Consider the following 50,705-nt stretch of genomic DNA (forward strand, 5'->3'; position numbering starts at 1 on the left):
ACCAGCTGGAGACGCTCATGATCAGCAGCATGATCAGAACGGTCTTGGCCACGACGTCGGAGGTCTTCCACAGGGCTTCAATGCCGTAGGGGTTTTCTGCAGCTTCTTTAGCAGCAGGTGCGGCTACCGCAGCGGTCGCAGGTGCAGCGGTTTGCGCTTGGGCCACTGGAGCCATACCAGGCACTACGGGCAGCAGGGCTCCCAGCGCCAGTGCGCAGGAGGCGATGAAACGGGCAAATTTGACTTGCACTATGTATCCTTTCGATGCAATTTCTACGGTGGTTAGCGGTGATTGGATCGGCACATCACCGCCCAATTGAAGCAACCGCGGATTCTAATGGTGAATTAGCGAAAACTAAGTGCGACAACGCCCAGAACTGACAAAAGTTGAAGGCTGCCCTGTGAAATTTACAGGTAATTTCGAGTTACAAAGCGATAACTAAGTGATTACCCTTAACCCCAGGCCACCAGCACCGGAGCAAAAGGTCAGCCTTTTTGAAAGTGAAACTGGCCAGGCGCCAAAATCGGGTCCACACCCACCTGAATTGTCTCCTTGGGCGCGAACTTTCCCTCCAAGAGAAGCTTGGACAGCGGGTTCTCGATGCGCTGCTGGATAGCGCGCTTCAGCGGTCGCGCACCGAAAACGGGATCGAAGCCCACTTTGGCCAGTTCCGCCACGGCGGCATCGCTCACCACCAATGCCAGATCCATCTTGGCCAAGCGGGCCATCAGGATTTGCAGCTGGATCTTGGCAATAGCTGCGATGTTGGCCGCGTCCAGCGCGTGGAACACTACCGTCTCATCGATACGGTTCAGGAATTCAGGGCGGAGGTGGTTCTTCAGCTCGCCGGTCACGGCGTCCTTGATGTCCTCACTGTCCTGGCCGACCATGCTCTGGATCAGATGGCTGCCGATATTGCTGGTCATCACGATCACGGTGTTCTTGAAGTCCACGGTGCGACCCTGGCCATCGGTCAGGCGGCCATCGTCCAGCACCTGCAACAGCACGTTGAACACATCGGGGTGTGCCTTCTCGACTTCGTCTAACAGCAACACCGCATAGGGCTTGCGCCGCACAGCCTCTGTTAAATAGCCGCCCTCCTCGTACCCTACATAGCCCGGAGGCGCGCCGATCAGGCGGGCCACAGAGTGCTTCTCCATGAACTCGCTCATGTCGATGCGGATCAGGTGATCCTCGCTATCAAACAGGAAGCCCGCCAGTGCCTTGCACAGCTCGGTCTTGCCTACGCCCGTGGGGCCAAGGAACAGGAAGGAGCCGGTCGGGCGATTCGGATCACTCAAACCCGAACGTGAACGGCGGATGGCGTTGGCCACGGCTGCAATGGCTTCGTCCTGCCCGACCACGCGGTCGTGCAGCTTGGTTTCCATTTGCAGCAGTTTGTCTTTTTCGCCCTGCATCATCTTGGACACAGGGATGCCGGTGGCGCGGCTCACCACCTCGGCGATCTCTTCGGCGCCCACTTGCGTGCGCAGCAGCTGGCGCGCTGCGCCCTGCCCGCCCTTGGCCTTGCCCGCTTCCTTGTCCTGTGCCTCTTTCAGGCTCTTTTCCAGCTCGGGCAGCTTGCCGTATTGCAGCTCGGCCACCTTGGCCAAATCGCCCTTGCGCGTCAGTGCATCAATCTGCTGACGCAGCTTGTCGATTTCTTCACGTACTTGGGCGCTGCCCTGCGCTGTGGCCTTCTCGGCTTTCCAGATTTCGTCCAGATCGGCGATTTCCTTTTGCAGACTCTTGATCTCGTCGTTGATCAACTCCAGACGCTTGCGGGATGCATCGTCTTTCTCGCGCTTCACGGCTTCGCGCTCGATCTGCAACTGGATCAAACGGCGATCCAGCTTGTCCATGACTTCGGGCTTGGAGTCCAGTTCGATCTTGATCTTGCTGGCCGCTTCGTCGATCAAATCGATGGCCTTGTCGGGAAGGAAACGGTCAGTGATGTAGCGGTGGCTCAACTCGGCCGCGGCCACGATGGCGGGGTCGGTGATATCCACGCCGTGGTGCACTTCGTAGCGCTCTTTCAGGCCACGCAAGATGGCGATGGTAGCTTCCACCGTGGGCTCACCCACCAGAATCTTCTGGAAGCGACGCTCCAGCGCAGCGTCTTTTTCGATGTACTTGCGGTATTCATCCAGTGTGGTCGCGCCCACGCAGTGCAACTCGCCACGCGCCAGTGCCGGCTTGAGCATATTGCCCGCATCCATCGCGCCCTCCGCCTTGCCCGCGCCCACCATGGTGTGCAGCTCGTCAATAAACACGATGGTCTGACCTTCGTCCTTGGCCAGATCCTTCAACACATTTTTCAGGCGCTCTTCAAACTCACCACGGAACTTGGCACCAGCCAGCAGCGAGGCCATATCGAGCGACAACACGCGTTTGCCCTTCAGCGAATCGGGCACTTCGCCAGCCACGATGCGCTGTGCTAAACCCTCAACGATGGCGGTCTTGCCGACACCGGGCTCGCCGATTAGTACGGGGTTGTTCTTGGTACGGCGTTGCAGCACCTGAATCGCGCGGCGGATCTCATCATCGCGGCCGATCACCGGGTCTAGCTTGCCCATGCGGGCACGTTCGGTCAGATCAATGCAGTATTTCTTCAGCGACTCGCGCTGGTCTTCGGCATCAGCGCTGTCCACGTTTTGGCCGCCACGCACTGCTTGAATAGCCGCTTCCAGGCTCTTGCGCGTCAGGCCATTGGCCCGAACGAGGTTGCCAATATCCAACTTGCTGTCCGTCAATGCCAACAGAAACAACTCGCCAGCGACAAACTGGTCGTTGCGCTTGATCGCCTCTTTCTCCGCAGCCTGCAACAGCGTGACCATGTCACGCCCGACTGTCACCTGCTCATGGCCTTGAACTTGGGGGAGGCGTTTGACAGCAGCCTCAGCGGCGGCGAGCAAACCCGCCACATTGACGCCCGCGCGGTTCATCAGCGCTTTGGGGCCATCGTCCACCCGGATCATCGCGGCCAATACGTGGACTGGCTCGATGTACTGGTTGTCATTGCTCAGCGCCAGTGTCTGGGCTTCGCCCAGAGCTTCCTGAAATTTGGTGGTGAGTTTTTCGATTCGCATGGCTATTTCCTTGATTGCTACCAAGCTTGGGGGCAACAGCCGCAAATTTCAAGTGCGACACCGCACGCAAAGGTAGTTTCAAGTGACAGGTTGACACACATCAAGTAAGCAGGAGAAGGGAATGCCGGGGGCCGATTTGTGCGCGTTTGGCACCATGAGGCACCCGGCATTCCCTTCTCTGGCCGACGCCACAACAGAAGTTCAACCGAAGTTGGATACCGTAATGCCCCACTTGGCCAAAGCAGCATCATCGCTAACCCGCGCATCCACCCACTGCGCACCTTGCGGCGTGGTTTCCTTCTTCCAGAATGGTGCCTGCGTCTTCAAATAGTCCATCAAAAACTCGCATGCCTGAAAGCTCTCGCCGCGATGCGCCGATGTCACAGCCACCAGCACGATCTGGTCCAGTGGCTGCAACAGGCCCACGCGGTGGATCACTCGTGCACCCAAAATATCAAAGCGTTCGAACGCCTCGTCAATCATGGCATCGATGGCCTTCTCGGTCATGCCAGGGTAATGCTCCAGCTCCATTGCGCTGATGTCGCATGGACCACCCGCGGTTCGGTCACGCACGGTGCCGATGAAGCTGCACACCGCACCTACGCGCGGGTCACCCGCACGCAGTGCCGCCAACTCGGCGCTAAGGTCAAAGTCTGCGGTCTGGATGGTCACTCGATGTGTAGCAAATGCGGAACGGTCCATGCCGGAATTGTGGCACCGTCTGCCGCGCCCCGTTAAGATGAGTGCATGTTTGCTGCCATGTCCATCGCCCTCGCCTTCGCCCTCTCCGGTGCGTTGGCGTCTGCTATGAACGCCAGCAAATCCAAAAAGCCAAAGCTCATCTGACCGGAGCTGCGGTTCCGTCCTCGGATGAGCGATGGAACTGCCAGACCCCACCCCCGTTTTGCTGTCCCGCGCGCCTCTGACGATGGTTCATTCATCGGTCATGCTTTCTAAAGGACAAACGCGTGCCAACTTTCAGCAACTTCTCGGGGCTGTGGATTCCCCTGATCACCCCTTTTTCTAACGGAGCGGTAGACCACCCTGCCCTCGCCCGTCTTGTGCGGCACTTGCGCGCCACCGGCATTGCCGGCTTCGTCGTGTGTGGTTCCACCGGCGAGGCCGCAGCTCTAAATAAACCTGAACAGTTGGCCGTGCTGGATACGGTGCTACATGCGGCCGGTGGGTTACCCGTGGTCATGGGGCTGTCGGGCTACCACCTGCCCGATACCGTGGCTTGGGTTCAAGCACTGGCAGGTCGGCCGTTGGCCGGAATACTGGTGCCACCGCCGCACTACATCCGCCCGTCACAGGACGGCGTACTGCAATGGTTCACGGCCATCGCCGACGCCAGCACGGTACCGCTGATCGTGTACGACATTCCATACCGCACCGGCGTCACGATGACGCTGGAAACGATGCAGGCACTGGCACGCCATCCCCGGATACGGGCCATTAAGGACTGCGGCGGAGATGCAGCCAAGACGCAGGCGTTGATAGCCGACGGGCAGTTGCAGGTGCTGGCCGGAGAAGATGCACAGCTCTTCAACACTTTCGCACTGGGCGGTGCGGGTGCCATTGCGGCCTGCGCGCATTTGCATACTGGGCAGTTCGTGCGTGTGATGGAACGGATCACGTCCGGCAACTTGCAGCAGGCCCGCGCGTTGTGGCGCCCGCTACAGCCACTGATCAGCGCACTGTTTGCAGAGCCCAACCCGGGCCCATTGAAGGCAGTGTTGGCGGATCTCGGGTTGGTTCACAACGAACTGCGCTCGCCAATGACAACCGCGACGGCCGCAGGTATCAAAAAGCTGCTCGCGCTTTACCTGGACGCCGAGCGCAACTAACGAAGGCGAATCAGCCGCCAGTGACTGGGGGAAAGAAGGCGATTTCAGCGCCGTGTACCAAGGCGGCAGATTCTTCGCTCATCACTTGGTTAAGCGCCATGCGCACCGCCTTGCCACGTGCCAGGGCGGTGGCATACGCGCCACCACGCGCCAGCAACTCGTCGCGCAAGGCTTGCAAGGTGCCAGCTTGCGTATCTACTGACTCACTGCCCTGCCCCAGCGCTTCGCGGATCGATGCGAAGTATTTGACGGTGACTCTTTTCATTGCTGGGCCGCCCCAAGATGAAAAGCGGCCCCCTCGGGGGGCAGCAACCACACGAAGTGGGGAGCGTGGGGGCAAATGTTCATGCCAGCAATTCCGCAAAGGAGACAAACTGCACGCTGTCGCCAGGAGCAATCGTGCAGCCGCTGGGGTTGTCGACCAGGCCATCGCCCCAGACGGTAGATGTCAACACTCCCGAGCTTTGGTTGGGAAACAGATCCAATCCGCCGTCGCCGTTGCGGCGTACCCGCAGGAATTCACGGCGTTTATCGGCCCGGGGCCACGAGAAGTCGGCGCGAGAAGCTACTGTTTTCATAGCAATCTGCTCAACGCCTTGCAGTTTCAGCAGGAAAGGCCGCACCAGCAACAGGAAAGTCACGAAGCTGGAGACCGGGTTGCCGGGCAGACCGATAAAGTGCGCCGCGCCGATGCGGCCATGCGCAAACGGTTTGCCCGGTTTGATCGCGATCTGCCACAGGTCCAGCGTACCAAGTGCCTGCACCGCAGGCTTGATATGGTCTTCCTCGCCCACCGATACACCGCCGCTGGTGAGGATCAGATCGTGGCCGGCTGCTGCCTTTTGCAACGCAGTTTCCGTCGCAGCGCGCTGATCGGGCACGATGCCGAAGTCGGTCACGTCGCAGCCCATGCGGCGCAACAGACTGCTCAGGAAAAAACGGTTGGAGTTGTAGATGGCGCCGGGCGGCATATCCTGCGGCGCTTTCTCGCCGGGCATTACCAGTTCGTCGCCAGTAGAAAATAGCGCCACGCGCGGACGCTGTGCCACGCTCAGTGCGTCCAAACCAATGCTGGCAGCCAGCCCCAATTCAGCAGGCCCAAGACGCTGACCCGCGCGCAGGATCACCGCGCCCTGTGCGATGTCTTCGCCCGCACGGCGAATCCACTGCCCCATTGTCGGCACCGCGTTCACGCGCACACCACCTGCATTAACGACCTCGCAGTCCTCCTGCATCACCACCGCGTCAGCGCCAGGCGGGATCGGTGCTCCGGTGAAGATGCGCGCTGCGCTCAAAGGCTGAAGCGGCTGGCCACTGGTGCCTGCCGCAATGCGCTGGGTCACTTGCAAAACGACGCCAGGCTCGGTCACGTCAGCACTACGAACCGCGTAGCCGTCCATGGAACTGTTGTCCTGCGGCGGCACATGCAAAGCCGACACAACATCCACAGCCAGCACGCGTCCGTCAGCATTCATCGTTTGAACGGATTCGCTGGCGCCCAGCGGTTGAACACTCGCCAGCAATTGGGCCAGCGCATCATCCAGAGGCATCAGGGGTGGCCGGGTGCTTGCGTTCATGGATTTCCAGTTGCTACTGTTTGTATAGCTGCTTACGCACGTTCCATGCGCGCGAGCGGCCTATTTGGCACTCAATATCCGCATTCCTTGGCGATCAAGGCTTTGACGGCCGCCACGTCTGCATCCATCACCTGCACGCGCTTGGGGAGAGCTTCAATGCCTTCAAACTTGGCCGGACGATCCGGCGCACGGCCCAGCGCCTCTTGCACCGTCTCTGCAAACTTGATCGGCAATGCAGTTTCCAAAACCACCATAGGCACGTCAGCGCGGCGCAACTCCAAAGCCACTTTCAAGCCGTCGGCAGTGTGCGTGTCGATCATCATGCCGTGGCGCTCCCATGTCTCGCGAATGGTCGCAAGGCGGTCGGCGTGCGTGCTCTTGCCGCTGACAAAACCGTAGCGGATGGCGGCCTGCGCAAACGCTGCGTCTTTGCTGAGATCGAATCGGCCATCCTTGCTGATGGCATCGGAAAACAAAGCTTTCGTGCGCGCACCATCACGGCCCAGCAAATCAAACACAAAGCGCTCGAAGTTGCTTGCCTTGGAAATGTCCATCGACGGGCTAGAAGTCTCGTGTGTATCGGCACTGCCGCGCACGCGGTAGACGCCGGTGCGGAAGAACTCGTCGAGCACGTCGTTCTCGTTGGTGGCGACTACCAGCTTGTCAATCGGCAGGCCCATCATGCGCGCCACATGTCCTGCGCAGACGTTACCGAAATTGCCCGATGGCACTGTGAAGCTGACCTTCTGCGTGTTGCTCTCGGTCGCCTGAATGTAGCCCGCAAAGTAATAGACCACCTGTGCCAGCAAACGCGCCCAGTTGATGGAGTTGACCGTGCCGATCTTGTATTTGCGCTTGAAGTCCAGATCATTGGACACGGCCTTAACCATGTCCTGGCAATCGTCGAACACGCCCTTGACTGCGATGTTGTAGATGTTGGCGTCCATCAGGCTGAACATTTGCGCCTGCTGGAACGGGCTCATGCGGCCGTGCGGACTAGTCATGAAAACGCGCACTCCCTTCTTGCCGCGCATCGCGTATTCCGCAGCGCTGCCGGTGTCGCCGGAGGTGGCTCCCAGGATGTTCAGCTCTTCGCCACGGCGGCCTAATTCGTACTCGAACAGGTTGCCCAGCAACTGCATCGCCATGTCCTTGAACGCCAGCGTCGGACCGTTGGACAAGGCTTCAATCCAGACACCATCTTCCAGGTGACGCAGCGGCACGATCTCACCGGTGCCAAACACTTCGGCGGTATAGGTCTTGGCGCACAGCGCGCGCAGGTCGGAAGCGGGGATGTCGTCGATGTACAGCGACAGCACTTCAAACGCCAGCTCGGCGTAACCCTGCTCGTGGTAGACCTTGCGCAGCTTGGTCAGCGTCGCATCGTCAATCTGCGGGTAGCTCTCGGGCAAATACAAACCGCCATCAGGCGCCAGGCCTTCGAGCAGGATTTCGCAGAAGCGTTTGCGGTCGGCGTGGCCACGGGTAGAGAGGTACTTCATGCCAGCTCTTCCTTGCGGATACGCACAATCGGAGCCAGCACCGTCGGTAGCGACTGCATCAGCGCCAGCGCCTTGTCCATGCGGGCTTCCTGGCAGTCATGCGTCAGGATAATGAGGTCGGTCTGTGGGACGCCACGTGTCCCGTTCGGTCCTGTGCCCTCACCGCTGACCTCATCGGCTTCGCGCTGCAGCATCGCATCGATGCTGATGTCGGCAGACGCCAAGAGGCCGGTCACCATCGCCAACACGCCAGTCTGGTCTGCCACGCGCAAACGCAGGTAGTAGCTCGTCACCACCTCGCCCATGGGCAGCACCGGCGTATCGCGCATGCTGTTGGGCTGGAAAGCCAGATGCGGCACGCGCTGTGCTGCGTTGGCGGTGTGCAGGCGGGTGATGTCAACCAGATCCGCAATTACCGCACTGCCGGTCGGCTCGGAGCCCGCGCCCTTGCCGTAGTACAGCGTGGTGCCCACGGCGTCGCCGTTGACAACCACAGCATTCATCGCGCCTTCGACATTGGCGATCAATCGCTTGGCAGGAATCAGCGTGGGGTGCACACGCAATTCCACGCCTGCTGCGGTGCGCTTGGTGATGCCCAAAAGCTTGATGCGATAGCCCAGCTGTTCGGCGTACTTGATGTCGGCCGCGCCCAGTTTGGTGATGCCTTCGATATAAGCTTTGTCGAACTGCACCGGAATGCCAAACGCAATCGCCGACATGAGCGTCAGCTTGTGCGCGGCGTCCACGCCTTCAATGTCAAACGTCGGGTCCGCCTCGGCGTAGCCCAGGCGCTGCGCCTCTTTCAGCACCACATCAAAGTCCAGCCCCTTGTCGCGCATCTCGGACAGGATGAAGTTGGTCGTGCCGTTGATGATGCCCGCAATCCATTGGATGCGGTTGGCGGTGAGGCCTTCGCGCAGGGCCTTGATGATGGGAATGCCACCGGCCACCGCAGCCTCAAAAGCCACCATCACACCCTTCGCCGACGCCGCCGCAAAAATTTCGGTACCGTGCACGGCCAGCAGCGCCTTGTTGGCGGTGACCACATGCTTGCCCGCAGCGATGGCTTCGAGCACCAGCTCTTTGGCCAGCGTGTAGCCGCCGATCAGCTCGACGACGATGTCGATGTCAGGGTTGCGAATAATCTCGCGTGCGTCAGCTACTACTTTCGCTTTGTCACCCACCACAGCCTGTGCCAGCGCGGTGTTGCGGCGCGACACCATGGTCACTTCAATGCCACGGCCCGCGCGGCGCTTGATTTCTTCCTGGTTGCGTTGCAGAACGTCGAACACACCGCTGCCCACGGTGCCAAGACCCATCACGCCCACTTGAATCGGTTTCATACAGTTTTCAGATCAAAAAGGCCTGCAGCCTGCGCAAAACGTGTGCAAGCAGCTATCAATTAAAGAGCAGTCACTTTGCATGCCGCTTGCGGTAACTCTCCAGGAAGCGTGCGATACGGCCGATGGCCTCGCGCAAATCATCTTCGTGGGGCAGGAACACAATGCGGAAATGGTCTGGTGCGCGCCAGTTGAAGCCGGTGCCCTGCACCAGCATCACGCGGGTTTCGCGCAGCAGCTCCAGAAAGAACTGACGGTCGTCTTCGATCGGATAGATCGTGGGGTCCAGACGCGGGAACATATACAGCGCAGCTTGTGGCTTCACGCAGGTCACACCGGGAATTGCGGTAATCAACTCATAGGCCAGGTCGCGCTGGCGGCGCAGACGGCCGCCCTCTTTGACCAAGTCCTGGATACTTTGGTAGCCGCCCAAGGCGGTCTGGATGGCGTACTGGCCGGGCACATTGGAGCCCAGCTTCAGATTGGCCAGCATGTTCAGGCCTTCAATGAAATCGCGCGCGTGGTCCTTGGGGCCGGACAGAATCATCCAGCCAGCGCGATAACCGCAGGAGCGGTAGGCCTTGGACAGCGAGTTAAAGGTCAACGTCAATACGTCGGTGGACAGGCTGGCAATCGCGGTGTGGCGCACGCCTTCGTACAACACCTTGTCATACACCTCATCAGCGAGGATCACCAGCTCAAACTCGCGCGCAATCGCTACGATGCCACGCAGCAAATCGTCGCTGTACAGCGCGCCGGTGGGGTTGTTGGGGTTGATGACCACAATGCCGCGGGTCTTGGGCGTGATCTTGGCGCGGATATCCGAGAGGCTGGGCATCCAGCCGTTTTCTTCATCGCACTGGTAGTGCACGGGCTTGCCGCCCGACAGGCTGGTTGCCGCAGTCCACAGCGGGTAGTCGGGAGACGGTACCAGCAGTTCATCGCCATCGTCTAAAAGCGCGTTCGACGCCATCACGATCAGCTCGCTCGCGCCATTGCCGAGATAAATGTCGTCCAGGGTGACACCTGCAATGCCCTGCTGTTGGCTGTAATGCATCACCGCCTTGCGCGCTGCAAAGATGCCCTTGCTGTCCGAATAACCTGCCGAATTGGGCAGGTTGCGGATCATGTCTTGCTGGATTTCTTCAGGGGCATCAAAACCAAACGGCGCCAGATTGCCGATGTTGAGCTTGATAATCTTTTGGCCCTCATCTTCCATCTTCTTCGCCGCGTCCACAATCGGACCCCGCACGTCATAGAGCACATTGGCGAGCTTGGCAGATTTCTGAATGGTTTTCAAAGTCCCTCCGGGAGCGTTCAGTACAGGGCGAAACCTATAATTTGACCACAGTTCCGCACAGACTTAGTGCACTGCAACATTCAATTCAGCCCTCTTTTCGCTCGTACCACGCATGAAACTCCAACCGGATGCCACCAATGGCCCCTCGATCACGGGTTATGGACCAGGCTGGGTCGCCGTCAATGGCGAGCAGGTGACTTCCAGCATCGTCCTGCCCCCTAACGGACAGCGCTTTGCCTGGAACTGCGCCAGCTTCGAGGAACTGACCCAGCAGCATTTCGACCAACTGGCCGAACTGGACTGCGAGCTGGTCGTGTTTGGCAGCGGCGAACGCATCCGCTTCCCCAACCCGGCCTGGCTACAGGCTTTGTATGCCAAGCGTATTGGCGTGGAAACCATGGATACGCAGGCTGCCTGCCGTACTTACAACTTTCTGGCCGCCGAAGGGCGCAAGGTCGTCGCAGCACTTCTGTTGTAACCCGGAGTAACCCGAACTCGGTTTACGCCGCTTTTCAGAGTAAAATCACGGGTTGCGGTCGACGGCACAAAGCCCTGTCACGCTGACAGCTTTCACCATGACCGAGACACCCAGCACGCGAGACTCACAAAACATATGGCGATAGTTGTCAACAAACCCCTCCCCGAATTTGAAGCCAACGCCACCGGCGGCATCAAAGTCTCCAACACCAGCCACGTTGGCAAAACCATGGTTTTGTACTTCTACCCCAAGGACAACACCCCTGGCTGCACCACGGAAGCCATGCAGTTCCGTGACAAATACAAGGATTTCGCCAAAGCCGGCGCCGCCGTTTTTGGCGTGTCCCGCGACAACATGAAGTCCCACGATGAGTTCAAAGCCAAGCTGGAACTGCCGTTCGAACTGATTGCCGACACCGAAGAAAAAATGTGCCACATGTTCGGCGTGGTCAAGAACAAGATCATGTACGGCAAGAAGGTCAAGGGCATTGAGCGCAGCACCTTCCTGGTAGGCGCCGATGGCCTGCTGAAAGAAGAATGGCGCGGCCTGAAGGTTCCGGGTCACGTCGATGACGTCCTGAAGGCCGTCAAGGCACTCAATAAAAAGGCAGCCTGATAGCCCTTTTGGGGCTGTGTGTTGTTTTGGCACACACCCTATAGCGCTGTCACAGCGCTCATGCATAATCATTTGCATGCCGTTGAGTTTCGCAACCGCGCTCACTAAAAAAGCCGCCTTGGCTCAAGGCGGCTTTTTCGCTTTTGCAAACCCAATGTTCATTGACCCACCACCCAGGTACCCATCCATCCATGCCTCTGCCCCCCGCACCGACCAAACGCGCTGATCAACTCTCCGCCAAAGCGTACGACGCCGTAGCCCGTACACCCAAACGTGCAACCCGCAAGGATGAAACCCCGCCTCCCCCTCCCGCCATACACGCAGTTCCTGTACTGGCGCCTGTAGAGGCCCGGGGCTCCAAGAGCAAACCGGAACTGGTGCTGGTCTCCGAACCCACCCGTGTAGACAACACCAAAACCCAATCTCGCGGTCGCAAACGCGCGCGCAGCGGCCCGTCCAAGCTCTTCGTGCTGGACACCAATGTCCTGTTGCACGACCCGATGTGCCTTTTCCGCTTTGAAGAACATGACATCTACCTGCCGATGATCGTTCTGGAAGAGCTGGACGGCCACAAAAAAGGCATGACCGAAGTAGCCCGCAACGCGCGCCAGACCAGCCGCACGCTGGACACCCTGGCTGGCGCTCCCGGCGCCGATATCACTGCGGGCTTCATGCTCGACAGCACCGGCCACAAGGATGCCGGTGGCAAGCTGATGTTCCAGACCCAGGCGCTGGACTACCACCTGCCCGCCAGCCTGCCCCAGGGCAAGGCCGACAACCAGATCCTGGGCGTCGTTGAGGCGCTGCGCCAGAAGTTTGCACCGCGCGAAGTGGTGCTGGTGTCCAAGGACATCAATATGCGCGTCAAGGCGCGTGCCCTGGGCTTGGCAACCGACGACTACCAGAACGACAAGACGCTGGAAGACGGCGACCTGCTGTACTCTGGCTCGATGGCCTTGCCGTCTGATTTCTGGGCTACCCATGGACAGAAAGTCGAAAGCTGGCAATCCGGGCAACACACCTTCTATAAGGTGGATGGGCCGGCCGTTCCGAACATGCTGATCAACCAATTCGTCTACTTCGAGTCGCCCGGTGAGCCCAGCCTGTACGCCCGCGTGACCGAAATCCGCGGTACGACAGCCGTGTTGAAGACGCTGCGTGACTTCAACCACCTGAAGAACGCCGTATGGGGCATCACCACCCGCAACCGCGAGCAGAACTTCGCGATGAACCTGCTGATGGACCCGGAAGTGGACTTTGTGACGCTGACCGGTACTGCAGGTACCGGCAAGACGCTGATGGCATTGGCCGCCGGTTTGACCCAGGTGCTGGACGACCGCCGCTACACCGAGATCATCGTGACCCGCGCTACCGTCAGCGTCGGCGAAGACATCGGTTTTCTGCCCGGCACCGAAGAAGAAAAGATGGGCCCATGGATGGGCGCGCTGGATGACAACCTGGAAGCCTTGGGCAAAACCGAGACCAGCGCCGGCGAATGGGGCCGCGCGGCTACCAACGAGCTGATCCGCAGCCGCATCAAGATCAAGAGCATGAACTTCATGCGCGGCCGGACGTTCCTGAACAAGTACCTGATCATCGACGAAGCGCAAAACCTGACGCCCAAACAGATGAAGACGCTGATCACGCGCGCAGGCCCAGGCACCAAGATCATCTGCATGGGCAACCTCGCGCAAATCGATACCCCCTACCTGACCGAAGGTTCCTCCGGCCTGACGTTTGCAGTAGACCGCTTCAAGGGCTGGCCACACGGTGGGCACATCACGCTGGCACGCGGCGAACGTTCGCGGCTGGCGGACTTTGCGAGCGAAGTTCTCTAACTAGCGCTTCACTCCCACATATAGGGGCACACGCAGCGCGTTGTGCCCCTTTTTATTTCACCGCCATGTTTATTTCTGTATTGACAGAAATAAAAGAAATTACTAATATAAAGCCATGGAACTCAGCAGCACTTCGCAACGCTTCGTCCTCCACTGGGGCGAAATGGGCACACGCTGGGGCGTCAACCGCACCGTAGCGCAAATCCATGCCTTGCTGTACCTGCATGGCAAACCGCTGCCCGCTGACGAGATTGCAGAAACACTGGCGGTTGCCCGCAGCAATGTCAGCAACAGCCTGCGCGAATTGCAAAGCTGGAACCTGGTCAAGGTCGTGCATGTGATGGGCGACCGTCGCGACCATTTTGAAACCGGCACTGACATCTGGGAATTGACCCGCACCATTGTGCGCGAGCGCCAGGAGCGCGAGATTGCCCCTACCACCGCCCTGCTAAAGGAATTGCTGAACGACCCGGAGCTGATGGTGGACGGTCTGGAGCGCGCGGCCCGCATCAAGGAAATGCTAACCATGCTGGAAGCATTGAGTGGCTGGAGCGAAGAGATGCTGCGCCTGGACACCGAGACCCTAGCCAAGGTACTGAAGCTGGGTGCCAAGATACAAAAGCTGTTGCGCGGAGAAAGCGTGGCCGTGGCCGACGATGCGCAAACCCGGGTCAATGCCATGGGGTCGATGATTGGCCCTTGAGTGCGCCCATTTTTTTGACTTTTTATTTCTGTTTATACTGAAATGACTGTAAATAAATACCAACTCGACGAGCCAGCCAACTATCCGCTGACGCTGCTGTACGACGGCAACTGCCCGGTGTGTCTGCTGGAGATGCGCCACCTCGCCGAACGCAATGGCGACAGCAAGCTCCGGTTTGTTGATATTGCTGCCCCGGGCTTTGATCCCGCCCCTTGGGTTGGCAACCACGCAAGCGTGGCCGACATGCAGGCCATCATCCATGCGGTTCGCCCGGATGGCAGTCTGGTGCGAGGGGTGGAGGTCATACGGCTGGCCTACGCCGCTGCTGGCTTGCACCACGTGGCCCGGCCGCTCGGCTGGCACTGGTTGCAACCCGTGTGGCGGGTCGTCTATGCGGCCTTTGCCCGTAACCGCTACGCCTTCTCAAAGCTCGCGATGCCGCTGATTACCCGCATTGCCGCCGCACGCGCGGTACGCCACATGCAAAGCTGCCACCAAGGAACTTGCGTCTTGCCAGATAGGAGCGAATCACCATGAACATCACCGTCTTGGGCGCCAGCGGACTGCTGGGCAATGCAGTCGCGCTGCAAATGGCCGCACGCGGCCACCACGTCACACGTGCCGGGCGCCACGCCTGCGACGTTGCCGTGGACTTTCGGTATGACGACCAGGTGGAAGCCCTGCGCAGCGTGGTTCGCGGCGCGGACATTGTGATCAACACGATTGGCATACTGATCGAGCGCGACGGCAACCACTTTGACACGGTCCACCATCAGGCCGTGGCTGCCCTGGCGGGCGCCTGTGAAAAGGAGCGTGTGGCCCGCCTGATCCACGTCTCGGCACTGGGTGTGGGAACCGGCATTGCCGGCTCCTACATGGCCAGCAAACTGGCAGGCGAACTGGCTCTGGCACAACACAGCGTGGACTACGCGATCGTGCGCCCCAGCCTCCTGGTCGACACCAACTGCCCAAGCACACGTCTGTTTCGCTGGCTGGCCAGCTTGCCTGTGCAGGTGCTGCCTGGCCTGTTGCAACCCGGTGCGTCCATCGTGGCGCCCATGGCGGTCAGCGATGTCGCGCAATGCATCGCGCATATCGCCGAGCACCCCAAGGCGCTGCGCCGCAACATCGAGCTGGGCGGCACACCCATGCGCTACCGCGACATGCTGGCCCACTACCGGCGCGAACAAGGCCGTGGTCCGGTACTGCGCATACCCATGCCTTGGTGGCTGATGAAAGTGACGGCTTGGCTGGCACCGCGCTTGCCACAAAACGTGTTTTCCATAGACACTGTGCGCATGCTGCAAGCCAACTCCATTCCACACAAAGACGAAACCTCACGTTGGCTGGGACATGCGCCCTCGCCCATCACCGCGCTGCAATGCAGCGTCTGAATGTCGCCATCGTTGGCGCCGGCTTTGCCGGGCTGGCCAGCGCCGTTTTGCTGGCACGCCAGGGCCACCGGGTCACCGTATTCGAAAAGTTCCGCGAACCCCGCGCCGTCGGTGCCGGCATCCTGATTCAACCCAGTGGCTTGGCTGCGATGCAGGCAATTGGCATACACGATGCAGTCGTGGCCAAGGGTGCACCGGTGCGAAAGCTCTACGGCGTGACGCACGCGCAGCGGCCGGTGATCGATGTGCGCTACGAAGACTGGCGCAAGGATTCCTGCGGCATTGGCCTGCACCGCGGCGTGCTGTTTGATGCGCTATGGCAATTGCTGCAACAAAGCGGTGTGCAAGTGCAGCTTGGGCAGGAAGTGAATAACCTCAAAGCCCTGCAGAGTACGCATGATCTGACCATCGTTGCCGACGGTGCCCATTCGCAATTGCGGGAGCAGACCGGCCTACCCAATCGCAGCACGGTCTACCCTTGGGGTGCCGTCTGGGCGGTGTTGGACGATCCCGACAACCACTATGGCAGCACGCTGTGGCAGTGGTTCCGCTCCGCCCGGCAGATGCTGGGCATCATGCCCACCGGCACGCCACCGGGCGGGCAGACACCCGTGGTGAGCCTGTTCTGGAGCCTGCGCGCTGATCGATTTGCGGCATGGCAAGCCGCGGGTCTGGCAGCCTTCAAGGACGAAGTGCTGGCCCTGAACCCGGCCTGCGGAAATTTGCTGGACCAGATCACATCGCAGGGCCAACTGACGTGGGCGCGCTACCACGACGTCGTCATGCCGCGCTACCACACGGACAACTGCGTGGTGATTGGCGACGCCGCCCATGCGACCAGCCCGCAACTGGGCCAAGGCACCAATCTGGCGTTGCTGGATGCGGTGGTGTTGGCCAACTGTCTGGCGCGTGAGAGCAGCGTGGCACAGGCCTTGGCGCGCTACACCCAAAGCCGGCGCCCGCACCTACACTACTACAGCCAGGCCAGCCGTTTGCTGACCCCGGCATTCCAGTCCGATCAGCGCGTGATCGCCTGGCTGCGTGATCGCCTGATGGCATGGTCAGGCCGTATGCCCATCACGGGTGATTTCTCACGCCAGACCCTGGTCGGCGTGCGTCAGTCGTGGTTACCGCTATGGCGCGGCGGAGAATTGAAGCTGGACCAGTTTTCAGATAGAAATAGCCCGTAGAGGCCGTAGTACAGGCGTGAGCAGCTATGAATTGTGTAGCAAGAAAAATAGGCTTGCAATGCTCACCGTCACAAGGGACAGCCGCCAGCAGAGTAGTCAGTAGTCTCCGTTGCCACCCGAGGCCAAGCTCTCAAACTTGGTGATCTGCTTCAGGAAGGCCAGCTTGGTCGTGCCCGTTGGGCCATTACGCTGCTTGGCGATGATGACCTCGGCCACACCCGGCTCTTTGCTGGGGTTGGGGCCATCCATCTTGTTGTAGTAGTCGTCGCGGTAGATGAACATGATCACGTCAGCATCCTGCTCGATGGCGCCGGATTCGCGCAAGTCGCTCATCATCGGACGCTTGTCGGGGCGAGACTCCACGCCACGGCTCAGCTGTGACAGCGCAATCACCGGGCATTGCAGTTCCTTGGCCAGCATCTTGAGGCCGCGCGAAATTTCGCCGACAGCCGTCGCGCGGTTTTCATCGCTCATGGCGCTGGAGACGCTCATCAGCTGCAAGTAATCGACCACGATCAAACCGAGCTTGCCGCACTGGCGGGCCAAGCGACGCGCATTAGCGCGCAACTCGCTGACCGTCAGGCCCGCGGTTTCATCGATGTGCAGGGAAATCGTGCGCAGCTTTTCAATCGCTTCCGTCAGGCGCGGCCACTCGTCGTCGGTCAGGCGACCAGTGCGTAAGTGACCCTGGTCGATGCGGCCAATCGAACCCACGATACGCACCGCCAATTGCGAAGCACCCATTTCCATGGAGAACACGGCCACGGGCAGGCCTTCGTTCAACGCCACATGCTCGGCGATGTTGATCGCCAGCGCAGTCTTACCCATCGAGGGACGCGCCGCCAGGATGATCAGGTCACCGGCCTGCATACCCGACAGGTTGCGGTCCAGGTCATAGAAGCCCGTTGGCACACCAGTGATGTCACTGGGGTTGTCCGCCATCTCCTGCACGCGATCCAGCAGCTGGACGACCAGGGACTCCATGCCCTGAAAGCCCTGCTTGTTGCGCGAGCCTTCTTCGCCAATATTGAAGATCTTCTGCTCGGCCTCGTCCACGATGTCCGCGACCGGCCGCCCTTGCGTATTGAAGGCATTGGTGGCGATCTCATCACTGGCGCTGACCAGCTTGCGCAGCACAGAGCGGTCGCGCACGATCTCTGCATAGCGGCGGATATTGCTGGCGCTGGGCACGTACTGCGCCAGGGAGTTCAGATAGGCCAGACCACCGACTTCTTCGGCCTTGCCCTGGCTTTGCAGATGCTCGTACACCGTGATCACATCGGCAGGCTTGGATGCGTTCACCAGCACCCCAATAGCGCCGTAGATCAGGCGGTGTTCGTAGCGGTAGAAGTCCGTGTCGAACAGGATGTCGCCCACACGGTCCCAGGCCCCGTTGTCCAGCAGCAGACCACCCAACACGCTGGATTCGCCTTCAATGGAATGGGGCGGAACGCGCAGTTGCGCAATTTGACGGTCTTGGCCGTAGTCGTCTACAGCAGAAAGTACGGCGGACATGGGATTTCCTTGAAGCTCTCCATACTAGGCGCTACCGGAAGACGGGGCAACGCATAAGTCTGGGAAGAACAGTGCTGAATTCTTGTGGATAACTGGTGAATACCTGTGGAAAAACAAAATCCACAAAAACAAAAGCCGCCAGGGCGAACCCTTGCGGCTTTTTGTAACAAACCCAGTCCTTGCGGACCGGAGTGTTATTTAGGCAGTTTCGCCCAGCACCGTCACGGTGATGTCGACGACCACGTCCGTGTGCAGTGCCACGGAAACGGTGCTGTCGCCAGTGACCTTGATCGGGCCATTGGGCATGCGCACATTGGCCTTGGCAACCTTGTAGCCACCCTTGACCAGCTCTTCAGCGATGTCATAGTTGGTCACGGAGCCGAACAAACGGCCGTCTACGCCAGCCTTTTGGGTCAGCTTGATGGTCGTGCCACCGAGCTTGGCGCCCAGAGCCTGGCATTCAGCCAGCTTGGCAGCGGCAATCTTTTCCAGTTCAGCGCGCTTGGCTTCGAACTCTGCCTTGGCAGATTCGGTAGCACGGCGTGCACGGCCGGAAGGGATCAGGAAGTTACGGGCATAGCCATCTTTAACCTTGACGATTTCGCCCAGGTTGCCGAGGTTCACGACCTTGTCGAGCAGAATAATTTGCATGGTCGGAGCTCCTTAGATCTTGTGCTGGTCGCTGTAAGGCAGCATCGCCAGGAAGCGAGCGCGCTTGATAGCGGTGTTCAGTTGGCGCTGGAAAATAGCGCGGGTACCGGTCAGGCGTGCGGGAATGATCTTGCCGTTTTCAGCAATGAAGTCACGCAGCGTGTCGATGTCTTTGTAGTCAATCTCTTCAACACCGGTCACGGTGAAGCGGCAAAAGCGCTTGCGCTTGAACAGCAGGGATTGTGTATTGCGCTTTGGGCGCTTGTCTTTGTTGAAACGTTTTGGTCCGGGCATGATGGACTCCTAAAAATTAGTCTTGCAAAAAATCTTGAATATGGAAAACAACCGCTTTGCCTTGTCGTGCATTGGCGATAAAACCACTGAACTTCCAGTTACTGCCGATGGCCTGCTTTGCAAGCCGCTCTGCCAGTACCCCGAAAGCCACCGCTTTCACCACCACCTTCACGGTTCTGGGACCTCCTGCTTCTGAGACTTCAGACTCGTGTTCGAGACTGATGTTCAGGGCCGGTAATCCTGCTGGCGTGTAACGCATGGCTTCTGCCTCTGCGATACACGCACTCAAAACCAGTGAGTTGGCTTGCACTCCTTTTCAGGCAAATGCGTTATTTACGCTTGGTACTCGGCCTGTTGGGCCTTGCGTGCGTCTTCGCGTTCCACAGTCTTCATCATGGACGAAGGGCCTGTGTCGGCTTTTTTCTTCAGCACGGTCAGGTGGCGCAACACAGCGTCATTGAACTTGAACGCGTGTTCCAGTTCGGACATCACAGCCTGGTCGGCTTCGATGTTGACGCACAGGTAGTGGGCCTTGGCCAGCTTGTTGATCATGTACACCATCTGACGACGGCCCCAGTCTTCAACACGATGGATCTTGCCACCGCCAGCGGTGATCATGCCCTTGTAACGTTCCAGCATCGCAGGAACTTGTTCGCTCTGATCCGGGTGGATCATGAGGATGATTTCATAATGACGCATTGATACTCCTTGAGGATTTCCCAGCATCTGGGTTGATAAAGCTGCCCTCCGCGTCGAATGGAGGTGCAGCAAGGCGAAGCCAAAGATTATAGCCCAGACAGGGCTTACTTGGCAATCAGCCCTCTGGAAGCGGCTTTTCGGGCCAAATCAGGCTGCACACAACGGCGGTCGCCAGCCCCGCAGACACACCAAAAACCCCCGCAGACACCGGCTGGATACCAAACCACAGGCCGTTGCCCGCCAAGCCCAGCGCCTGGCGCACCGAGGACTGGTTAATGATCAGGTAATACAGCGTGAGGCCCAAACCGGTCAGCATCGCGCACACTGCGCCCCGTCGGGTCATGCCCTTCCAGAAAATACCCAGCACCATGGACGGGACAAACGCCGACGCAGCCATCGAAAACGACGCGGATACCAAAAACAGGATGCCGGCGGGGCGCGTGGCGGCGGCATAGGCGGCAATCAGGGCGACCACCAGCAGCGCGAATTTGGACCACATGACCCGGCGCATCGCCTGAGCCTTGTTGCCCTCCCCACCGAAATACACGTCGTGCGCCATCGCATTGCCTATCGTCAACAGCAGCCCGTCCGCAGTCGATAGCGCCGCTGCCAGCCCGCCAGCGGCGACCAGGACCGAAACCACATAAGGCAAGCCTCCGATCTCGGGCGTCGCCAGCATGACCAGATCAGCCCCCAGGTTCAGTTCCGCGAATTGCAGGATGTGATCACCATTGACATCCTGCACCGTCAGCAGGCTGGGATCGCGCGCCCATTGCACCATCCAGTTGGGTAGTTCCGAGAACGGCAACCCCACCAAATGGGCCATCACCTCGTACTTCACCAGCACAGCCAGTGCTGGTGCAGACAGGTAAAGCAAGGCGATAAAGAACAATGACCAAGCCACGGAGCGCCGTGTTTCAGCCACGTTGGCTGTCGTGTAAAAGCGCGTCAAGACGTGCGGCAGACCGGCCGTCCCGACCATCAGGCAAAACATCAGGGCCAGAAAATTCAGCCGCGAGCTGGAATACTCCTCCTGTTCGGCGTCTGTACCTTTGGGGTCGCCCGTGAATGGCGTGGCGTGCAACGGCATTCCGCCCAAAGCATGCGAGCGGTCCCGGTAGTCCTGCAATTCGCGGCTCCAGCGTTCGCGCGCGGACGCCTCGTCTTTGGGCAAAGCTGACAATTCTCGGCGCACGCTGGCGACCTTCGCATCCTCGGCCCTGGCGTCGATCAGCGTGCGCAGGTTCTTGCGCAGCTCCTCCCGTTGCGCCTGCAACGCGGCATCCACATCACGCAGTTTGAATTCCAGCGCCTGCGCACGGCGCGCATAGGCGTCGGTCACTTCCTTTTCGGCGGGCGAGTCCCGCAGCGTCTGCTCCAGCACCGCGATTTTGTCCAGTTGCTGCCCATATGCCAGCGGAGCCAAGGGGTTGCCGGTCTGCTTGTAAGACAGCCACGACACCGGGATCAGGAAAGCCAGAATGATGACCACGTACTGCGTCACCTGCGTCCAGGTCACCGCCCGCATGCCACCCAGAAACGAACACAGCAGCACGCCGCCCAGCCCCAGCAGGATGCCGATCTCGAAGTTCACGCCGGTCAGGCGCGAGGTGATCAAGCCCACGCCATAGAGTTGCGCAACGACATACGTGAACGAGCACAGCATCGCCGCGAACGCAGCAATCATGCGGGGCCAACGGCCACCGAAGCGCACAGCGAAATAGTCCGGAACTGTGTACAGACCGAGGCGTCGCAAATACGGTGCCACCAGCATCGCCACGAGGCAAAACCCGCCCGTCCAGCCCAGGATGTAAGCCAAGCCTCCGGGTTGCGCCGCATTGCCCGAGAAGCCCTGCAAATACAGGCCACCCGCCAGGCTGATGAACGAGGCAGCGCTCATCCAGTCCGCAGCGGTTGCCATGCCGTTGTACATCGCTGGCACGCGCCGACCAGCCACGTAGTACTCTGCCGCCTCGGCGGTACGGCCGTAGACACCAATGACTGCGTAGAGGATCAGCGTAGCCGACAAGAAGATTCCGGCAACCCAAGCCTTGGACAGGCCAAATTGCTCGGTGATGGCCACACTGCCCAACAGCACCAGCAAGCCCACCACAAACCAGGTAAAGCGCCTGTGCAAGCGCTTGTTATAGGCCGCAAAACCAACGGGGAATACATCGGCAGCGGGGCCATCGCGCCGGTTCGCTTGGCGCGCAAACACCACGGCGATAGCGACGAAGCACAACACACTGCCTTGCGCGCACAACCAGAACGTCAGCGGCCAGTCGACCAGCCGAACGTCCCAATCGCGCGCGAAAAACACCACGCCGAATGAACAAAGGAACCAGCAGGTCAGCAGCCCTGCATGCAGGCGCCATTGACCGCTGGCGGGTACCGTGGACATCAGGTGGCGAGTTGCTGCCAGGTCGCGATCACGGAGTCAGGGTTCAGCGAAATCGACGAGATGCCCTCTTGCTCCAGCCAGCGTGCGAAGTCCGGATGGTCGCTAGGCCCCTGCCCGCAAATACCGATGTACTTGCCCTGCTTCTTGCAGGCGGAGATCGCCAAGCTGATCAACGCCTTGACCGCAGGGTCGCGCTCATCAAAATCAGCGGCCAGCAGCTCCAGCCCAGAGTCCCGGTCCAGACCCAGTGTGAGCTGCGTCAGATCGTTGGAGCCAATCGAGAAACCGTCAAAGTATTCGAGGAACTGTTCGGCCAGGATCGCATTGCTGGGGATCTCGCACATCATTACGAGCTTCAAATCATCCACACCGCGGCGCAGCCCGTGGCGCGCCAACAGCTCGGTCACGGCCTTGGCTTGGCCCAGCGTGCGCACAAACGGCACCATCACCTGCACATTGGTCAGGCCCATGTCGTTGCGCACGCGCTTGAGCGCTTCGCATTCCATGGCAAAAGCCTCGCCAAATTCGGGGCTCACATAGCGCACCGCACCGCGGAAACCCAACATTGGGTTTTCTTCTTCCGGCTCGTAACGGCTGCCGCCAATCAGCTTGCGGTACTCGTTGCTCTTGAAGTCCGACAGGCGCACGATCACCGGCTTGGGCCAGAACGCAGCGGCAATGGTGGCAACGCCTTCGGCCACACGGTCCACATAAAAAGCGCGCGGCGATGCATGGCCGCGGGCCACCGACTCCACCGCCTTCTTCAAGTCGCTGTCGATGTTCGGATAGTCGAGGATGGCCTTGGGGTGCACGCCGATGTTGTTATTGATGATGAACTCCAGCCGCGCCAGGCCCACGCCCTGGTTGGGCAACTGGCAGAAGTCAAACGCGAGCTGGGGGTTGCCCACGTTCATCATGATCTTGACCGGGATGTCCGGCATTGCGCCGCGCTGCACTTCGGACACTTCCGTCTCCAGCAGGCCGTCGTAGATAAAACCGGTATCGCCTTCTGCGCAGCTCACGGTCACCAGCATGCCGTCCTTCAAGACCTCGGTCGCGTCACCGCAACCCACCACCGCAGGAATGCCCAGCTCACGGGCGATGATGGCCGCGTGACAGGTCCGCCCGCCGCGGTTGGTAACAATGGCTGAGGCGCGCTTCATCACCGGCTCCCAATTGGGATCGGTCATGTCGGTCACCAGAATGTCGCCGGGTTGCACCTGGTCCATCTCGCTGATGTTTTGCACTACGCGCACCGGGCCTGTGCCAATCTTCTGGCCAATCGCGCGCCCTTCCACCAGCACCGGGCCCTTGCCTTTGAGCTTGTAGCGCAGCTCGACTTTGTCGCCGGCCTGGCTCTTCACCGTCTCAGGTCGCGCTTGCAAGATGTAGAGGCCGCCGTCGATGCCATCCTTGCCCCATTCAATATCCATCGCGCGGCCGTAATGGTCTTCGATCACCAGCGCGTATTTGGCCAGTTGCTCGACGTCGGCATCGGTCAGCGAATAGCGGTTGCGCAGCTCTGTGGGTACATCGGTGGTTTTGACCAACTTGCCGCTGGACGCCTTTTCTTCCGGTGTGGAAAACACCATTTGCAGCAGCTTGGAGCCCAGGTTGCGGCGGATCAACGCGCGCTTGCCTGCCTTGAGCATGGGCTTGTGCACGTAGAACTCGTCCGGATTCACGGCGCCCTGCACCACCGTCTCGCCCAAGCCATAGCTGGACGTAATAAACACCACTTGGTCAAACCCGGATTCGGTGTCGATCGTGAACATCACACCGGCCGCGCCCAGATCCGAGCGCACCATGCGCTGCACACCGGCAGACAGCGCCACCACGTCATGCGCAAAGCCCTTGTGCACGCGGTAGCTGATGGCGCGGTCGTTGTAGAGCGAGGCGAATACCTCTTTCATCTTGTGCAGCACATCTTCAATACCGACCACGTTCAGGAAGGTTTCCTGTTGACCGGCAAACGAGGCATCGGGCAAATCCTCCGCAGTCGCCGAGGAGCGCACCGCAAAGCTGGCCTGGGTATTGCCTTCAGACAACGTAATGAAGGCCGTACGGATTGCGGCTTCCAGGTCAGCCGGAAAAGGCTGGGCTTCAACCATCGCACGGATCTCGGCGCCTACGGTGGCCAGCGCACGCACGTCTTCGGTATCCAGGGTTTTGAGCTTGGCGCTGATCTTGTCGGCCAAACCGGCGTGGGCCAGGAACTGGCGAAACGCATGGGCCGTAGTGGCAAAGCCGGTGGGCACTTTGACACCCTGCGGCAGCTGGGAAATCATCTCCCCCAAGCTGGCATTCTTGCCACCGACCGACTCAACGTCGGTCATGCGCAGTTTCTCGAAGGGAACGACCAGATCGGTCGGCTCAAACAGGGGTTGGGACAAGTTGGACACAGCAATACTCCAGAAGTTAAAACCCTTGCGCCCATCCCATACCTCGCCGTATGGGGGACTGGCACATTCCCTCGGCCCTCGATTTGTTGCTGTGCTTGTGGGGAGGACCCGGAAATGCGCTAAATTGAGTCCATTGTAGAGGTCACCCTATGCCCCAGCGCTCCGTATTCTTTGTCTCCGATGGCACCGGCATCACCGCCGAAACCTTTGGCAACGCCATCCTGGCCCAGTTCGAGATGCGCGCCCGGCATATCCGCCTGCCGTTTACCGACACCGTGGACAAGGCGCACCAGGCCGTAAGGCAGATCAACCACGCGGCCGAAGTCGATGGCGCGCCGCCGATTGTGTTCAGCACGCTGGTGAACATGGAGGTGCTCAAGGTCATTCAGGAGGGCTGCAAAGGCATGCTGTTGGACATGTTTGGCACCTTTGTGCAGCCGCTGGAGCAGGAGCTGGGTCTCAAGTCCAACCACCGCATTGGCCGCTTCTCGGATGCCAGCAAGAGCAAGGAATACAACAGCCGCATTGAGGCGATCAACTTTTCGCTGGAGCATGACGACGGCCAGAGCAGCCGCAACCTGGAGCAAAGCGATGTGATCCTGGTCGGCGTAAGCCGCAGCGGCAAGACGCCGACGTCGCTCTATCTGGCGATGCAATATGGTCTGAAGGTGTCCAACTGCCCACTGATCCCGGAAGACTTTGAGCGCCGCCAGTGGCCGCCTGCACTGGTACCGCACAAAGCCAAGATCTTCGGCCTGACGATCCAGCCGGAACGTTTGAGCGAAATCCGCAACGAACGGCGGCCCAACTCCAAATACGCCTCACTGGAGAACTGCCGCATGGAAGTGTCTGAGGCTGAAGCCATGATGCGGCGCAGCGGTATCCGCTGGCTGTCGACCACAACCAAGTCGATTGAAGAAATTTCCACCACCATCCTGCAGGAAATCCATCCGGACCGGCTGGTGTACTGATTTTTCGGCGGCGTGTCTGCTATATTTTTAGTAGCTGCTTACGCACGTTCTATGCGCTCTAGAGGCACTTTTTACTGGTAATCCGGGCTTCCCGCTGCAGATACGGCGTGCGTACCCTGGGCAGCGGCGTCACGCAGCAAACGCCCGACCTGCTCCTGCAGCCGAGCCAGCGTGCGCAGCAAGATGCCGTGCTCTTGCAGCAGCGTGCGAATTTCCGCTTCGGTCCAGCCCAGAGCGGGCTGGTGACCACTATTGGTACTTTCATCCATTTGAGAATCCTCCGGAAAAAAGCAGTGGCGCCCAAGTCTGGTTACCCAAACCAAGGCGCCACCTAACGCACTAACAGTTGTGCGAACCCATCCTCACTTCGTATAGCCTGTGCACGCACCTTCCAGACGGCGTGCACAGACTCTTCACTCAATACCACCTGCGGCGTACCGCTGGCAAAAATCTGTCCGTGCTGCAACAACACGACATGGTCTGCATAGCGCAGCGCCAGGTTCAGGTCGTGCAACACGGCCACGACGCCTACGCCCTGCCCCTTGGCCCAGTCGCGCGCCAGGCGCAACACCTGGTGCTGGTGCGACAGATCCAGCGCAGCGGTGGGCTCGTCCATCAGCAGCCAGCGTGGCGCTCCATCCGGCAGCGGGTCCCAGATCTGCGCCAGTACGCGCGCCAGTTGCGCACGGGCGCGCTCGCCACCGCTCAGCGTGTTGACCACACGGTCTTGTAAATGCTGCACGTCGGTCGTGCGCATCGCGGCGTCGACAATCCCAGCTTCATCGCGGCTGGGCTGCAAGCGGTGCGGAAAGCGCCCCAGCTCCACCACTTCGCGCACGGTGTAGTCAAACGCAATGGAACTGTCCTGTGGCAGCAGCGCCCGCACTTGGGCCAAAGCCTGTGGCCGGTACGCCGACAAGGCCAGGCCGTTCAAAGCCACCTGCCCTGACGAGGGCCGCCGCTGGCCGCTGAGCAGGGACAAGAGCGTGGACTTGCCCGCGCCGTTGGGGCCCAAGAGCGCCGTGAGTTGCCCCGGCATCAAGTGCAACGACGTGGGCTGCAACAGGTGTGTGCCCTGTATCGAAACTGAAGCGGCTTGGGTTTGCAGGAGCGTCATTACACGCGCCCCTTGAACGTACGCAACAGCAGCAGGAACACCGGCACACCGACAAACGCTGTCAACACGCCCAATGGCAACTCCGCCGGTTGCACGATGGTGCGGGCCACGCTGTCCGCCAGCAGCACCAGCGCCGCGCCCAGCATGGCCGACGCGGGCAAGACCACGCGCTGGTCAGGTCCGGCAATCAAGCGCACGCAATGCGGCGCGATCAGACCAATGAAACCAATCATGCCGGTGCTGGCCGTCACTGCGCCCACCGCCAGCGCGGTGACCACCACGGCCTGGCGCTTGACGCGCTCCACATCCACCCCCAGCAACGTAGCCTGGGCTTCACCCAGCGCCATCGCATTCAAGGGCCGCGCCAGGCGCAGGCCAAAAAAGACACATACGGAGACGACGACAGCGATCAGGCTCACCGCATTCCAGCGCGCACCGCCCAGGCTGCCGAGCAACCAGAACTGCAGGCTACGCAGTTGCTCATCGGTCGCCAGAAAAGTCAGATAGCCCAGCCCCGCACTCGCCAGCGCATTGATCGCAATACCGGCCAGCAACATCATGCCCACGCGCGTTTCGCCGTTGGATTGCGCCAGCATGTAAATCACGATCGTCACCAGCAGCCCGCCCGCAAACGACGAGCACACCAGCATCCAGCTCCCCAGCGAATGCGACAAGCTGGGCGCCCACACGGTACCCAACACAATCGCCAGCGCCGCTGCAAGCGCGGCGCCTGCGCTGACCCCAATCAGACCTGGATCGGCCAACGGGTTGCGAAACATGCCTTGCATCAGCGCACCGGCCAGCCCCAGACCCGCACCAGCGGCCAGCCCCAGCACCAGACGCGGCAGGCGGATATGCAAAAACACCAGTTCCGCCGAAGACCTTTGCGCGTCCCAGGCCAACAGCGAGTTCAACATCTCCAGCAAATCGGAGAAGCCGATCGCATAGGCGCCGCGCGCGCTGGCCACCAGCAGGCTGGCGACGACCAGCACGCCGCCCATGCCCAACACCATGGACCGAGGCATTCGCACAGCAGCAGTTCTGTTCAAAGCAACACTCATGCAGCGACAAGACGTTTATGCAACGAAGCCATAGTCGCCGGCATGCGCGGCCCGAAGCCCAGCAGTTCCAGCGCGTCCACCTGAATCAGCGTGCGGTTGCGATAAGCCGGGGTCAGCTCCAGTTCCGGGCGGGCCCAGAACTTGTCTGCACCGCCCGAAGCAGTAATGCCCTGCACGGTGGTCAGGATCACATCCGGCGCAGCCACAGCCATTGCTTCGGCCGTCATTGGCCGGTAGCCGTTGAAGCTGTCCATCACATTGATGCCGCCCATAAAGCGGATCACTGCGTCGGCGGCAGTCTTGCCGCCAGCCACTTGCGGGCTGGCGCCATGGGCCAGGATGAACAGCACGCGGCGCTTGGGTCCGCGCGCTGCGGCCACCGTCTTTTGCACCTCAGCCCATTGGGCATCGAGGTCCGCCAGCAAAGCCTTGGCTTTGGCAGGCTGAGCCGCAGCGTTGCCAACCACGGTGATCTTGCGTTGCACTTCGGCCCAGCTATGGTCGGCATCCACCAATGCAATCTGCACACCCGCGCTGCGGATTTGGTCCAGCACCGCAGGCGGTCCCGCTTCCGTGGTGGCAATCAGGACGTCGGGCTTCAGCGACAGCAGGCCTTCCGCAGACAACTGGCGCATGTAGCCCACCTTGGGCGTGGCCAATGCCGCTTCAGGAAACAGACTGGTGGTGTCGGTACCGACCAGTTGTGCCTGCGCGCCCAATGCATAAACGATTTCAGTGATCGCTCCGCCCACCGAGACGATTTTGGGCAAGCCGCTCTTCGCGGAGCGCGATGCGCTGGCTGGGCTTGATTGCGCCAGTGCCAGACTCGGGAGCGCAGCACTCACAGACAGCGCGCCACCGAAGGCTGCCGCCTGCTGGAGAAGTGTGCGACGTTGTAGTTGCAGTGGAAGATGGGACATGGTGTTTCTTTCCGATCCGCACGTTTACACGCTCACCGGCACTTGGGTGGTCACGTCCAAACGCGGCATACCGGCCACCAGATCGCGCCAGGCTTGCAACTCCGGCACACCGGGCTTGCGCACGCCAAAGAACTGCGCCATCAAGTCACTGCGCGCGTCGAACACTTCAATCGATGTCACGACGCCATCCGCAGTGGGCTTTTCCACCGCCCAGACGTTGGCGATCATGTCTTCGCGCAGATGCAGGTTGAAGCTAGGGTCCAGCACGTTGAGCCAGCGCGTCGTGGGCGACACCATGGGCTCGATGCGCTTGACCGGGCCGCTGTGGATCTGGATGCAGCCGGGGTTGCCGACGAACACCATGATGGGCGTGCCTTCCATGGCCGCTTCGTTCAGCAAGTTGCCGACTGCACCGTTTTCCAGACGGGCCGTAAAGCGCCCCTCTGCCAGGGCCAGCGCCTGTTCGCGCTGCACATCCAGCTTGCGCAGCAAACCGAAGAAATCGTGGGTGTCCTTCAGATTGGCCCAGCCATCCAGCAAGCCTGCGGCATCGATGTCTGCATCGGGGCGTGCTGGCTTAGGGGCGGGAGCGGGTGTGAACGCAAAGCGCTTGCCTGGCACTGCAAACTTCTCGATCAATGCGTCAAAGGCAACCAAGTCGGTACCCGCGCGGGCAAAAATCTTGTGCACCGCGTCTCCGTGCGCGTCAAAGAACTGTAAGCTGCGCGATGGCGGATTGGCAGGTTCGTTAGCCAGCTCGGTCACTGCATAGCCAGCATGCCAGCGCATGAAGAACAGGCGCAAATCAATCACATCGCCCAGTGCCAAGCCCATGCCGCCATTGGCGCTGACGTTCTGGTAGGTGCCGGTCTTTTCGTGCACGGTGGATTCGTTGCGAGTGAGCGCCATCACTTCGCCGCAATGCTGAATGCCTTGCAGGACTTCGACCCACGGGCCTTGCAATGGAACGGTCTTCAGCTTCAGGTCATGTTCACCCGCGTGGGCATCCAGCGCCGCGCCTTCGCTCACGCCAATGCTCAGCGCGGCATCGCGTGCGCGCTTGCCGCTGTTGCGCGCGGCAGTAAAGCGTTCGCGCAGATCAGCAGGGTTCAGGGTTTCAAGTACGGCGCTCATTGCAATTTCTCCGGGGTCGTGTGCCACAGGGCACGGGCCTGCTCATTGGCAGATAAAGAAGGTGGTTCTACGGGTAAATCTTTGGCCGCTGCATCCGACGCCTGGGCCAACCAGTGCATACGCAGCTTCCACGTCAAGGCCTGGAAGCCAGGCGACACCAGCGGGTGCTGCGACAGCACACCCAAGTTGCAAAAAATCTTTTGTGACATCGCGTTGCGTTGCTGCACGCACTTGGCTTCAGAGAAGCCTGTCATCAGCGCCAACGTGCCAGCGAGCAATGCCTCCAGGCACGGCATCTGGTATTCCTCGCTGATAGCGGCTTCGTCTTCGGCGCCTTGGGGCAGTGTGCGTGCCATGGTCAGAAATCAAACACCAGCGAAGCTTGCGCGGAACAACCGGTCTGTGTGTATGCGTCCAGCGTGGTCGAGGTCGTTGCCTGGCCGCGCACATCGGTCCAGCGCCAGTATTTTTCGTCGGCCACGTTATTGATCGCTGCGTTGAGGCGCAAGTTCTTGCGAATGCGCCACTGGCCGCCCAGATCCACCGTCGTCGCCGCAGGTGTGGCGAATTGGGTAGTGGTGCTGATGTCAGACCGGTCCTTGGCGGCGTGGTTGGTGACATCCAGTCGCAGGTCCCATGCATTAGTGCGGTACTTCAGGCCCACATTCAGCTTGGCCGGATCGATGGAGTCAATCGGCTTGCCGGTGCTGTCGTCGCGACCGCGCGATTCGCCATAGGCCAGGCTACTGCTCAATGTGCCATCGCCTAGCTTGCCCATGGCCCAGTCCAGCTTGAATTCAAATCCGGAAATGCTGGCCTTGGTCAGGTTGACCGACTGAAAAACGATAGGGTCGCCAGGCGCTCCGGTGCCGCCAACTTGGACATCGTTTTCAATAAAGTCGGTGTAGCGGCCATCAAATGCGGCGAGGTCCAGCGACACATTGCCCAAGCGGCCGCGCAAACCCAACTCAAAGTTCTGGCTGCTTTCGGGCTTCAGGTTCGGATTCGGAATGGTCTTGTAGCCCTGTTGTACGTTTTCGAAGAAGTTGTTGACCTGAAACGCGTTGGGCGCCTTAAAGCCAGCGGCATAGTTGCCAAACACGCTCCACTGCGGTGTTACGCGGAACAGCACACCCAACTTGGGAGACGAGGCGTTGCCAGACAACGATTTCGCAGCGGCATTGAAACCGGTTTGGTCTGCGTCCAGCGCGAAGCTGTCGAAACGCACACCGGGCGTGATGCTCCAGGCGCCACCAATCAACTCGTCTTGCAGGTACACAGCGCTGGTGGTTTCACGGGTGTCGGGGAAGCGCTTCAACGGGAAGGTCTCGCCTGCAGGCGGCGTCACGCCGTTTTGCAGGTTGTAGACACGCGCAACGGCGTAGTCCACACCGTAAGTCAGTTTCTGCGCCCAATCACCGCCCATGCGAATCACTTTATCGCCCTGCAGGTTGAACTGCTGCGTGTTCTCGTCATAGGTGACATCGCGTTCTCGGTCGGCCGAGGTGTAACGGTCTTCAAATACGAATTCGCGCGACTTGGCAGTTTGCGTGCTGACCACGACCTTGACTGTGTCGGCTGCAGCCCAGTTGGTGCGCAGCGTGGCGTCCCAGGTCAGGCGGTCGCGCTGGGCGGTGGAATAGGCGGTCTGACCGATGATGGAGGCCGCAGCCAGCGGGGTGGTGGGCGTGACAGCAAACAGACTGGAAAGCACATTCACATTCGAGCGGCGCTCAACATGCTCCAACGTCAACACATGCTTGGCATCGGCACTGGACTGCATCACCAGCTTACCCAAAACGGAACTGGTGCGATCTTGCTGCGGATTGGGCTTGGTGCGGTTGGTATTGGCCGAATCGTTGGTACCCATATTGGTCAGGTCGTAAGCCGTGCGAATGTTCGCAGCCAACAGCCATTGCAAGTTGTCCTGCGCCTTGCCAGCGATAGTCACACCCGCGTTGGTGGACTTGTCGTCATCGCTGTAACCGACCGTGGCACGGCCACCCAGACTGGCACCCGGCTTGATCAAATCAGCGGGTTCGGTTGATATGAAATTGACCAGACCACCCATGCCGTCCGAGCCATACAGCGCCGAGGCTGGGCCCTTGACCACTTCAATGCGCTCGGTCAGACCAAGGTCAAAATAATCGCGACCAAAATTGTTGGCAGCGAATACATAGCTGCGCGGCGTGCGGATGCCATCCACCAGCATCAGCACGCGGTTGCCTTCCAGGCCACGGATATTGAAACCTGCATCGCCTTCGCGGCCTGCAGGTGTTGTGCCCGCCAGAGTAAAGCGCACGGGTGCGCGCTTAACCGACACGTTGGGCAGATCACGCGCGATGTCGCGCAGGTCACGGATTTGCAGTTCTTCCAGCTTCTTCTGGTCAATGACTTCGATGGTCGCGGGCACATCGTCTTTGTCCTGCTCACTGCGCGATGCGCTGACAACTACTTCTTTGAGAGCCGGCGCAGCTGCGGTTTGCGCCCACGCTGCACTGCCCCATGCCAGACCCAGAAGCAGCGGCAGTTTGCGCAAAGGAAATGCCCGAGATACGTACGAATTAGCCATTGATCACCCATGAAAGTAAAAACTCAACATTGGCTGGCTGGGCTGGCTGGCGAACCCTTTTGGAAGGGCGGCAGTTTGGCTCGTCGTAGCTGGCTAACTATGCACACGATTCTATATGATAATTATTCGCATTTAGATTTACATACGAAATTTCATGACAAAACGACATGCGTATAGCCTCAAAAAATGGGGGTTGGCGCTCTCCTTTATCACCGCTTCGTTGGGCGCGCCAGGCCAAAGCCATGGACTGGAAGGCCGGGTGTGGCGCACCAAGGCACAGACGTTCATCACCCCCGATGCCGCCTTGGCTCTGATTGCTACCCGCCCCACCATCCTGTTGGGCGAAAAACATGACAGCGACTACCACCATGCCTTGCAACTCCAGGTGCTGGAAGCACTGCATAACAAGGGCCGCAAGCCTGCACTGGCGATGGAGCAACTGGACCAGGAAAACCAGCCCGCCATTGACGTGGCACTAGCTCTCCCGGAATTTGCAACACTCGTACCGGCAGATGCCGCAGACCGTGTTGCCGTCCTAGGTAAGCTTAACCAGAAGGGTTGGCGCTGGCCCATGTACCGCGATCTGCTGGCCTTTGCACTTCAAAACAAATGGCCTGTTGTCGGTGCCAACCTATCGCGCAAACAGGGGCGTGACATTGCAATGGGCACCGCGTCAGTGACGTTGCCGGAGCTACCGGCTTCAGCTATCAATGCCTTGGAGGCAGACTTGATAGAAGGCCATTGCGGCCAGCAACCCGCGTATCTGGCTGCAATGGTCATGGCGCAACGGGCGCGCGACCTCACCATGGCCAAGGTTCTGGAAGCTTCAGGCCCGGAGGGCGTGGTACTGATTGCTGGCGCAGGCCATGTACGTCGCGACCGCGCAGCACCCGCCTACTTGACTCCTGCCAGATCTGCACAAGCCATTAGCGTTGCATTCACGGAAGTTGGTGAGACCAAGAAAGCGCCGAACGACTATGACGCAGCGGGCTTTGACCTGCTTTGGTTCACGCCGGCAACGCTACGCGAAGACCCATGCGCGAAGCCACTCGGCGGCAGTGTGGCGCCAAACCGATAGGCCGCTTGCACAGACCGAGGCAGCCAATGACAATGGCCCCAATCATTACTAAAAAAGGATCCCCCATGAAAGGCGACGCCCAAGTCATCGCACACCTGCAAGCCCAGCTCAAGAATGAGCTGACGGCCATCAACCAGTATTTCCTGCACTACCGCATGCTCAAGCACTGGGGTTTCGAGAAACTGGCGAAAAAGGAATATGAAGAATCCATCGGCGAGATGAAGCACGCTGACAAACTGATGGACCGCATCTTTACGCTCGATGGTCTGCCCAACCTGCAGGATCTGGCCAAGCTGCTGGTTGGCGAAACCGTGCCCGAGATACTGGCCTGCGATCTGAAGTCTGAAATGGGCGCGCAAGCCACGATCAAGGCCGGCATTGCCCATTGCGAAACCGTACGCGACTACGTATCCCGTGATCTGCTGCAAGGCATCCTGGACGACACTGAAGAGCACATCGATTTCCTGGAGACCCAGATCGAGCTGATTGACAAAGTGGGTCTGCAGAATTACCTGCAAACGCAAATGGGCGAGGCAGAGTAGTACTGCCACCAACCACTTCCGTCTAAAAAAACCTGCCGACTGCGTGTCTGGCAGGTTTTTTTTCGCCAAAAAGCACAATAAACCGTCGAGCGCAAATGATAAGGATTCGCATTTGTATTACAATGAACACATCAATTTTTAACTTTTGCCGAGCCCACCATGATTGTTTGTGTATGCCGCCGAGTCTCTGATCACGAGATATCACGTCACGCGCGCGCCGGCATGAGCTTTGACGATATTCAGATGGAACTGGGCGTAGCCGCCCAATGTGGCAGTTGCGAGAGTTGTGCGCGCGACATCGTCGCCCAGTGCAATGCCAGCCACCCTATCGCCTGGTTGCAGCGCGCTGATGCCCTGCCCCAGCATTCGTCCGCTACGTATTGAAATGATTTATCCGCGCATGTCCCGCGTGCGGGGCATGTCTTTTTTTGTCCGCCAGCCAACGTCCATCGGGCTTCGTACCGCGTGTTCTAGCCAGCCAATTTGTTTATTGACTTCAAGGAAACACCCCATGTCAAACGCTGTTAACAATCCGGCCAAGGCCACCCTGTTGCCCCTGGGCGCCATGCTGCTGGCCGGCTCCATGCCGTCCATGGCCCAACAAAAAGCGCCTGACGAAGAAAAGACGCTGAAGCCCGTGGTCATTAAAGAAAAGGCCGAGGCGCCTGAAGGCCGCGACTCGGTACGTGCCACCAGCACCTCCATTGGCAAGGGCAAGCAGGAACTGCGCGACATTCCTCAGTCCGTCACCGTGGTTACTGAGAAGCTGGTCGTTGACCGCAATCTGGACACACTGAAAGACGTGTTGCACAACACCGCAGGTGTCACCTTCCTGGCAGCCGAAGGCGGTGAAGAAGACATTCGCCTGCGCGGCTTCTCTCTGGCCTCTACCGGCGACATCTTCATCGACGGCATGCGCGACCCGGCTTTCTACGAGCGCGACACCTTCAACAACGACCGCATTGAATTGCTGCGCGGCTCTGCCTCCATGCTGTTTGGCCGTGGCTCCACGGGCGGTGTGGTCAACCAGGTGACCAAGCAACCCAAGGAATGGACTGCCAGCACGGTTGCCACTACCCTTGGCAGCTTCGCCTACCGCCGTCTAACCGGTGACTTCAATGTGGAAGCCGGCGATGACGCCGCCATCCGCATCAACGCGATGTACACCAAGGCCGACAACAACGGCATGGGCACCAGCATTGACAAGCGCGGCATCGCCGGCGCCGTGCGTTGGGGCATTGGTTCATCCGATGAATTCCAGGCCAACTTCTATAGCCTGAGAAACAACAACGGCATGAACTATGGCCTGCCGTGGATCAAGCCCACTGCCACTGCGCCCGCCACTGAGACAGGGCTCAACACCAAGCTGGATCCAAGCGATTATTTCGGCATGGCCAGCGATTACAACAAGGGCATGGCGCAAACCGTGGGCGCCAGCCACGTGCACCGCTTTGGCGACGAAACCGAGCTGCGCACCGCCGTCCGCACCGGTCACTTTGAGCGCGACCAGCGCGCCAGCCTGATTCGCTATTGCGTGCGCAGCACTGCTCAGCCGACTTGCCAGACCGCAGCGATCGGCTTGGATACCTTTACCCCGGCCACTGTGCTGACACGCGCCAACCAGAACAAGATCCAGAATCTCGACGCACTCTATCTGCAAAGCGATTTCAGCACCAAATTCAATGCTTGGGGTGTCAAGCATGAAGTGCTGAGCGGCGTGGATTTTTCCAATGAACGCAAGAGTGTGTACGCTGCCGTGGGTACGCTCAACAAGCCCAACACACTGGCCGGTACGCCCAATGATGGCGCAGCCATCGACGAAGGACTTCGCGCCCTGCTTACCAACAATACGTTCACCGCGAAAAATCTGGGCCTCTACGTCCAGGATCTGGTGCAGATCACTCCGACCTGGAAGCTGTTGGGCGGCTTGCGCTATGACAGCATGCACGGTGACTACCGCACCTTTGCAACCACCGGCGCGAACGTCGGTAACGCGACCAACGCGTACACGCAAGAGATCGGCGATTGGAGCGAGCGCGTCGGTGCGCTGTACCAACCCAACGCGCTGCATTCGTACCACGTGTCCTTCGGCACCTCGTTCAATACCTCGGCCGATACCTATTCGTACAGCGCGCTGGGCGCCAACACACCCCCCGAGCAAAGCCGCAACTTTGAAATTGGCGCCAAGCTGGATACTGCTGACAAGCGTTTCACAACCCGTCTGGCGATTTTCCAGTCGACCAAATTCAACGAGCGCAATACAGATCCGGACAGCGCCGCCACCGCGTTCCTGCTGAGCGGCAAACGCCACAGCTCGGGTCTGGAAGTCGACCTGACCGGTCACCTGACACCGCAGTGGGAAGTGTTTGCGTCTTACGTGTGGATGCCTGATGCGATCATCGACATCGCCTCCCCCACCGCGGCCGCTGGCGACCGCGAAGGCGAGCGTCCCGCGCTGACTCCGATCAACAGCGGCACGTTCTGGACCACCTACCAGTTGACACCGCAATGGCGTGTCGGCGGCGGTCTGAACTTCCGCGGCGAACAAACGCCTAACCGCAACCCCGCCGGTGTTGTGGCCCCAGCCTTCACCACCGTGGACCTGATGGCCGAATACACCTTCAGCGAAAAGGCCTTGCTGAAAGTCAATATGACCAACCTGAACAACACGCTGTACGCCGATGCGCTGTACACGGCCTTCTACGTGCCAGGTGCCGGTCGCAACGTGCAGGCCACGTTGACAGTGAAGTTCTAAAGCGGAGCTTTTAGTCATGCTGCTTCACCTGCCCCAAATCCTCACCCCTGACGAAGTGCAGCAGGCGCAAGCCTTGTTGTCCACTGCGCCGTGGAGCGATGGAAAAAAGGGAGCGGGTGAGCAAGCACGCCAGGTGAAGAACAACGAGCAACTGGACCATGACTGTGACGAAGCCCGCGCGATACGCCAAATGGTGTTGCAGGGCCTGGACCGCAGCCCGCTGTTCTTCTCTGCAACGCTGCCTAAACGCGTATTCCCACCGCGCCTGAACCGTTACGGCGGTGACAGCAACTACTACGGCAACCATATCGACGGCGCCGTGCGCTACATGCCCGAGACCGGGCAGCGCGTGCGCACCGATGTGTCTTGCACCATTTTTCTGTCGGAGCCCGATAGCTACGACGGCGGCGAGCTGTGCATCGCCGATACCTTTGGCGAGCAAGCCGTCAAGCTGGCCGCAGGCGACATGGTGATTTATCCGGGCACCAGCCTGCACCAGGTCAAACCCGTCACACGCGGCCATCGTCTGGCCTGTTTTTTCTGGATTGAAAGCATGGTGCGAAGTGATGAACAGCGCCGCCTGCTCTATGAGTTGGATATGAACCTTCTGGCACTGCGCCAACGCCACGGCGAAACCGATGAAACCACTGCACTGACTGGGGTCTATCACAACCTGCTGCGCATGTGGTCGGATACCTGAGATGCAACGCAATACCAAAATCGTAGTCACCGTCCTGCTGCTGCACGTCGCAGCCATCTGGGCCTTGCAATCGGGCCTGATGCGCAAGGTGGTCGATCTGATCATCCCTGCTGAAATCATTGTGGAGATGGCCGCCCCAGAGGAAGCTGCGCCGGAAAAGGCCCAGCCACGCGTCGAACAACAGGCCACGCCGACACCTCAACGCACGCAGGTCGCGCAACCAACGCCCCAATTACTGGCTGTCAATCAGCCCAATCCGGTTGCGGCTGAGCAGGTCTATGTACCTGCACCGGTTACTGCACCATCCACCAATGCCAACAACACACCGGCTGCCTCGCCCTCGCCCGCTGTCGCCGCCCCACCCGCGCTGGTACTGCCGTCCACCGACGCCGATTACCTGAACAACCCCAAGCCGCCCTACCCGCCCTTGAGCAAACGCCTGAATGAACAGGGCAAGGTTGTAATTCGCACGCTGATTGGTGTCGATGGCACAGCCCAACAAGCCGAGATCAAACAGAGCAGCGGTTTTGACCGCCTGGACGAGGCCGCACGGGCCACCGCACTGCGCTGGCGCTATGTGCCCGGCAAACGTGCCGGCGTCGCCGAGGCCATGTGGTTCAACGTGCCGTTCACGTTTGAACTGACCAGGTAACAACGATTTTTAGTACCGTATTTTTTTGGAGTAGTTATGGATTCGACGCTTGGCGCAAACATCGGACTTTTTGCAATGTGGACCCAGGGCGACTGGGTGACCAAGGCCGTGGCAGTGATGCTGCTGGTGATGTCGGTGACCTCCTGGATCGTCATCTTTATCAAGGCGCTGGACATCATCAAATACAAAGGCCTGAGCCAGAAGACTGAAGCCTTTTGGCACAGCGAAAGCTTCAAAGCGGGCCTGAACGAACTGGGCACCCAGGAAGGCAACCCCTTCGTGCAACTGGCGCTGGCCGGGCAAGAGGCGACAGCCCACCACCGCAATGCACAAACCCAACTGCATGACACGCTGGACCTCAGCGACTGGGTTGTCCGCACGCTGCGCAACTCCATCGACGACAGCACCGCGCGCTTTCAGGCGGGCTTGGCCATACTTGCGTCTGTGGGCTCCACCGCGCCTTTCGTTGGCCTGTTCGGTACGGTCTGGGGCATTTACCACGCGCTGATGGGCATCAGCTCCGAAGGCATGGCCACCATCGACAAGGTCGCCGGCCCCATTGGCGAATCGCTGATCATGACGGCACTGGGTCTGGCTGTGGCGATCCCCGCGGTGCTGGGCTACAACGCACTCGTGCGTGGTAACAAGGGCATCCTGACGAAACTGAACCGTTTCGCACACGACCTGCACTCCTTCTTCGTTACTGGTGCCCGAGTGGGCGCAGGCAAGGTCCGCTCACTGGATGCGGCCCGCAAGGAGGCTTGATATGGCCTTCGGAACGCTAGACGACACCCTCGACGCCGACACCGAGGTGATGAACGAAATCAACATGACGCCGCTGGTCGACGTGATGCTGGTGCTGCTGATCATCTTCATCATCACCGTGCCGGTTATGAAGCACGCCATCAACGTCGCCCTGCCCAGCGCCAGCGCGCAGCGCCTGGACGCGAAGCCGGAAACTATCCAGCTCAGTGTGGATGCCCAAGGCATTACCTACTGGAACCAGAGCCCCATCGGCGAAGCTGAACTGGCAACGCGCTTCAAAACAGAAGCTGCGAAAGAACCGCAACCCGATCTGCACATCCGCGCCGACAAGGCCGTGCGCTACGAGTTTGTGGCACAAGCGATGGCGCAGGCCCAGCAAGCCGGTTTGCGCAAGATTGGCTTTGTGACCGAGCCCAAGAAGTGAACACCCATACGCCCGCACCACCAGAGCCTGAGAACGCGTTGCCTGCGGCAACACGTCCGCAGCCCGCGGATGCAGGCGCTAGCCCGCCAGCAACTGGCGCTCGCCACACCATCCAATCGGCGGACCTGCTGGGTGGCGCAACCACCGTTGAGATTGAGCACCTGGGCCAGACCTACCGCCTGCAAACCACGCGCGCGGGCAAGTTGATCCTGACCAAGTGAGGTAGCGGCCGGGCTGAGCGCCAGCGCGGTTTACATAAGCTTACCGACACGACACTTGTGATTCATTCAAGCCATGAACAATGGCTGCATGACATTACTGAACGCTCTCCAAACCACTTCTTCCCATCACCGCAGCCTTGTCCATGACCTGGATACGCTGATCCAGCACGCCACCACCAATCGGCGCAGCATGTTGCGTTGGCTGGCCATAGGCGGCGCAACGGCCCTCCCTCTGATGGCTTGTGGCGGCGGAGACAGTTCAGACAGTAGTTTGAGCAGCACGGGAACAACGTCAGGCACAACGTCAGGCGGCACATCGGGAAGCACAACGACGACAGGTTCATGCGCTGTTATTCCCAGCGAAACTGGTGGCCCCTACCCCGGCGATGGCAGCAACAGCAATGGCAGCGGTATCGCCAATGCGCTGACGCTGTCGGGCATCGTGCGTTCCGATATTCGCTCCAGCATTGCAGGCCCCAGCGCAGTAGCAGCAGGCGTGCCGCTGACAGTGAAGCTCAAACTGGTGAACACAGGCGCGAGCTGCGCCTCCCTGGCGGGTTACGCCATCTATCTTTGGCATTGCGACAGGGCTGGCGGGTATTCGATGTACTCCAGCGGCATCACTGCCGAGAACTATCTGCGCGGTGTGCAGGTGACGGATGCCAATGGTGAGGTCACTTTCACCACCATCTTCCCCGGCTGCTACTCCGGGCGCTGGCCGCATATCCATTTTGAGGTGTATTCCAGCCTGACAGCGGCTGTCACCACGCCTGCGAGCGACCAGGTGCGCACCTCACAGCTCGCACTGCCCGCAGCCGCCTGCCAGGCCGTCTATGCGACCACTGGCTACAGCGCCAGCGTAAGCAACTTCGCCGCGATATCGCTGGCCAGCGACAACGTGTTCAGCGATGACAAGGCGGTCTCGCAAATCCCGACGATCACGGGCGACGCAACCAGCGGCTATGCCGCGACGCTGACCGTAGGGATCAGCGCCTAGACCCCATTGGTGATCTTATAGACCCAAGGCCGCAATACCGGCCTTGGCGATCTGCGCATCTTCGGTGGATTTCACACCGCTGACACCCACTGCACCGAGACACTGACCGTCCTTGACGATGGGTACGCCGCCTTCGAGCATGCCTTCCAACGCTGGCGCGCTCAAGAACGACACCCGTCCGCCATTGATCATGTCTTCGTAAGTCTTGCTCTCGCGCCGGCCCATCGCCGCGGTATGGGCTTTGGCGGGCGCGATGTGCGCGGAAATCGGGGCTGCACCATCCAGACGCTGGAAATGCAGCAAATGGCCACCGTCATCGACGATGGCGATGCTGACAGCCCAATTGTTCTTCACGGCTTCAGCTTCGGCAGCTGCGGCAATGGCTTTGACATCAGCGGCTTCGAGAATGGATTTGTTTTTCATGGTGTGCAGCCCGGCAGTTGGAATACGACAAGCATACCGCTGCCTGGCCCCTGCAATCGCTACTCTCGGTTGCAACTGAATGACCCAAAACCGGACCAATCCTGGGGATACCCGTTTACGCCCTTGATAAACCCTAGAATGGGGCCATCTGCTCTATGCAGTTCTAGAAGGAGTTTCATCATGAACGAACAAGTTACCACTATTGACGCAGGCTACGGCTACGCGTCTACCGCTGAGCGCAACAAGGTGTTGCGCAATACCTATTGGCTGCTGTCGCTGTCCATGATCCCGACCATCTTGGGCGCTTGGCTCGGCGTGGCGACCGGTATCACGGCGGCCATGTCACCCATGGTTGGGCTGATTGTTTTCATGGCTGGCGCGTTCGGCTTCATGTACGCCATCGAGAAAACCAAGAACTCGGCAGCGGGTGTGCCAATGCTGCTGGCCTTCACGTTCTTCATGGGTCTGATGCTGTCGCGTCTGGTCGGCTCTGTGCTGGGCCTGAGCAACGGCGCCAGCCTGATCATGATGGCCTTTGCCGGAACCGGCGGTATCTTTTTGGGCATGGCAACCCTGTCATCCATCATCAAACGCGACCTGTCGTCCATGGGCAAGTTCCTGTTCATCGGCATGATGATGGTGTTTGTTGCCGGTATTGCCAACGTATTCATCCAGAGCAGCGGCCTGATGATTACCCTGTCGGTGCTGGTCATCGGCATCTTCTCGGCCTTCATCCTGTATGACCTGAAGCGCGTCCGGGACGGAGAAGAAACCAACTACATCACCGCCACGCTGGGTGTGTATCTGAGCCTGTACAACGTGTTCCAGAGCCTGCTGTCTCTGCTGGGCATCTTCGGTGGCGAACGCGACTGATCGCAGACCGATCCAGAATTAGGCCCCTTTTGGGGCCTTTTTCTTTGGATCCAATCCAAGATGCGCCATCAACTCAGAGCGCAAATTGTCGATATAGACTGAAGGTCCCACTCCATTGCCCATGACTGCACGCCTCCTTCTCATCACCATCGCCCTGCTACTGGGTGGGTGCGACCTTGAGAAACTGCTGGAAGATCCCAAGGCCGTTCAACGGGAATCGGATGCCAAAGCGATTGGTGGTGCCTGCCGCTTTGGCTTGCGCAGTATCGAAGACTGCTATGCCCTCAATGAAAAGGCATCCAAGACCGCGGTATTCGCGGGCTGGAAAGACATGGACCAGTACATGCGGGACAACAAGGTCGAAGGCATTCCGGCCAAGATCACCAAGAGCGCAGACGGCACCATAGAAGAAGTCATCGCCGAGTCCAAACCGGACAAGTCAGACAAAGCTACGGATGATGCATCCAAGACCAAAGGCAAGCCCAAGACGGCTGCCCACTGATCAGTTAATCCTGTCGAATACCGCAATGCTCTCCACGTGCGCCGTGTGAGGGAACATGTTGACCACCCCTGCTGACGTACAGCGGTATCCCGCCTCGTGCACCAGCACACCCGCGTCACGCGCCAGCGTTGCAGGGTTGCAGCTCACATAAACGATGCGCTGCGGCGGCGTCCAGTCGCCACGCAACTCGGCTGACTGGTTCAACGCAGCCAGCGCCTGCACCAGCGCATAAGCGCCTTCGCGCGGTGGATCGACCAGCCATTTGTCAGCCGCACCGTCCGCAGCCAATAGCTCCGGCGTCATCTCGAACAGGTTGCGCGCTACAAATTTAGTAGCTGCCCACGCCTGTCCTGCGGGCGCTGCAGCCTGATTTACCTTGTAATTTTCTCTGGAACGGGCAACCAGCGACTCCGCACCTTCCACGCCCAGCACCTCGCGCGCCTGCGTTGCCAGCGGCAGCGTGAAGTTGCCCAGACCGCAAAACCAGTCAATGACGCGTTCTTCCTTTTTGACGGCCAGCAAGCCCAGCGCCTTTTGCACCAGCACGCGGTTGATATGTGGGTTGACCTGGGTGAAATCGGTCGGACGAAACGGCATCGTGATGCCAAACTGCGGCAGGCTGTAAGCCAACTGGCCGGTCTCATGGCCCGCCAACTCGTCCAGCCGAATGATTGCGTCCGGCCCTTTCGCTTGCAGCCACCATTGCACACCGGGGTTCACCGCAGCGAACTCGCGCAAGCGCTGCAAGTCTGCATCGCTCAGTGGATTCATATGGCGCAGCACCAGCGCAGTCACTTCGGTTGCGGCCTCCGAGTTACCACCAGCGACGTCCCCTACAGCCAACTCGATCTGCGGCAGTGACTCCACCGCATCCATGGACGCGATCAGCGCGCGCAGCGGCATCAGCATCCTGCTTACATGCGGCACCAGCACCGCGCAGCTTTGCATGTCAGCCACATAGTGGCTCTTGCGCTCATGAAAACCGATCAGCACCGCGCCCTTCTTGCGCACAAAGCGCACCGACAGGCGCGCACGGTAGCGGTAGCCCCAGGCCGGGCCTTCGATCGGGCGCAGCATGTTCTCGGAACGCAGCTTGCCAATGTGTTGCAGGTTGTCTTCCAGAACCCGCTGTTTGACGGCCACCTGCGCGCCCACGTGCAAGTGCTGCATCTTGCAGCCGCCGCAGGCGTTGGGCTGCAGGCCAAAGTGCGGGCATGCCGGGCGCACGCGCTGGCTCGATTCCTGGTGGATGGTGGTCAGCGTACCTTTTTCAAAACTGGCCTTGCTGCGGTGGATATTGGCGCTCACCACCTCGAAAGGCAGGGCACCATCAATGAACACCACCTTGCCATCGGGCTTGTGGGCCACGCCTTGGGCTTCAAGGTCCAGCGATTTAACGCGCAGCCAGCCGTCGGGCAAGGCCGGGCCTGAATCAACAGGCAATTCGATAACGGGCGATTCAGGGGGGAGTTCAGCGGGAATTACGGTAGCGTCTGTCATCCCTGAATTGTCTCAGGTATGGACGTAGCCCCCACGCTCCGCCGCTTCGCGGGTCGCTGATCAGGCCCTGCCAGAGGCAAGGGCTCTTCAGGCTGTCCAGAGCCACGCAGGTGGCTCTGGAGCCGCAGCCTTCAGCCCCAAGGGGGCTAAGCCCGCTCGGGGCGGCCCAGTGCGGACTTGTTGCTCTCGCGGTCACATGAGCGCATCACGCGCAATGCCGCGGCGGGCCAGGTTGCGCTTGATCTTCAGCAAGGCCTCGTTTTGGACCTGGCGCACGCGCTCGCGCGTCAGTCCCAGGTGCACACTGACGACATCCAGCGTCTCGGGCTCCCGGTCATGCAAGCCATAGCGGCGCTCCAGCACTTCGCGCTCGCGGGTGGTTAGCGTGCTGACCCATTCTTCCAGCAACACATCGACCTCCAGCGCATGCGCGTGGTCCTCGGGATCTATGGCCAACTCATCCACCAAGCTGTCGCCCAGCGTCTGCTCATCGCCGCTGCGGTCTAAAGCTGCATCCAGCGACCGTGGTGACTCGGCCATGCCCAGCAGCTCAGCGACCTCGGTGGCAGGCCGCCCCAGCAATGCTGCGATGTCTTCCACGCGAATGCCTTCGGGCCGACGTGACACAAGGTCAGCATCGTTTTCCAAAACACGACGGGCTTTGAGCACATGCTGTAACTCGCGCACCACGTTCACTGGCAGGCGCACCGCACGGCCCTGGTACATCAGCGCACGGTCCACCGACTGGCGTATCCACCACGTCGCATAGGTCGAGAAACGAAAACCCCGCTCGGGCTCAAACTTGTCGATCGCGTGCATCAGGCCCAGATTGCCCTCTTCGATCAGATCGGCAATCGGCACGCCGCGGCCCATATAGCCCTTGGCAATGCTGACCACCAGGCGCAGGTTGTGCTCGATCATGCTTTGCCGGGCCGCGAAATCACCCGCGCGGGCGCGAGTCGCCATCGCAAATTCTTCTTCGGGGGTAAACAATTCGGTGCGGCGCACGCCGCGCATGTAGACGGCCAATGCATCTGGAGACTCTTCGGAAGCCGCCTCTCGCAGCACATCAGGCGAAACCTCGTCTGCTATGGTTTCCATAGCTGCCTGCGCACGTTCCTCGGGCGCTAGCGGCCTATTTTCCTCTGAATCCTGTGAAAACTCCACCGCAGCCATCCGACTGGCAGGCTTGCTGCCTTTGTCGGATGCGCGGGGCGTTTTCACTACATCACCTTGGTGGCAAGTACTTCAGGGGATCGACTGGCTTGCCGTAGCGGCGCAGCTCAAAGTGCAGCTTCACGCGGTCGGCATCGCTGTTGCCCATCTCGGCAATCTTCTGGCCCTTTTTGACGGTCTGCTCTTCCTTGACCAGCAGGGTCTGGTTGTGCGCGTAGGCCGTGAGATACGTGTTGTTGTGCTTCAAGATGATCATGTTGCCGTAGCCGCGCAGGCTGGCTCCGGCGTACACCACACGGCCATCAGACGCGGCCAACACGGCATCGCCCGCTGCGCCGCCAATGTCCACACCCTTGTTCTTGGTGTCGTCAAAACCGGTCAACGTGGCGCCGCTTGCGGGCCAGATCCAGTTCAGGTCATCGTCACCACTGCCATTGGCCACGCTGGAAGCCGGGGGCACGGGCGCAGAGGCGGCGCCAACGGGGGCGGAAGCGGGTTTGACCGGCGCGCTCGCCGCACCACTCACCAGCGGCGCGCCAGCGACTACGCTGCTGCTGACTGGCTTGGTAGTAGCTGCGGTCTCGGCAACGGGCGGCTGCACACGCAAAACCTGGCCAACTTCAATGCGGTTGGGGTTTTCCAGCGCGTTCCAGCGCGCGATGTCCTTGTGGCTTTGTCCAGCTTCCAGACCAATGCGGATTAGCGAGTCACCCGGCTTGACCGTGTAGTAGCCAGTCTTGCCAGCGTTCTCAGCACCTGGGATGGGCGTGACCACTGGTTGCGGGGCTGTGGTGGCGCCCTGCGGCTTGCTTTGAGCACCACCGCGATCTTCTACAGGCGGGCGGTTCAGGGACACGGAACTGCACCCGGCCAGGGCCAGAGCAGCCAGCACGGCCAATGAATACACACCACGACGAACAAATCCGGTCATAAGCAATTTCCTTCAGGCAACACCCGATTTTAGAGGGACAAAGTGCACTGCCTCCAGAATACTCTGTCGGATGCCCTGGGGGGTCTTGTCCAGCACCAGCAAGGCCTGGCTGGCGGTCCGGCCGCTGCCCTGCGAAACCGGTGCCACCAAGCGCCCGCCCACAGCCAGTTGATCGACCCAAGCCTGGGGCACGGCCTCGCCGCCAGCGGCCGAAATAATGCCCGCATAGGGCGCGCCCTTGGCATAGCCCACCATACCGTCGCCAAACAGCAAATGCAGATTGGGCAGGCGCAAGGTCCGCAGATTCTCACGCGCCTTGTCATGCAGGCCGCGCAGCCTTTCGATGCTGTAGACCTCGTCCGCCACCAGGCTCAACACCGCGGCCTGGTAACCGCAGCCGGTGCCAATCTCCAGCACGCGGCCCAGCTTGCCGGTTTGTCCATTGCGCATCAATTCGATCATGCGCGACACGACGCCGGGCTTGGAAATGGTCTGCCCCAATCCAATCGGCAGGCTGGTGTCTTCATAGGCCTGGCCCGCCAGCGCGGTATCGACAAAGCGGTGTCGCTCTATCGTTCCCATCGCACAGAGCACCATAGTGTCCTGCACGCCCTGTTCCGCAATCTTTTGCACCATGCGCATGCGCACGGCGCTGGAGTCCATGCCTACGCCCTGCGGCGCGGCCGCTGCCAATTTGTGCGAGCGTGGCGCGGCTGCAGTGGGCCGGGCGTCCATCCGCGCCGGAAAACTGGGGCGCTGCTTGGTACCGGTCATGGCGTCGCTTGCACAATGCGGGCCGCGGTCTGCGCCCAATAGCTCAGGCTCTTGTGGTCCGTGAGGTCAATCTGCAGCGGCGTCATCGCCATATGGCCCTGCGCCGTCGCGTGAAAGTCCGTGCCCTCGGCATCGTCCAGCACGGGGCCAGCCGCGCCAATCCAGTACATGGTCTCGCCACGCGGACTTTTCTGAACGACCACCTTCTCAGCCACATGCCGCTTGCCCAGACGGCACAGCTTCAAACTGCCGATCTCCGCAAAGGGCTTGTTCGGGATGTTGACGTTGAGCAACCACGGCTTCTCGGTGATCATCTGCTGCTTCTGCATAGACAGCACCAGCTCGCGCGCTTTCGCGGCAGCAGAGTCAAGATGGATCCAGTCGCGCTCCACTTGCGAAAACGCAATCGCGGGCACGCCAAACAGAAAGCCCTCCATCGCAGCGCCCACGGTGCCAGAGTAAATCGTGTCGTCGCCCATATTGGCGCCGTTGTTGATGCCGGACACCACCAGGTCAGGCCGGTAATCCAGCAGCCCCGACATCGCAATGTGCACGCAATCCGCCGGTGTGCCATTCACATAGCGAAAGCCGTTGGCCGCGCGGTGCACATACAGCGGCGAATGCAGCGTCAACGCGTTGGATTTGGCGCTGTTGTTTTGCTCGGGTGCGATCACCTCCACATCGGCAATATCTTTCAGGGCTTCGTACAGCGCCACAATGCCGGGCGCCTGGTAACCGTCGTCGTTGGAAATAAGAATTTTCATGGTGCGTCAGAGTGAATCTGGATTGTAGGCGGCGCCCGCTCTGTGGTCGCACGCGGGACAATTCCAGAGACACATCAACTGCCCGCCACCTATGATGCGCTGAACTTATTTGGAGATTTGATATGCATGCCTGGCTTTGCGAAAACCCCACCGGTGTCGATGCCCTGACCTGGAAAGAACTGCCCACGCCCGCGCCCAAGGCTGGCGAAGTGCTGATCGCCATCAAGGCCGCCAGCCTGAACTTTCCCGACATCCTGATCGTGCAAAACAAGTACCAGATGAAGCCGCCTCTGCCCTTTGTGCCAGGGTCTGAATATGCAGGCGTTGTCGAAGCCGTTGGAGAAGGCGTCAAACACATCAAGGTCGGCCAAAACGTGGCCTGCCTGAGCGGCACTGGCGGCTTTGGCACGCACACCATTGCGCCGGCAGCGCTGTGCATGCCGCTGCCGGACGGCTTCCCGTTTGTCGACGCCGCCGCGTTCATCATGATTTACGCCACGTCGTACCACGCGCTGGTAGACCGCGCGCAGCTCAAGGCGGGCGAAACGGTGTTGGTATTGGGGGCTGCGGGCGGAGTAGGCACCTCGGCCATCCAGATCGCCAAGGCCAAGGGCGCACGCGTCATCGCTGCCGCGTCCACACAAGAGAAGTGCGACCTGTGCAAAAAGATCGGCGCAGATGCAACGATCAATTACACGACCGAAAACCTGCGCGATGCGATCAAGGCGCTGACCGACGGCAAAGGCCCTGACGTGATCTATGACCCTGTCGGTGGCGACTTTGCCGAACCAGCCTTCCGCTCTATCGCATGGCGCGGCAGGTATCTCGTCGTCGGTTTTGCGTCGGGCCCGATCCCGGCACTGCCATTCAACCTGGCATTGCTCAAAGGCGCGTCCATCGTCGGCGTGTTCTGGGGCGACTTCGCCAAGCGCGAACCCCAAGCCAACGGCGCGATGATGATGGAACTGGCGCAGTGGTATGGCACCGGAAAGATCAAGCCCGTGATTGACCGCACCATGCCCATGGCCGAGCTCAAGGCGGCGTACGCCCATATGGGCTCGCGCGGCGTGATGGGCAAGCTGGTGATGGTCAACGACTGACGGCGCAGGGCTTGGCCCCTTACGGCGAGATCAGCGTTTCAACTGGTTTACTGCGCGATATCGCACAGAACTGCATTACGAAGTTGCCGACCATTGGGGCCATGCAAAACCGAATCGCCCTCTTTCTTTCGATCGCAGCCCTCTGTGGCTGCGCGACTAAAGCGCCCACGTCGAATACCTCGACCATGTCGACGATGTCGACAACAAGCGCCGATGATCCAGTCAAGATCAGCGAAGGCCTGTACAAGCTGGGCGGCCCGGGCAATGCCACGGACTCATCTGGCACGGGCGTCAAGGTGAGGTTCATGCAACAGGCGACCGCTTTTTGCGCCAGCAAGGGCCAGGCCATGGCGCCCGGAAAGGCCACAACGAAAGACGCTAGCGCCGGCGCGCGTGCTTCAGCGGAGATTCAGTTTCGCTGTGTAGCCAAGTAGCCATGTGGCGGCTTTCCCCGACGGTGACTCCCTAAGGGTGAAAGCCAAACCCGCCTTCGGTAGCCAGAGGTTGAAAGCAACAAGCAGCACCAAAGAAAAAACCCCGCTATCTTTTCGATAGCGGGGTTTTTAGTGTTTATTTGGGGTGGCTGATGGGGCTCGAACCCACGACAACAGGAATCACAATCCTGACTTTTTGATGTTGACTTTCGTTGATTCTGAGAATAAAATCTATATAAATCAACAACTTAACTGCACCTAACAACTATATCCGAAACAGATATGTTGATCTAAATTCCTCAAAATTGAGGAAATTTGGCTACATGGTGGCTACATGGCAAGGTTATTGCCAACTAGCAGAGCACCACTGAATGGCAAGAACACCTAAAAACGTAGCGCCCGACCTGAGCCAATCACACGACATTACTGCCGGGATGATTGATCGGTTGTCATGCCCTAGTAACAGGTCACAGGTGTTCCTGCGTGACGCTAAGGCACCGGGCCTGCGCGTAAGAGTCACAGCAAACGGGGCGAAGTCATTCGTCTTTGAAGCCAAGCTAAATCGACAAAATATCCGGCGCACCATAGGCGATGTACGAGCATGGAACATCGACGCAGCACGAGCAGAATCAAATAGGCTGCGTGTCACTCTAGACACAGGCGATGACCCTAGAGAAATAGAGCGTGACAGACAAATAGCGCTAGCGAATAAGAGGATTGCCGATGCGGTGAAGGTCGAAGCCGATAGGACGGCCTTGATTACCGTTGGCGAGGTATGGCAAACCTACATAGAGCAACGTCGCCCATATTGGGGTGACCTTCACTACCGCGACCACATAGACAAGGCCAAACTTGGCGGTCTGCCCTCAGGTCGTCGTGGTGGTGGCAAGCAATTGACCAAGCCGGGGCCACTAGCCGCCCTTATGCCCTTGCCCCTGAGAAGCCTAGATCAAGCCACAGTAGAGGCGTGGGCAGCGTCTGAGGGGGCAACCCGCCCGTCTTCCGCGCGCCTTGCGTGGCGACTCCTGACGGTGTTCCTAACGTGGTGTGCGGAACAACCTACATACGCCCCACTGCTCGCGGCAACGAATCCAGCCAAGACCAAGAAGGCACGCGAGGCATTGGGCAAGCCAAGTACCAAGTCCGACGTTTTACAACGCGAACAATTGGCAGCGTGGTTTTCCGCCGTTCAGAAAATACCGAACCAGACAATTTCAGTTTGCCTGCAAATGATGCTGTTAACAGGTTGTGTGGAGTTGCTTCAAATTGCGCCGCTGTTTCCGCGATTTCGTGACCTCCATTCCTAGCCACAAAGCCAGCTTCTCGGCGTAGGGATCGAGCTTGCTGGACCGGGTTTGGCTTGCGTACTTAGGCTCACTCTCGTCGGATCGCAGGTACTTCTTCACGGTGTTGCGAGCCAGGCCTGTACGCCTGGAAATCTCACGGATGGACATCTGTTCTCGCAGTGCCCAACGTCTGATGA

The 50,705-nt window shown here is 59.8% G+C and carries 51 protein-coding genes and 2 pseudogenes; 24 read left to right on the forward strand and 29 right to left on the reverse strand.

Annotated elements, in window-relative coordinates; genetic code table 11:
* The 3 genes and pseudogenes from AC1DV6_RS17880 to AC1DV6_RS17890 form a co-directional block, all read right to left on the reverse strand.
* Positions 1–250: pseudogene (locus AC1DV6_RS17880) on the reverse strand (MotA/TolQ/ExbB proton channel family protein); the annotation flags it as partial.
* A 236-nt stretch (positions 251–486) separates the two neighbouring features.
* Entirely contained in the window at positions 487–3,090 is a 2,604-nt protein-coding gene (clpB, locus tag AC1DV6_RS17885; protein WP_477979857.1) for an ATP-dependent chaperone ClpB, read from the reverse strand.
* A 201-nt stretch (positions 3,091–3,291) separates the two neighbouring features.
* Complete coding sequence (locus AC1DV6_RS17890) at positions 3,292–3,792, reverse strand: molybdenum cofactor biosynthesis protein MoaE (RefSeq protein ID WP_477979859.1); 501 nt, start codon at positions 3,790–3,792, stop codon at positions 3,292–3,294.
* Between the two features lie 266 nt (positions 3,793–4,058).
* Here AC1DV6_RS17890 and dapA point away from each other — a divergent pair, with 266 nt between their 5' ends.
* Positions 4,059–4,937 (forward strand): 4-hydroxy-tetrahydrodipicolinate synthase, encoded by an 879-nt coding sequence (gene dapA / locus AC1DV6_RS17895; RefSeq protein WP_477979861.1) that lies wholly within the window; start codon positions 4,059–4,061, stop codon positions 4,935–4,937.
* Between the two features lie 10 nt (positions 4,938–4,947).
* Here dapA and moaD read toward each other — a convergent pair whose 3' ends face one another.
* The 5 genes from moaD to AC1DV6_RS17920 form a co-directional block, all read right to left on the reverse strand.
* On the reverse strand, positions 4,948–5,202 hold the full coding sequence (gene moaD, locus AC1DV6_RS17900; RefSeq protein ID WP_477979862.1) for a molybdopterin converting factor subunit 1: 255 nt from the start codon (positions 5,200–5,202) through the stop codon (positions 4,948–4,950).
* A gap of 79 nt (positions 5,203–5,281) precedes the next feature.
* Positions 5,282–6,514 carry a molybdopterin molybdotransferase MoeA gene (locus AC1DV6_RS17905; protein ID WP_477979865.1) on the reverse strand — a complete coding sequence of 411 codons (1,233 nt, stop codon included), beginning with the start codon at positions 6,512–6,514 and terminating at the stop codon, positions 5,282–5,284.
* 71 nt (positions 6,515–6,585) lie between these two features.
* Positions 6,586–8,016 (reverse strand): threonine synthase, encoded by a 1,431-nt coding sequence (gene thrC / locus AC1DV6_RS17910; protein WP_477979867.1) that lies wholly within the window; start codon positions 8,014–8,016, stop codon positions 6,586–6,588.
* Positions 8,013–9,359, reverse strand: a complete 1,347-nt coding sequence (locus AC1DV6_RS17915) for a homoserine dehydrogenase (RefSeq protein WP_477979869.1) — start codon at positions 9,357–9,359, stop codon at positions 8,013–8,015. Before AC1DV6_RS17915 ends, thrC begins: the two co-directional genes overlap by 4 nt.
* A gap of 70 nt (positions 9,360–9,429) precedes the next feature.
* Entirely contained in the window at positions 9,430–10,656 is a 1,227-nt protein-coding gene (locus AC1DV6_RS17920; RefSeq protein ID WP_477979871.1) for a pyridoxal phosphate-dependent aminotransferase, read from the reverse strand.
* A 112-nt stretch (positions 10,657–10,768) separates the two neighbouring features.
* Between AC1DV6_RS17920 and AC1DV6_RS17925 the strand changes: the two genes are divergently transcribed.
* From AC1DV6_RS17925 to AC1DV6_RS17955, 7 genes are all read left to right on the forward strand, one after another.
* Entirely contained in the window at positions 10,769–11,134 is a 366-nt protein-coding gene (locus AC1DV6_RS17925; RefSeq protein WP_477979873.1) for an Mth938-like domain-containing protein, read from the forward strand.
* A 135-nt stretch (positions 11,135–11,269) separates the two neighbouring features.
* Entirely contained in the window at positions 11,270–11,749 is a 480-nt protein-coding gene (locus AC1DV6_RS17930; RefSeq protein WP_477979875.1) for a peroxiredoxin, read from the forward strand.
* Between the two features lie 191 nt (positions 11,750–11,940).
* Entirely contained in the window at positions 11,941–13,587 is a 1,647-nt protein-coding gene (locus AC1DV6_RS17935) for a PhoH family protein (RefSeq protein ID WP_477979877.1), read from the forward strand.
* 115 nt (positions 13,588–13,702) lie between these two features.
* Positions 13,703–14,290, forward strand: a complete 588-nt coding sequence (locus AC1DV6_RS17940; protein WP_477979878.1) for a GbsR/MarR family transcriptional regulator — start codon at positions 13,703–13,705, stop codon at positions 14,288–14,290.
* Positions 14,291–14,332: 42 nt separating this feature from the next.
* Positions 14,333–14,827 carry a thiol-disulfide oxidoreductase DCC family protein gene (locus AC1DV6_RS17945; RefSeq protein WP_477979880.1) on the forward strand — a complete coding sequence of 165 codons (495 nt, stop codon included), beginning with the start codon at positions 14,333–14,335 and terminating at the stop codon, positions 14,825–14,827.
* Positions 14,824–15,684, forward strand: a complete 861-nt coding sequence (locus tag AC1DV6_RS17950) for an NAD(P)H-binding protein (RefSeq protein WP_477979882.1) — start codon at positions 14,824–14,826, stop codon at positions 15,682–15,684. Before AC1DV6_RS17945 ends, AC1DV6_RS17950 begins: the two co-directional genes overlap by 4 nt.
* Positions 15,672–16,874, forward strand: coding sequence for an FAD-dependent oxidoreductase (locus AC1DV6_RS17955; RefSeq protein ID WP_477979884.1), 1,203 nt, complete (start codon positions 15,672–15,674; stop codon positions 16,872–16,874). The genes AC1DV6_RS17950 and AC1DV6_RS17955 overlap by 13 nt, the downstream gene beginning before the upstream one ends.
* A 96-nt stretch (positions 16,875–16,970) precedes the next feature.
* Here AC1DV6_RS17955 and dnaB read toward each other — a convergent pair whose 3' ends face one another.
* The 7 genes from dnaB to ppsA all read right to left on the reverse strand — a co-directional run bounded on the left by dnaB (position 16,971) and on the right by ppsA (position 24,836).
* A complete protein-coding gene (gene dnaB, locus AC1DV6_RS17960; protein ID WP_477979886.1) occupies positions 16,971–18,389 on the reverse strand; it encodes a replicative DNA helicase in 1,419 nt (472 codons plus the stop codon).
* Between the two features lie 198 nt (positions 18,390–18,587).
* Positions 18,588–19,040, reverse strand: coding sequence for a 50S ribosomal protein L9 (gene rplI, locus AC1DV6_RS17965; RefSeq protein WP_477979888.1), 453 nt, complete (start codon positions 19,038–19,040; stop codon positions 18,588–18,590).
* Positions 19,041–19,052: 12 nt separating this feature from the next.
* Complete coding sequence (gene rpsR / locus AC1DV6_RS17970) at positions 19,053–19,334, reverse strand: 30S ribosomal protein S18 (protein WP_029708819.1); 282 nt, start codon at positions 19,332–19,334, stop codon at positions 19,053–19,055.
* Positions 19,335–19,350: 16 nt separating this feature from the next.
* Complete coding sequence (gene priB, locus AC1DV6_RS17975) at positions 19,351–19,644, reverse strand: primosomal replication protein N (protein WP_477979890.1); 294 nt, start codon at positions 19,642–19,644, stop codon at positions 19,351–19,353.
* A 23-nt stretch (positions 19,645–19,667) separates the two neighbouring features.
* Positions 19,668–20,033, reverse strand: coding sequence for a 30S ribosomal protein S6 (gene rpsF, locus AC1DV6_RS17980; protein WP_477979892.1), 366 nt, complete (start codon positions 20,031–20,033; stop codon positions 19,668–19,670).
* Between the two features lie 115 nt (positions 20,034–20,148).
* Complete coding sequence (locus tag AC1DV6_RS17985; protein ID WP_477979894.1) at positions 20,149–22,434, reverse strand: VC_2705 family sodium/solute symporter; 2,286 nt, start codon at positions 22,432–22,434, stop codon at positions 20,149–20,151.
* Positions 22,434–24,836 carry a phosphoenolpyruvate synthase gene (gene ppsA / locus AC1DV6_RS17990; protein ID WP_477979896.1) on the reverse strand — a complete coding sequence of 801 codons (2,403 nt, stop codon included), beginning with the start codon at positions 24,834–24,836 and terminating at the stop codon, positions 22,434–22,436. The genes AC1DV6_RS17985 and ppsA overlap by 1 nt, the downstream gene beginning before the upstream one ends.
* A gap of 149 nt (positions 24,837–24,985) precedes the next feature.
* Between ppsA and ppsR the strand changes: the two genes are divergently transcribed.
* The gene (gene ppsR, locus AC1DV6_RS17995; protein ID WP_477979898.1) at positions 24,986–25,807 is read left to right on the forward strand and encodes a posphoenolpyruvate synthetase regulatory kinase/phosphorylase PpsR; all 822 of its coding nucleotides are present in this window, start codon (positions 24,986–24,988) and stop codon (positions 25,805–25,807) included.
* Positions 25,808–25,878: 71 nt separating this feature from the next.
* Here ppsR and AC1DV6_RS18000 read toward each other — a convergent pair whose 3' ends face one another.
* The 7 genes from AC1DV6_RS18000 to AC1DV6_RS18030 all read right to left on the reverse strand — a co-directional run bounded on the left by AC1DV6_RS18000 (position 25,879) and on the right by AC1DV6_RS18030 (position 32,611).
* Positions 25,879–26,076: a hypothetical protein gene (locus tag AC1DV6_RS18000; RefSeq protein WP_477979900.1), complete on the reverse strand. Its 198-nt coding sequence runs from the start codon at positions 26,074–26,076 to the stop codon at positions 25,879–25,881.
* Between the two features lie 62 nt (positions 26,077–26,138).
* Positions 26,139–26,924 carry a heme ABC transporter ATP-binding protein gene (locus AC1DV6_RS18005; RefSeq protein ID WP_477979902.1) on the reverse strand — a complete coding sequence of 262 codons (786 nt, stop codon included), beginning with the start codon at positions 26,922–26,924 and terminating at the stop codon, positions 26,139–26,141.
* Positions 26,924–27,949 (reverse strand): FecCD family ABC transporter permease, encoded by a 1,026-nt coding sequence (locus AC1DV6_RS18010; RefSeq protein ID WP_477979904.1) that lies wholly within the window; start codon positions 27,947–27,949, stop codon positions 26,924–26,926. Before AC1DV6_RS18010 ends, AC1DV6_RS18005 begins: the two co-directional genes overlap by 1 nt.
* A 32-nt stretch (positions 27,950–27,981) precedes the next feature.
* A complete protein-coding gene (locus AC1DV6_RS18015; protein ID WP_477979906.1) occupies positions 27,982–28,905 on the reverse strand; it encodes a heme/hemin ABC transporter substrate-binding protein in 924 nt (307 codons plus the stop codon).
* A 24-nt stretch (positions 28,906–28,929) separates the two neighbouring features.
* The gene (locus tag AC1DV6_RS18020; RefSeq protein WP_477979908.1) at positions 28,930–30,039 is read right to left on the reverse strand and encodes a hemin-degrading factor; all 1,110 of its coding nucleotides are present in this window, start codon (positions 30,037–30,039) and stop codon (positions 28,930–28,932) included.
* Entirely contained in the window at positions 30,036–30,395 is a 360-nt protein-coding gene (locus tag AC1DV6_RS18025; RefSeq protein ID WP_477979910.1) for a hypothetical protein, read from the reverse strand. The genes AC1DV6_RS18020 and AC1DV6_RS18025 overlap by 4 nt, the downstream gene beginning before the upstream one ends.
* Positions 30,396–30,397: 2 nt before the next feature.
* Entirely contained in the window at positions 30,398–32,611 is a 2,214-nt protein-coding gene (locus tag AC1DV6_RS18030; RefSeq protein WP_477979912.1) for a TonB-dependent hemoglobin/transferrin/lactoferrin family receptor, read from the reverse strand.
* A 154-nt stretch (positions 32,612–32,765) separates the two neighbouring features.
* Between AC1DV6_RS18030 and AC1DV6_RS18035 the strand changes: the two genes are divergently transcribed.
* From AC1DV6_RS18035 to AC1DV6_RS18080, 10 genes are all read left to right on the forward strand, one after another.
* On the forward strand, positions 32,766–33,689 hold the full coding sequence (locus tag AC1DV6_RS18035) for a ChaN family lipoprotein (protein ID WP_477979914.1): 924 nt from the start codon (positions 32,766–32,768) through the stop codon (positions 33,687–33,689).
* Between the two features lie 65 nt (positions 33,690–33,754).
* Entirely contained in the window at positions 33,755–34,231 is a 477-nt protein-coding gene (gene bfr / locus AC1DV6_RS18040) for a bacterioferritin (RefSeq protein WP_477979916.1), read from the forward strand.
* 159 nt (positions 34,232–34,390) lie between these two features.
* Positions 34,391–34,615, forward strand: a complete 225-nt coding sequence (locus AC1DV6_RS18045; RefSeq protein ID WP_477979918.1) for a (2Fe-2S)-binding protein — start codon at positions 34,391–34,393, stop codon at positions 34,613–34,615.
* A gap of 127 nt (positions 34,616–34,742) precedes the next feature.
* Entirely contained in the window at positions 34,743–36,986 is a 2,244-nt protein-coding gene (locus AC1DV6_RS18050) for a TonB-dependent receptor (protein ID WP_477979920.1), read from the forward strand.
* 16 nt (positions 36,987–37,002) lie between these two features.
* Positions 37,003–37,686, forward strand: a complete 684-nt coding sequence (locus tag AC1DV6_RS18055) for a Fe2+-dependent dioxygenase (RefSeq protein WP_477979922.1) — start codon at positions 37,003–37,005, stop codon at positions 37,684–37,686.
* Between the two features lies 1 nt (position 37,687).
* Complete coding sequence (locus tag AC1DV6_RS18060) at positions 37,688–38,338, forward strand: energy transducer TonB (RefSeq protein ID WP_477979924.1); 651 nt, start codon at positions 37,688–37,690, stop codon at positions 38,336–38,338.
* A gap of 36 nt (positions 38,339–38,374) precedes the next feature.
* A complete protein-coding gene (locus tag AC1DV6_RS18065; protein WP_477979926.1) occupies positions 38,375–39,103 on the forward strand; it encodes a MotA/TolQ/ExbB proton channel family protein in 729 nt (242 codons plus the stop codon).
* A gap of 1 nt (position 39,104) precedes the next feature.
* A complete protein-coding gene (locus AC1DV6_RS18070; protein WP_477979928.1) occupies positions 39,105–39,527 on the forward strand; it encodes an ExbD/TolR family protein in 423 nt (140 codons plus the stop codon).
* Entirely contained in the window at positions 39,524–39,748 is a 225-nt protein-coding gene (gene hemP / locus AC1DV6_RS18075) for a hemin uptake protein HemP (protein WP_477979930.1), read from the forward strand. The genes AC1DV6_RS18070 and hemP overlap by 4 nt, the downstream gene beginning before the upstream one ends.
* A gap of 88 nt (positions 39,749–39,836) precedes the next feature.
* Positions 39,837–40,745, forward strand: a complete 909-nt coding sequence (locus AC1DV6_RS18080) for a dioxygenase family protein (RefSeq protein ID WP_477979932.1) — start codon at positions 39,837–39,839, stop codon at positions 40,743–40,745.
* Between the two features lie 15 nt (positions 40,746–40,760).
* Here the strand turns inward: AC1DV6_RS18080 and AC1DV6_RS18085 are convergent, their stop codons facing one another.
* A complete protein-coding gene (locus tag AC1DV6_RS18085) occupies positions 40,761–41,168 on the reverse strand; it encodes a GlcG/HbpS family heme-binding protein (RefSeq protein ID WP_477979934.1) in 408 nt (135 codons plus the stop codon).
* 180 nt (positions 41,169–41,348) lie between these two features.
* Between AC1DV6_RS18085 and AC1DV6_RS18090 the strand changes: the two genes are divergently transcribed.
* Positions 41,349–42,041, forward strand: a complete 693-nt coding sequence (locus AC1DV6_RS18090; protein ID WP_477979936.1) for a Bax inhibitor-1/YccA family protein — start codon at positions 41,349–41,351, stop codon at positions 42,039–42,041.
* Positions 42,042–42,162: 121 nt separating this feature from the next.
* On the forward strand, positions 42,163–42,543 hold the full coding sequence (locus tag AC1DV6_RS18095; protein ID WP_477979937.1) for a hypothetical protein: 381 nt from the start codon (positions 42,163–42,165) through the stop codon (positions 42,541–42,543).
* Here the strand turns inward: AC1DV6_RS18095 and rlmD are convergent, their stop codons facing one another.
* The 5 genes from rlmD to surE form a co-directional block, all read right to left on the reverse strand.
* Positions 42,544–44,043, reverse strand: a complete 1,500-nt coding sequence (gene rlmD, locus AC1DV6_RS18100) for a 23S rRNA (uracil(1939)-C(5))-methyltransferase RlmD (protein WP_477979939.1) — start codon at positions 44,041–44,043, stop codon at positions 42,544–42,546.
* Positions 44,044–44,235: 192 nt separating this feature from the next.
* The gene (locus AC1DV6_RS18105) at positions 44,236–45,144 is read right to left on the reverse strand and encodes a sigma-70 family RNA polymerase sigma factor (RefSeq protein WP_477979948.1); all 909 of its coding nucleotides are present in this window, start codon (positions 45,142–45,144) and stop codon (positions 44,236–44,238) included.
* A gap of 127 nt (positions 45,145–45,271) precedes the next feature.
* Positions 45,272–46,150: a peptidoglycan DD-metalloendopeptidase family protein gene (locus AC1DV6_RS18110; RefSeq protein ID WP_477979941.1), complete on the reverse strand. Its 879-nt coding sequence runs from the start codon at positions 46,148–46,150 to the stop codon at positions 45,272–45,274.
* Positions 46,151–46,162: 12 nt separating this feature from the next.
* Positions 46,163–46,924 (reverse strand): protein-L-isoaspartate(D-aspartate) O-methyltransferase, encoded by a 762-nt coding sequence (locus tag AC1DV6_RS18115; protein ID WP_477979943.1) that lies wholly within the window; start codon positions 46,922–46,924, stop codon positions 46,163–46,165.
* Complete coding sequence (surE, locus tag AC1DV6_RS18120; RefSeq protein WP_477979945.1) at positions 46,921–47,688, reverse strand: 5'/3'-nucleotidase SurE; 768 nt, start codon at positions 47,686–47,688, stop codon at positions 46,921–46,923. The genes AC1DV6_RS18115 and surE overlap by 4 nt, the downstream gene beginning before the upstream one ends.
* Positions 47,689–47,810: 122 nt before the next feature.
* On the opposite strand from surE, the gene AC1DV6_RS18125 reads away from it, so the two are divergent.
* From AC1DV6_RS18125 to AC1DV6_RS18135, 3 genes are all read left to right on the forward strand, one after another.
* Positions 47,811–48,788 carry an NADPH:quinone oxidoreductase family protein gene (locus tag AC1DV6_RS18125; RefSeq protein ID WP_477979946.1) on the forward strand — a complete coding sequence of 326 codons (978 nt, stop codon included), beginning with the start codon at positions 47,811–47,813 and terminating at the stop codon, positions 48,786–48,788.
* A gap of 194 nt (positions 48,789–48,982) precedes the next feature.
* Positions 48,983–49,222 carry a hypothetical protein gene (locus AC1DV6_RS18130; protein WP_477979947.1) on the forward strand — a complete coding sequence of 80 codons (240 nt, stop codon included), beginning with the start codon at positions 48,983–48,985 and terminating at the stop codon, positions 49,220–49,222.
* 434 nt (positions 49,223–49,656) lie between these two features.
* Positions 49,657–50,529, forward strand: a complete 873-nt coding sequence (locus tag AC1DV6_RS18135) for an Arm DNA-binding domain-containing protein (protein WP_477979949.1) — start codon at positions 49,657–49,659, stop codon at positions 50,527–50,529.
* Here the strand turns inward: AC1DV6_RS18135 and AC1DV6_RS18140 are convergent.
* Positions 50,473–50,703 (reverse strand): annotated as a pseudogene (locus tag AC1DV6_RS18140) (IS21 family transposase); the annotation flags it as partial. The gene AC1DV6_RS18135 and the pseudogene AC1DV6_RS18140 overlap by 57 nt on opposite strands.
* Positions 50,704–50,705 lie beyond the last annotated feature (2 nt).

It is taken from the genome of Rhodoferax sp. P2_H8_2 (assembly GCF_056403235.1).

What these genes read in the sequence shown, in the direction of transcription:
- AC1DV6_RS18130 (WP_477979947.1), top strand. Translation starts at nt 48,983, where the DNA reads ATGTCGACAACAAGCGCCGATGATCCAGTCAAGATCAGCGAAGGCCTG.
- thrC (WP_477979867.1), bottom strand. Translation starts at nt 8,016, where the DNA reads ATGAAGTACCTCTCTACCCGTGGCCACGCCGACCGCAAACGCTTCTGC.
- AC1DV6_RS18060 (WP_477979924.1), top strand. Translation starts at nt 37,688, where the DNA reads ATGCAACGCAATACCAAAATCGTAGTCACCGTCCTGCTGCTGCACGTC.
- AC1DV6_RS17925 (WP_477979873.1), top strand. Translation starts at nt 10,769, where the DNA reads ATGAAACTCCAACCGGATGCCACCAATGGCCCCTCGATCACGGGTTAT.
- AC1DV6_RS18125 (WP_477979946.1), top strand. Translation starts at nt 47,811, where the DNA reads ATGCATGCCTGGCTTTGCGAAAACCCCACCGGTGTCGATGCCCTGACC.
- AC1DV6_RS17935 (WP_477979877.1), top strand. Translation starts at nt 11,941, where the DNA reads ATGCCTCTGCCCCCCGCACCGACCAAACGCGCTGATCAACTCTCCGCC.
- AC1DV6_RS18050 (WP_477979920.1), top strand. Translation starts at nt 34,743, where the DNA reads ATGTCAAACGCTGTTAACAATCCGGCCAAGGCCACCCTGTTGCCCCTG.
- AC1DV6_RS18000 (WP_477979900.1), bottom strand. Translation starts at nt 26,076, where the DNA reads ATGGATGAAAGTACCAATAGTGGTCACCAGCCCGCTCTGGGCTGGACC.
- AC1DV6_RS18030 (WP_477979912.1), bottom strand. Translation starts at nt 32,611, where the DNA reads ATGGCTAATTCGTACGTATCTCGGGCATTTCCTTTGCGCAAACTGCCG.
- AC1DV6_RS18015 (WP_477979906.1), bottom strand. Translation starts at nt 28,905, where the DNA reads ATGTCCCATCTTCCACTGCAACTACAACGTCGCACACTTCTCCAGCAG.
- bfr (WP_477979916.1), top strand. Translation starts at nt 33,755, where the DNA reads ATGAAAGGCGACGCCCAAGTCATCGCACACCTGCAAGCCCAGCTCAAG.
- AC1DV6_RS18105 (WP_477979948.1), bottom strand. Translation starts at nt 45,144, where the DNA reads ATGGAAACCATAGCAGACGAGGTTTCGCCTGATGTGCTGCGAGAGGCG.
- AC1DV6_RS18025 (WP_477979910.1), bottom strand. Translation starts at nt 30,395, where the DNA reads ATGGCACGCACACTGCCCCAAGGCGCCGAAGACGAAGCCGCTATCAGC.
- AC1DV6_RS17945 (WP_477979880.1), top strand. Translation starts at nt 14,333, where the DNA reads ATGACTGTAAATAAATACCAACTCGACGAGCCAGCCAACTATCCGCTG.
- AC1DV6_RS18095 (WP_477979937.1), top strand. Translation starts at nt 42,163, where the DNA reads ATGACTGCACGCCTCCTTCTCATCACCATCGCCCTGCTACTGGGTGGG.
- rpsF (WP_477979892.1), bottom strand. Translation starts at nt 20,033, where the DNA reads ATGCGTCATTATGAAATCATCCTCATGATCCACCCGGATCAGAGCGAA.
- AC1DV6_RS17905 (WP_477979865.1), bottom strand. Translation starts at nt 6,514, where the DNA reads ATGAACGCAAGCACCCGGCCACCCCTGATGCCTCTGGATGATGCGCTG.
- AC1DV6_RS18055 (WP_477979922.1), top strand. Translation starts at nt 37,003, where the DNA reads ATGCTGCTTCACCTGCCCCAAATCCTCACCCCTGACGAAGTGCAGCAG.
- clpB (WP_477979857.1), bottom strand. Translation starts at nt 3,090, where the DNA reads ATGCGAATCGAAAAACTCACCACCAAATTTCAGGAAGCTCTGGGCGAA.
- AC1DV6_RS18080 (WP_477979932.1), top strand. Translation starts at nt 39,837, where the DNA reads ATGACATTACTGAACGCTCTCCAAACCACTTCTTCCCATCACCGCAGC.
- AC1DV6_RS18070 (WP_477979928.1), top strand. Translation starts at nt 39,105, where the DNA reads ATGGCCTTCGGAACGCTAGACGACACCCTCGACGCCGACACCGAGGTG.
- AC1DV6_RS18115 (WP_477979943.1), bottom strand. Translation starts at nt 46,924, where the DNA reads ATGACCGGTACCAAGCAGCGCCCCAGTTTTCCGGCGCGGATGGACGCC.
- surE (WP_477979945.1), bottom strand. Translation starts at nt 47,688, where the DNA reads ATGAAAATTCTTATTTCCAACGACGACGGTTACCAGGCGCCCGGCATT.
- dnaB (WP_477979886.1), bottom strand. Translation starts at nt 18,389, where the DNA reads ATGTCCGCCGTACTTTCTGCTGTAGACGACTACGGCCAAGACCGTCAA.
- AC1DV6_RS17955 (WP_477979884.1), top strand. Translation starts at nt 15,672, where the DNA reads ATGCAGCGTCTGAATGTCGCCATCGTTGGCGCCGGCTTTGCCGGGCTG.
- rlmD (WP_477979939.1), bottom strand. Translation starts at nt 44,043, where the DNA reads ATGACAGACGCTACCGTAATTCCCGCTGAACTCCCCCCTGAATCGCCC.
- rpsR (WP_029708819.1), bottom strand. Translation starts at nt 19,334, where the DNA reads ATGCCCGGACCAAAACGTTTCAACAAAGACAAGCGCCCAAAGCGCAAT.
- AC1DV6_RS18035 (WP_477979914.1), top strand. Translation starts at nt 32,766, where the DNA reads ATGACAAAACGACATGCGTATAGCCTCAAAAAATGGGGGTTGGCGCTC.
- AC1DV6_RS18090 (WP_477979936.1), top strand. Translation starts at nt 41,349, where the DNA reads ATGAACGAACAAGTTACCACTATTGACGCAGGCTACGGCTACGCGTCT.
- AC1DV6_RS18005 (WP_477979902.1), bottom strand. Translation starts at nt 26,924, where the DNA reads ATGACGCTCCTGCAAACCCAAGCCGCTTCAGTTTCGATACAGGGCACA.
- AC1DV6_RS17950 (WP_477979882.1), top strand. Translation starts at nt 14,824, where the DNA reads ATGAACATCACCGTCTTGGGCGCCAGCGGACTGCTGGGCAATGCAGTC.
- ppsR (WP_477979898.1), top strand. Translation starts at nt 24,986, where the DNA reads ATGCCCCAGCGCTCCGTATTCTTTGTCTCCGATGGCACCGGCATCACC.
- moaD (WP_477979862.1), bottom strand. Translation starts at nt 5,202, where the DNA reads ATGAAAAGAGTCACCGTCAAATACTTCGCATCGATCCGCGAAGCGCTG.
- AC1DV6_RS18045 (WP_477979918.1), top strand. Translation starts at nt 34,391, where the DNA reads ATGATTGTTTGTGTATGCCGCCGAGTCTCTGATCACGAGATATCACGT.
- AC1DV6_RS17930 (WP_477979875.1), top strand. Translation starts at nt 11,270, where the DNA reads ATGGCGATAGTTGTCAACAAACCCCTCCCCGAATTTGAAGCCAACGCC.
- AC1DV6_RS18110 (WP_477979941.1), bottom strand. Translation starts at nt 46,150, where the DNA reads ATGACCGGATTTGTTCGTCGTGGTGTGTATTCATTGGCCGTGCTGGCT.
- AC1DV6_RS18010 (WP_477979904.1), bottom strand. Translation starts at nt 27,949, where the DNA reads ATGCCTCGGTCCATGGTGTTGGGCATGGGCGGCGTGCTGGTCGTCGCC.
- AC1DV6_RS17940 (WP_477979878.1), top strand. Translation starts at nt 13,703, where the DNA reads ATGGAACTCAGCAGCACTTCGCAACGCTTCGTCCTCCACTGGGGCGAA.
- AC1DV6_RS17890 (WP_477979859.1), bottom strand. Translation starts at nt 3,792, where the DNA reads ATGGACCGTTCCGCATTTGCTACACATCGAGTGACCATCCAGACCGCA.
- AC1DV6_RS18065 (WP_477979926.1), top strand. Translation starts at nt 38,375, where the DNA reads ATGGATTCGACGCTTGGCGCAAACATCGGACTTTTTGCAATGTGGACC.
- AC1DV6_RS18135 (WP_477979949.1), top strand. Translation starts at nt 49,657, where the DNA reads ATGATTGATCGGTTGTCATGCCCTAGTAACAGGTCACAGGTGTTCCTG.
- AC1DV6_RS18085 (WP_477979934.1), bottom strand. Translation starts at nt 41,168, where the DNA reads ATGAAAAACAAATCCATTCTCGAAGCCGCTGATGTCAAAGCCATTGCC.
- AC1DV6_RS17985 (WP_477979894.1), bottom strand. Translation starts at nt 22,434, where the DNA reads ATGTCCACGGTACCCGCCAGCGGTCAATGGCGCCTGCATGCAGGGCTG.
- AC1DV6_RS17915 (WP_477979869.1), bottom strand. Translation starts at nt 9,359, where the DNA reads ATGAAACCGATTCAAGTGGGCGTGATGGGTCTTGGCACCGTGGGCAGC.
- rplI (WP_477979888.1), bottom strand. Translation starts at nt 19,040, where the DNA reads ATGCAAATTATTCTGCTCGACAAGGTCGTGAACCTCGGCAACCTGGGC.
- AC1DV6_RS18020 (WP_477979908.1), bottom strand. Translation starts at nt 30,039, where the DNA reads ATGAGCGCCGTACTTGAAACCCTGAACCCTGCTGATCTGCGCGAACGC.